The 56,761-nt window shown below is 44.3% G+C and carries 58 protein-coding genes, 2 pseudogenes and 1 riboswitch (2 of these 61 cut by a window edge); of the genes and pseudogenes, 44 read left to right on the top strand and 16 right to left on the bottom strand.

The window, feature by feature from the left end; genetic code table 11:
- The 10 genes from ACWQAU_RS08225 to ACWQAU_RS08270 form a co-directional block, all read left to right on the top strand.
- Nucleotides 1-846, top strand: the 3' portion of a protein-coding gene (locus ACWQAU_RS08225; protein WP_228402981.1) for an MFS transporter. 84 nt of this gene lie to the left of the window's left edge; 846 of the gene's 930 nt are visible here — the last part of the coding sequence; its start codon lies off the left edge, out of view; the stop codon is at nucleotides 844-846.
- On the top strand, nucleotides 833-1,096 hold the full coding sequence (locus ACWQAU_RS08230) for an MFS transporter (protein ID WP_220639275.1): 264 nt from the start codon (nucleotides 833-835) through the stop codon (nucleotides 1,094-1,096). The genes ACWQAU_RS08225 and ACWQAU_RS08230 overlap by 14 nt, the downstream gene beginning before the upstream one ends.
- A gap of 586 nt (nucleotides 1,097-1,682) precedes the next feature.
- Complete coding sequence (locus ACWQAU_RS08235; protein WP_003642164.1) at nucleotides 1,683-2,321, top strand: NAD(P)H-binding protein; 639 nt, start codon at nucleotides 1,683-1,685, stop codon at nucleotides 2,319-2,321.
- Nucleotides 2,322-2,401: 80 nt separating this feature from the next.
- Nucleotides 2,402-3,736, top strand: coding sequence for an MFS transporter (locus ACWQAU_RS08240; protein ID WP_027821796.1), 1,335 nt, complete (start codon nucleotides 2,402-2,404; stop codon nucleotides 3,734-3,736).
- Between the two features lie 110 nt (nucleotides 3,737-3,846).
- Nucleotides 3,847-4,704: an aldo/keto reductase gene (locus ACWQAU_RS08245; RefSeq protein WP_079111837.1), complete on the top strand. Its 858-nt coding sequence runs from the start codon at nucleotides 3,847-3,849 to the stop codon at nucleotides 4,702-4,704.
- A 17-nt stretch (nucleotides 4,705-4,721) separates the two neighbouring features.
- The gene (locus tag ACWQAU_RS08250; protein WP_027821798.1) at nucleotides 4,722-5,573 is read left to right on the top strand and encodes an aldo/keto reductase; all 852 of its coding nucleotides are present in this window, start codon (nucleotides 4,722-4,724) and stop codon (nucleotides 5,571-5,573) included.
- Between the two features lie 18 nt (nucleotides 5,574-5,591).
- Complete coding sequence (locus ACWQAU_RS08255) at nucleotides 5,592-6,335, top strand: SDR family oxidoreductase (protein WP_027821799.1); 744 nt, start codon at nucleotides 5,592-5,594, stop codon at nucleotides 6,333-6,335.
- A gap of 403 nt (nucleotides 6,336-6,738) precedes the next feature.
- The gene (locus ACWQAU_RS08260) at nucleotides 6,739-7,083 is read left to right on the top strand and encodes a MerR family transcriptional regulator (protein ID WP_228402984.1); all 345 of its coding nucleotides are present in this window, start codon (nucleotides 6,739-6,741) and stop codon (nucleotides 7,081-7,083) included.
- Nucleotides 7,084-7,164: 81 nt separating this feature from the next.
- Nucleotides 7,165-7,635, top strand: a complete 471-nt coding sequence (locus ACWQAU_RS08265; protein WP_027821801.1) for a flavodoxin — start codon at nucleotides 7,165-7,167, stop codon at nucleotides 7,633-7,635.
- 35 nt (nucleotides 7,636-7,670) lie between these two features.
- Complete coding sequence (locus tag ACWQAU_RS08270; RefSeq protein ID WP_027821802.1) at nucleotides 7,671-7,862, top strand: hypothetical protein; 192 nt, start codon at nucleotides 7,671-7,673, stop codon at nucleotides 7,860-7,862.
- A 154-nt stretch (nucleotides 7,863-8,016) separates the two neighbouring features.
- Here ACWQAU_RS08270 and ACWQAU_RS08275 read toward each other — a convergent pair whose 3' ends face one another.
- The gene (locus tag ACWQAU_RS08275; protein ID WP_003642156.1) at nucleotides 8,017-8,907 is read right to left on the bottom strand and encodes a LysR family transcriptional regulator; all 891 of its coding nucleotides are present in this window, start codon (nucleotides 8,905-8,907) and stop codon (nucleotides 8,017-8,019) included.
- A gap of 114 nt (nucleotides 8,908-9,021) precedes the next feature.
- On the opposite strand from ACWQAU_RS08275, the gene ACWQAU_RS08280 reads away from it, so the two are divergent.
- The 17 genes from ACWQAU_RS08280 to ACWQAU_RS08360 all read left to right on the top strand — a co-directional run bounded on the left by ACWQAU_RS08280 (nucleotide 9,022) and on the right by ACWQAU_RS08360 (nucleotide 22,198).
- A complete protein-coding gene (locus ACWQAU_RS08280; protein ID WP_027821803.1) occupies nucleotides 9,022-9,906 on the top strand; it encodes an aldo/keto reductase in 885 nt (294 codons plus the stop codon).
- 72 nt (nucleotides 9,907-9,978) lie between these two features.
- Nucleotides 9,979-10,617, top strand: a complete 639-nt coding sequence (locus ACWQAU_RS08285) for an NAD(P)H-binding protein (RefSeq protein WP_027821804.1) — start codon at nucleotides 9,979-9,981, stop codon at nucleotides 10,615-10,617.
- Nucleotides 10,618-10,684: 67 nt separating this feature from the next.
- Nucleotides 10,685-11,539, top strand: coding sequence for a GRP family sugar transporter (locus ACWQAU_RS08290; protein ID WP_027821805.1), 855 nt, complete (start codon nucleotides 10,685-10,687; stop codon nucleotides 11,537-11,539).
- A 510-nt stretch (nucleotides 11,540-12,049) separates the two neighbouring features.
- On the top strand, nucleotides 12,050-12,835 hold the full coding sequence (locus tag ACWQAU_RS08295; RefSeq protein ID WP_027821806.1) for a glucose-1-dehydrogenase: 786 nt from the start codon (nucleotides 12,050-12,052) through the stop codon (nucleotides 12,833-12,835).
- Nucleotides 12,836-12,909: 74 nt separating this feature from the next.
- Nucleotides 12,910-13,599, top strand: a complete 690-nt coding sequence (locus ACWQAU_RS08300; RefSeq protein ID WP_027821807.1) for a flavodoxin — start codon at nucleotides 12,910-12,912, stop codon at nucleotides 13,597-13,599.
- Nucleotides 13,600-13,692: 93 nt separating this feature from the next.
- Nucleotides 13,693-14,271, top strand: a complete 579-nt coding sequence (locus tag ACWQAU_RS08305; RefSeq protein WP_027821808.1) for a TMEM175 family protein — start codon at nucleotides 13,693-13,695, stop codon at nucleotides 14,269-14,271.
- 13 nt (nucleotides 14,272-14,284) lie between these two features.
- Nucleotides 14,285-15,136 carry an aldo/keto reductase gene (locus ACWQAU_RS08310; RefSeq protein WP_013355876.1) on the top strand — a complete coding sequence of 284 codons (852 nt, stop codon included), beginning with the start codon at nucleotides 14,285-14,287 and terminating at the stop codon, nucleotides 15,134-15,136.
- 201 nt (nucleotides 15,137-15,337) lie between these two features.
- On the top strand, nucleotides 15,338-16,195 hold the full coding sequence (locus tag ACWQAU_RS08315; protein WP_013355875.1) for an SDR family oxidoreductase: 858 nt from the start codon (nucleotides 15,338-15,340) through the stop codon (nucleotides 16,193-16,195).
- A gap of 20 nt (nucleotides 16,196-16,215) precedes the next feature.
- Nucleotides 16,216-17,256 (top strand): zinc-dependent alcohol dehydrogenase family protein, encoded by a 1,041-nt coding sequence (locus ACWQAU_RS08320; protein WP_003644838.1) that lies wholly within the window; start codon nucleotides 16,216-16,218, stop codon nucleotides 17,254-17,256.
- Nucleotides 17,257-17,264: 8 nt separating this feature from the next.
- Nucleotides 17,265-17,861, top strand: coding sequence for an NAD(P)H-binding protein (locus tag ACWQAU_RS08325; protein ID WP_027821809.1), 597 nt, complete (start codon nucleotides 17,265-17,267; stop codon nucleotides 17,859-17,861).
- Between the two features lie 180 nt (nucleotides 17,862-18,041).
- Nucleotides 18,042-18,920, top strand: a complete 879-nt coding sequence (locus ACWQAU_RS08330) for a LysR family transcriptional regulator (RefSeq protein WP_027821810.1) — start codon at nucleotides 18,042-18,044, stop codon at nucleotides 18,918-18,920.
- A 59-nt stretch (nucleotides 18,921-18,979) separates the two neighbouring features.
- Nucleotides 18,980-19,384 (top strand): nuclear transport factor 2 family protein, encoded by a 405-nt coding sequence (locus tag ACWQAU_RS08335; RefSeq protein ID WP_079111836.1) that lies wholly within the window; start codon nucleotides 18,980-18,982, stop codon nucleotides 19,382-19,384.
- Between the two features lie 556 nt (nucleotides 19,385-19,940).
- The gene (locus ACWQAU_RS08340; protein WP_027821812.1) at nucleotides 19,941-20,579 is read left to right on the top strand and encodes a histidine phosphatase family protein; all 639 of its coding nucleotides are present in this window, start codon (nucleotides 19,941-19,943) and stop codon (nucleotides 20,577-20,579) included.
- Nucleotides 20,580-20,673: 94 nt separating this feature from the next.
- Nucleotides 20,674-20,979 carry a hypothetical protein gene (locus tag ACWQAU_RS08345; RefSeq protein WP_027821813.1) on the top strand — a complete coding sequence of 102 codons (306 nt, stop codon included), beginning with the start codon at nucleotides 20,674-20,676 and terminating at the stop codon, nucleotides 20,977-20,979.
- 34 nt (nucleotides 20,980-21,013) lie between these two features.
- On the top strand, nucleotides 21,014-21,265 hold the full coding sequence (locus tag ACWQAU_RS08350) for a hypothetical protein (RefSeq protein ID WP_003644834.1): 252 nt from the start codon (nucleotides 21,014-21,016) through the stop codon (nucleotides 21,263-21,265).
- A complete protein-coding gene (locus ACWQAU_RS08355; RefSeq protein WP_027821814.1) occupies nucleotides 21,262-21,759 on the top strand; it encodes a GNAT family N-acetyltransferase in 498 nt (165 codons plus the stop codon). The genes ACWQAU_RS08350 and ACWQAU_RS08355 overlap by 4 nt, the downstream gene beginning before the upstream one ends.
- Nucleotides 21,731-22,198: a hypothetical protein gene (locus ACWQAU_RS08360; protein ID WP_011101941.1), complete on the top strand. Its 468-nt coding sequence runs from the start codon at nucleotides 21,731-21,733 to the stop codon at nucleotides 22,196-22,198. The genes ACWQAU_RS08355 and ACWQAU_RS08360 overlap by 29 nt, the downstream gene beginning before the upstream one ends.
- 158 nt (nucleotides 22,199-22,356) lie before the next feature.
- On the opposite strand, the gene lepB (ACWQAU_RS08365) is transcribed toward ACWQAU_RS08360, so the two are convergent.
- Complete coding sequence (lepB, locus tag ACWQAU_RS08365; RefSeq protein WP_015825861.1) at nucleotides 22,357-22,980, bottom strand: signal peptidase I; 624 nt, start codon at nucleotides 22,978-22,980, stop codon at nucleotides 22,357-22,359.
- 89 nt (nucleotides 22,981-23,069) lie between these two features.
- Nucleotides 23,070-23,687 carry a signal peptidase I gene (gene lepB, locus ACWQAU_RS08370; protein ID WP_003642138.1) on the bottom strand — a complete coding sequence of 206 codons (618 nt, stop codon included), beginning with the start codon at nucleotides 23,685-23,687 and terminating at the stop codon, nucleotides 23,070-23,072.
- 192 nt (nucleotides 23,688-23,879) lie between these two features.
- Here lepB (ACWQAU_RS08370) and ACWQAU_RS08375 point away from each other — a divergent pair, with 192 nt between their 5' ends.
- From ACWQAU_RS08375 to ACWQAU_RS08395, 5 genes are all read left to right on the top strand, one after another.
- Nucleotides 23,880-24,500 carry a sugar O-acetyltransferase gene (locus ACWQAU_RS08375; RefSeq protein WP_003644763.1) on the top strand — a complete coding sequence of 207 codons (621 nt, stop codon included), beginning with the start codon at nucleotides 23,880-23,882 and terminating at the stop codon, nucleotides 24,498-24,500.
- Nucleotides 24,501-24,638: 138 nt separating this feature from the next.
- Nucleotides 24,639-25,289, top strand: coding sequence for an endonuclease III domain-containing protein (locus ACWQAU_RS08380; protein WP_003642136.1), 651 nt, complete (start codon nucleotides 24,639-24,641; stop codon nucleotides 25,287-25,289).
- A 502-nt stretch (nucleotides 25,290-25,791) separates the two neighbouring features.
- Nucleotides 25,792-26,493 carry an ABC transporter ATP-binding protein gene (locus ACWQAU_RS08385; RefSeq protein ID WP_027821815.1) on the top strand — a complete coding sequence of 234 codons (702 nt, stop codon included), beginning with the start codon at nucleotides 25,792-25,794 and terminating at the stop codon, nucleotides 26,491-26,493.
- Complete coding sequence (locus ACWQAU_RS08390) at nucleotides 26,487-29,078, top strand: ABC transporter permease (protein ID WP_033608046.1); 2,592 nt, start codon at nucleotides 26,487-26,489, stop codon at nucleotides 29,076-29,078. The genes ACWQAU_RS08385 and ACWQAU_RS08390 overlap by 7 nt, the downstream gene beginning before the upstream one ends.
- Nucleotides 29,079-29,158: 80 nt before the next feature.
- The gene (locus tag ACWQAU_RS08395) at nucleotides 29,159-30,421 is read left to right on the top strand and encodes an ArgE/DapE family deacylase (protein WP_027821817.1); all 1,263 of its coding nucleotides are present in this window, start codon (nucleotides 29,159-29,161) and stop codon (nucleotides 30,419-30,421) included.
- 171 nt (nucleotides 30,422-30,592) lie between these two features.
- Here the strand turns inward: ACWQAU_RS08395 and ACWQAU_RS08400 are convergent, their stop codons facing one another.
- Complete coding sequence (locus ACWQAU_RS08400; protein WP_003644761.1) at nucleotides 30,593-31,027, bottom strand: MerR family transcriptional regulator; 435 nt, start codon at nucleotides 31,025-31,027, stop codon at nucleotides 30,593-30,595.
- Nucleotides 31,028-31,199: 172 nt separating this feature from the next.
- Here ACWQAU_RS08400 and ACWQAU_RS08405 point away from each other — a divergent pair, with 172 nt between their 5' ends.
- From ACWQAU_RS08405 to ACWQAU_RS08415, 3 genes are read left to right on the top strand one after another with little or no spacing between them, the layout of a single operon-like run.
- A complete protein-coding gene (locus tag ACWQAU_RS08405; protein ID WP_003644760.1) occupies nucleotides 31,200-31,598 on the top strand; it encodes a cupin domain-containing protein in 399 nt (132 codons plus the stop codon).
- Between the two features lie 33 nt (nucleotides 31,599-31,631).
- Nucleotides 31,632-31,952 (top strand): carboxymuconolactone decarboxylase family protein, encoded by a 321-nt coding sequence (locus ACWQAU_RS08410; RefSeq protein WP_003642129.1) that lies wholly within the window; start codon nucleotides 31,632-31,634, stop codon nucleotides 31,950-31,952.
- Between the two features lie 13 nt (nucleotides 31,953-31,965).
- On the top strand, nucleotides 31,966-32,709 hold the full coding sequence (locus ACWQAU_RS08415; protein WP_003644758.1) for an SDR family oxidoreductase: 744 nt from the start codon (nucleotides 31,966-31,968) through the stop codon (nucleotides 32,707-32,709).
- 147 nt (nucleotides 32,710-32,856) lie between these two features.
- Here ACWQAU_RS08415 and ACWQAU_RS08420 read toward each other — a convergent pair whose 3' ends face one another.
- The 6 genes from ACWQAU_RS08420 to apf (ACWQAU_RS08445) form a co-directional block, all read right to left on the bottom strand.
- Complete coding sequence (locus ACWQAU_RS08420) at nucleotides 32,857-34,074, bottom strand: ABC transporter permease (protein WP_003642127.1); 1,218 nt, start codon at nucleotides 34,072-34,074, stop codon at nucleotides 32,857-32,859.
- Complete coding sequence (locus ACWQAU_RS08425) at nucleotides 34,067-34,966, bottom strand: ABC transporter ATP-binding protein (protein WP_003642126.1); 900 nt, start codon at nucleotides 34,964-34,966, stop codon at nucleotides 34,067-34,069. Before ACWQAU_RS08425 ends, ACWQAU_RS08420 begins: the two co-directional genes overlap by 8 nt.
- A 405-nt stretch (nucleotides 34,967-35,371) precedes the next feature.
- On the bottom strand, nucleotides 35,372-35,545 hold the full coding sequence (locus tag ACWQAU_RS08430) for a hypothetical protein (protein ID WP_021355952.1): 174 nt from the start codon (nucleotides 35,543-35,545) through the stop codon (nucleotides 35,372-35,374).
- A gap of 462 nt (nucleotides 35,546-36,007) precedes the next feature.
- Nucleotides 36,008-36,508, bottom strand: coding sequence for a methylated-DNA--[protein]-cysteine S-methyltransferase (locus tag ACWQAU_RS08435; protein WP_003644756.1), 501 nt, complete (start codon nucleotides 36,506-36,508; stop codon nucleotides 36,008-36,010).
- 181 nt (nucleotides 36,509-36,689) lie between these two features.
- Nucleotides 36,690-37,733, bottom strand: coding sequence for an aggregation-promoting factor (gene apf / locus ACWQAU_RS08440; protein ID WP_027821818.1), 1,044 nt, complete (start codon nucleotides 37,731-37,733; stop codon nucleotides 36,690-36,692).
- A 466-nt stretch (nucleotides 37,734-38,199) separates the two neighbouring features.
- Nucleotides 38,200-39,183 carry an aggregation-promoting factor gene (apf, locus tag ACWQAU_RS08445; protein ID WP_027821819.1) on the bottom strand — a complete coding sequence of 328 codons (984 nt, stop codon included), beginning with the start codon at nucleotides 39,181-39,183 and terminating at the stop codon, nucleotides 38,200-38,202.
- A gap of 308 nt (nucleotides 39,184-39,491) precedes the next feature.
- Here apf (ACWQAU_RS08445) and ACWQAU_RS08450 point away from each other — a divergent pair, with 308 nt between their 5' ends.
- Together ACWQAU_RS08450 and asp1 are read left to right on the top strand one after the other, a co-directional pair.
- Entirely contained in the window at nucleotides 39,492-41,036 is a 1,545-nt protein-coding gene (locus ACWQAU_RS08450; RefSeq protein WP_003644818.1) for a glycosyltransferase, read from the top strand.
- Nucleotides 41,033-42,541: an accessory Sec system glycosyltransferase Asp1 gene (asp1, locus tag ACWQAU_RS08455; protein ID WP_027821820.1), complete on the top strand. Its 1,509-nt coding sequence runs from the start codon at nucleotides 41,033-41,035 to the stop codon at nucleotides 42,539-42,541. The genes ACWQAU_RS08450 and asp1 overlap by 4 nt, the downstream gene beginning before the upstream one ends.
- An 84-nt stretch (nucleotides 42,542-42,625) precedes the next feature.
- Here the strand turns inward: asp1 and ACWQAU_RS08460 are convergent, their stop codons facing one another.
- Nucleotides 42,626-43,453, bottom strand: a complete 828-nt coding sequence (locus ACWQAU_RS08460; protein WP_027821821.1) for a LysR family transcriptional regulator — start codon at nucleotides 43,451-43,453, stop codon at nucleotides 42,626-42,628.
- A 116-nt stretch (nucleotides 43,454-43,569) separates the two neighbouring features.
- Here ACWQAU_RS08460 and ACWQAU_RS08465 point away from each other — a divergent pair, with 116 nt between their 5' ends.
- Together ACWQAU_RS08465 and ACWQAU_RS08470 are read left to right on the top strand one after the other, a co-directional pair.
- Nucleotides 43,570-44,580, top strand: coding sequence for a YeiH family protein (locus tag ACWQAU_RS08465; RefSeq protein WP_003642118.1), 1,011 nt, complete (start codon nucleotides 43,570-43,572; stop codon nucleotides 44,578-44,580).
- 83 nt (nucleotides 44,581-44,663) lie between these two features.
- Nucleotides 44,664-45,227, top strand: coding sequence for a GNAT family N-acetyltransferase (locus ACWQAU_RS08470; RefSeq protein ID WP_033608047.1), 564 nt, complete (start codon nucleotides 44,664-44,666; stop codon nucleotides 45,225-45,227).
- 58 nt (nucleotides 45,228-45,285) lie between these two features.
- On the opposite strand, the gene ACWQAU_RS08475 is transcribed toward ACWQAU_RS08470, so the two are convergent.
- Both ACWQAU_RS08475 and ACWQAU_RS08480 read right to left on the bottom strand, forming a co-directional pair.
- Nucleotides 45,286-45,786: a DUF4811 domain-containing protein gene (locus ACWQAU_RS08475; protein WP_003644815.1), complete on the bottom strand. Its 501-nt coding sequence runs from the start codon at nucleotides 45,784-45,786 to the stop codon at nucleotides 45,286-45,288.
- Nucleotides 45,783-47,267, bottom strand: coding sequence for an MDR family MFS transporter (locus ACWQAU_RS08480; RefSeq protein WP_027821823.1), 1,485 nt, complete (start codon nucleotides 47,265-47,267; stop codon nucleotides 45,783-45,785). Before ACWQAU_RS08480 ends, ACWQAU_RS08475 begins: the two co-directional genes overlap by 4 nt.
- A gap of 213 nt (nucleotides 47,268-47,480) precedes the next feature.
- Here ACWQAU_RS08480 and ACWQAU_RS08485 point away from each other — a divergent pair, with 213 nt between their 5' ends.
- The 3 genes and pseudogenes from ACWQAU_RS08485 to ACWQAU_RS08495 all read left to right on the top strand — a co-directional run bounded on the left by ACWQAU_RS08485 (nucleotide 47,481) and on the right by ACWQAU_RS08495 (nucleotide 51,906).
- Nucleotides 47,481-48,143: an HAD family hydrolase gene (locus ACWQAU_RS08485; protein WP_027821824.1), complete on the top strand. Its 663-nt coding sequence runs from the start codon at nucleotides 47,481-47,483 to the stop codon at nucleotides 48,141-48,143.
- Nucleotides 48,144-48,261: 118 nt separating this feature from the next.
- Nucleotides 48,262-49,448: pseudogene (locus tag ACWQAU_RS08490) on the top strand (MFS transporter).
- A gap of 1,057 nt (nucleotides 49,449-50,505) precedes the next feature.
- Complete coding sequence (locus ACWQAU_RS08495; RefSeq protein ID WP_003642112.1) at nucleotides 50,506-51,906, top strand: aspartate ammonia-lyase; 1,401 nt, start codon at nucleotides 50,506-50,508, stop codon at nucleotides 51,904-51,906.
- A 262-nt stretch (nucleotides 51,907-52,168) separates the two neighbouring features.
- On the opposite strand, the gene ACWQAU_RS08500 is transcribed toward ACWQAU_RS08495, so the two are convergent.
- Both ACWQAU_RS08500 and ACWQAU_RS08505 read right to left on the bottom strand, forming a co-directional pair.
- A complete protein-coding gene (locus ACWQAU_RS08500; RefSeq protein WP_003644751.1) occupies nucleotides 52,169-53,095 on the bottom strand; it encodes an AEC family transporter in 927 nt (308 codons plus the stop codon).
- Nucleotides 53,096-53,163: 68 nt separating this feature from the next.
- Nucleotides 53,164-53,841: pseudogene (locus tag ACWQAU_RS08505) on the bottom strand (YczE/YyaS/YitT family protein).
- 195 nt (nucleotides 53,842-54,036) lie between these two features.
- Between ACWQAU_RS08505 and ACWQAU_RS08510 the strand changes: the two are divergent.
- Nucleotides 54,037-55,203, top strand: a complete 1,167-nt coding sequence (locus tag ACWQAU_RS08510; RefSeq protein ID WP_022638700.1) for a cation:proton antiporter — start codon at nucleotides 54,037-54,039, stop codon at nucleotides 55,201-55,203.
- A gap of 63 nt (nucleotides 55,204-55,266) precedes the next feature.
- Here ACWQAU_RS08510 and ACWQAU_RS08515 read toward each other — a convergent pair whose 3' ends face one another.
- Nucleotides 55,267-55,806 carry a dihydrofolate reductase family protein gene (locus ACWQAU_RS08515; RefSeq protein WP_027821826.1) on the bottom strand — a complete coding sequence of 180 codons (540 nt, stop codon included), beginning with the start codon at nucleotides 55,804-55,806 and terminating at the stop codon, nucleotides 55,267-55,269.
- Between the two features lie 355 nt (nucleotides 55,807-56,161).
- Nucleotides 56,162-56,206, top strand: a riboswitch (PreQ1 riboswitch).
- Between the two features lie 20 nt (nucleotides 56,207-56,226).
- On the opposite strand from ACWQAU_RS08515, the gene ACWQAU_RS08520 reads away from it, so the two are divergent.
- Nucleotides 56,227-56,761 carry the 5' portion of a nucleoside hydrolase gene (locus tag ACWQAU_RS08520; protein WP_013355865.1) on the top strand. The gene runs 446 nt beyond the window's last position, so 535 of the gene's 981 nt are visible here — the first part of the coding sequence; its start codon is at nucleotides 56,227-56,229; the stop codon falls past the right edge of the window.

Consider the following 56,761-nt stretch of genomic DNA (forward strand, 5'->3'; position numbering starts at 1 on the left):
GTTGTGATTTTGCAAAAGACGGGTTCAGCCTATCATGCCGCAACGGCTTTTGGTGTTTCGTTTGTTCCTTGGATTGTGTTCTCTTTGCTGGGTGGTGTGATTGCTGACGATTATGTAAAAAAATATGTGCTCATTGTAGGTCATTTTTTAGCTAGTGGATTGGCCTTGCTTCTGTTAGGCGTTTTGTGGCAGCGACAGTTAAGTTATCCATTATTGTATGGCGCAATTTTTTTATTATCTTCAGTTGATCCATTAACGCATCCTAGTTTTCAGAGTGTTATTCCTGAATTAGTGACTGCTAACCAACTGGTTGCGGCCAATGCGACGATTCAAACGATTGAAAATTGTATTTCGGTTGTCGGCCCCTTATTGGGAGGTGCTATTATTACTTTAATTGGTGGCTATACTGGCTTAATGGTCGATGTTGGTTCTTTCCTAATTGCTGCTATATTACTATGTTGGTTGCCGAATGAACATCATACAAATCCAAAACCTGCCGGCGTTTTTGCCGAATTACGAGTTGGGTTTACTTATACACTTAAAAAACAAGTTATCTTAAGTGGTTCACTAATGTTCTTTTTTACTAACTTTGCTTTAAATATGTTCGAAGCCAATTACATGTATTATATGATCAAACAGTTGGGGTATTCACTATTCAAAACATCCATTGCAATGACAATAGCTGGCATTGGCGCGTTACTTGGTGGTCTGTTTGCAACAAAATGGCTCGCAAATCGCAAAGCCGGTGTTGTTTTGACGAACAGTACCATGTGGGCTGGTGGGTTGACCTTTCTATTATTGCTTGTGCATCAATATATATATTGGTTTAGTCTTGGCTGGAATTAATGTTTTTGGAACGTTAAATGTTGTTACCTATTTTTCATTACGACAACGAACAGTACCTGAACAACTTTTAGGGCGGGTAGTTGCAGTAACTAGAATGGTTTCATACGCGGCTATTCCATTAGGATCATGGGTTGGTGGGCTTATTTTGGGTCAGGGGTATCAAATGGCAGTCGTGATAATGGCCGCGGGTGCTATTCGATTTTTGGCTGGCTTCTTTGCACGTTACACTGAGATGGGACGTGAGGCGTAGTGGATGTTGAGTAATTAATCGTTCACGGATAATGGTAATTTTGTCTAGGGCTGTTAGTTTTGTTTGTAAGTCATTTGAGTAAGTAGAGACTAGCTGTTCTCATATAGTTGTTTCAATTTTGGAACAAGATAATATAAATGTATATGAAACTATGAGCGAGGTCTTTGTTCATAGCTAACGCAAGGATCTGGTAACACGCACATCGGTTTCAGTACTGGTGATTCGGTAGTGATAAGATGAATTTTGATTGATCAGGCCTTCCGGTTATGGAGGGCTTTTTTTTGCGTCTTGAGGAATACCAAATACCAGTGGTAGGGGCTTTATAGTTAGACAAATATATTTAAGTTATGGCTGAAAGTTGCCTTTTTATTCAGCTTTAAGAGGTGTTGCAGTGTGACGGTCTAAGTATGCTATAGGTAATTGAGTGAAATACTATACGAAAAACGTATGGTAGCATGTTTATTCGGTATTTTTCAGTGAATAAGAATCGGTTTATGATAGTGTCATTCAATCAGTTGGACAAGTAGGTTACATAAGCTCATTAGACTGATTAGAGAAATATTTAATAATCACGGAGGATTTATTTATGAAAGTCTTGATTTTAGGCGCAGCAGGTCAAATTGGTCAAATGGTAACTGGTGATTTGTTGGCACAAACAGATGACAACTTAGTGCTATTCGGTCATAACGTCTCACAACGGTTGGCGGAACTTGATTCAGCACGAGTGACGTTTGTTGATGGTGATTTTTTGGAATTTGACAAGGTACGACAAGCTGCCGAAGGTGTTGATGCGGTATATTTAAGTTTTGTTGCTAAGCCAGCTATTATTACGGGAGTCATTGACGCATTAGATAAGGCCGGGGTAAAGCGGTTTATCGTAGCTAATGTTCCTGATTTGTATCAAGAAGTTAGTGGGCCATTCCAAACATGGTATCGGCAAAATACTGGGCTGACATGGCAAACTGATCTCAAAAAGTCGGCCGACTTAGTGGAAAATAGTGATTTGGATTACGTTATTTTACGTATTACTTGGCTGTACAACCAAGTAAATAATACTAAGATTCATGTTTCCGAGAAAGGTGAACCTTTAACGGAAGCCCAAGTCACACGTCAAGCGGTCGCTCAATTTGTTGTTGATCTTTTGACCGGCAAAGCTGATTATCATCAAGCCAACTTAGGATTGGGTGAACCTGATACTCAATTCACTAAGCCGAGCTTTATGTAAGAGACAAACCTGTGAATGCTCAGAAAGCATTTGCAGGTTTGTCTTTTACCAAATTAGTACTTTAAAGTTAGGAGTTTGTAATGAGTAAGAGCAAAGAAAAATTTGGCATTGTATTGCCAATTATTTTATTAAGTTATTTCATGATTTTATTAGATAATTCCATTATCTTTACTAGTACGGTAAAGATTGCGCAAGAGCTACATTTAAATTCTCAGACGTTAGCGTGGGTAAGCAGTGCTTATACGTTAACATTTGGCGGCTTTCAGTTATTTGGTGGCCGTATCGGTGATGTTTTTGGTCGTAAGCGAGTGTTCTTGATTGGTTTGGTTTTATTCTCATTTGGTTCATTAATGGTGGGGCTATCGACCAACGCCGCCATGATTATCTCAATGAGGGCATTTCAAGGCATTGGCTCAGCCATTTTAGCACCAACTACTTTGGCATTGCTATTGGATAGCTATCAAGGAACAATGCGCACGCGAGCAATTGCCGCATATGGTGCGACCGCTGGCTTAGGTGCTAGTTTTGGTTTAGTGTTGGGCGGCATTATCACCAGTGTGTTCTCATGGAGATACGGCTTCTTTTTGAATGTGCCGGTGGGGCTTCTGATGTTTATCTTAACAATATTCTTTGTACATGACAGTAAGACTGAAGGTTCACGACATCTAGACTTTGTTGGAACTTTGTTATCAGTTATCGGTTTATCCGCTTTGGTATACAGCATTGATGGTACCACTCATCAAATTTTGGCCTTGATAGTTGCGATTATTGCTTTGATCTTGTTTGTTTATGCTGAGAAGCTCATTAAGAATCCAATCATGCCATTGAAATTGTTCGCGGATAGAGAACGTAGTAGTGCTTACATTGCACGTTTCTTCTTCATTGGTGCTGCATTTGCCTACTTTTTTGTGACACCACAAGCGTTGCAACGAGTGTATGGTTTTACACCATTGATGGCTGGACTAGCCTTTTTACCAGCGACATTACCACAATTTTTCAGTGCGACTCAGGTTTCTAGGATTTCAATGAAGATTGGTAATGATCGGTTAATTCTGGTTTCCATCATATTAGGATTTATTGGTGTCCTGCTTTCAGCCGTGTTGGGCCTTAGTCATGGTTACTGGTTAGCAGTTGGTATTCCGATGATTTTCTTTGGTGTTGGACAAGGGCTTGGATTAAGTCCGCTGACCATCGCTGGGGTTGCCAATACGGATGCCGATATTGCGGGCGCCGCTTCAGGTGTCGTCAATACGGTTCATCAATTTGGACAATCGGTTGGGATGTCAGTTGTTGTCGCCATGACAAGTGGCTTCAATAATGCAGCGACAAGTTATCATTATCAATTGTTGATTATTGCCGTGATTTTTATTTTGAGTTTCCTTGCATCACTTGGAATTCAGACGAAAAAGCACTAAAAAACACTACCATGCGTTTAGCGTATGCTTGCATGCTTAGATAGTAATTTTCAATGAGTTGAAGCGACCTTATAATGAATTCATAAATTAAATAAAGAGGAGATAGCATAATGAAAACAGTTAAATTAAATAATGGTATTGAAATGCCCCAATTAGGATTTGGTGTATTTCAAGTAACAGATCTAGAACAATGTGAACAAGCAGTCGTTGATGCGATCAATTCTGGCTACCGGTTGATTGACACTGCGGCGGCCTATCAAAACGAAGCAGCGGTAGGACGGGCTATTAAACGGAGCGGTGTTGATCGTAAGGACCTCTTCATCACTTCCAAACTTTGGGTTTCAGATGCTAATTATGAACGTGCTCAGAAGGGAATTGACCAATCGCTAAGTAATTTGGGCTTAGATTATTTGGTTTTGTACCTACTACACCAGCCATATGGAGATGTTGTAGGTGCTTGGCGCGCGTTGGAAGAGGCTTACAAAGCTGGTAAAATCCGTGCCATCGGAGTCTCTAACTTCTATGGTGACCAATTAAAAAACTTGGAATTATCAAATGAAGTCAAACCAGCAATCAATCAAATTGAAGTTAATCCATGGTACCAACAAAAATCGGAAGTTATTTTTGCACAAAGTGATGATATTCAAGTAGAGGCTTGGGCACCATTTGCTGAAGGTAAGCACCAAATCTTCACTAATAAGGTCATTGCTGAAATTGCTAACAAATATGGTAAGTCTAATGGTCAAGTGATTCTTAGATGGCTACTTCAACGAGGAATTGTTGTTATTCCTAAATCAGTGCATAAGAATCGAATGGCGGAAAATATTAATGTTTTTGATTTTGAGTTAACAAATGACGAAATGAATGCGCTGAATAACTTGGACAAAGGCGAAAGTCAGTTTTTTGATCATCGTGATCCAAGAGTTATTGAACAAATTTTCGGAGCAAGTTTGGCACAATTAAAATAATAAAGGGGTAGATAAATATGTCAGAAGCAACTTTTAAACTAAATAATGGTGTGAAGATTCCAGAAATGGGTATTGGTACTTTTCAAATGTCAGTTGATGATGCTGAGCAAGCTGTGGTTGACGCTTTGAAAGCTGGTTATCGCTTGGTAGACACTGCTAATGCCTACATGAACGAAACTGGTGTAGGGCGTGGTATTAAACGTTCCGGCGTTAGGCGTTCAGATGTATTCTTGAGTACGAAACTTTGGCCATCTGTCTATACAGACAATAATGCGGTTGATGATACGTTGCAACGCTTAGGAACAGATTATGTTGATTTAATGTTTTTACACCAACCGGCTGGTGATTTTCTTGCTGGTTATCGTCAACTAGAAAAAGCTTATAAGGACGGTAAGATCAAGGCAATTGGTATTTCGAATTTTCAAGGAGAAAAATTACAACAGTTATTGAATAATGTTGAAATTAAACCACATGTGATTCAAGCTGAAGCACATCCATACTTCACTGAAGATGAAGTTAGAACAATTTTGAAGCCCTTTGGCACAAGATTGATGGCTTGGTTTCCATTAGGGCACGGCGACAAGAGCCTGATTCAGGAACCGATTTTTGCTGAATTAGGTCGGAAGTATCACAAATCGAGTGCACAAGTTATTTTACGCTGGCACACGCAGATGGGATTTATTGTGATTCCTGGATCAACTAATCCGGATCATATTCGTGATAATCATGACATCTTTGACTTTACACTGACTGATGAAGAAATGGCTCAAATTGCTGCTGTAAAGAAGAATATTCGGTATTACACACCGTCAGCTGAAAATGAAGAAAAATATGCCACGATGGCGTTAGACTTTAGTACTGAAAAGTAGACTAGGAGTGTTTTATTAATGAGTGAATCGAAAGTAATCGTTATTACCGGTGCGTCAAGTGGTATTGGGGAAGCGACAGCTAAATTAGTGGCTAAAGATGGTGCAAAGGTTATCTTGGGAGCTCGGCGCGAGAATAAGTTAAAGAAAATTGCTGATGAGATTGAGAAGTTAGGTGGCAAAGCTGCTTATCAAGTAACCGATGTTACTGATGATAATCAGGTTGAAGCACTCGCTAAATTAGCGATAGATAAATTTGGTCGGATTGACGTTTGGCTGAATAATGCTGGTATTATGCCTCAATCGATCCTTTCTGAAAAGAAAATCAATGATTGGAACAATATGATTGATATCAATATCAAGGGAACGCTTTACGGTATTGGTGCAGCGATTCCGTATATGGATAAACAAAAGTCAGGACACATTATCAACGTTTCTTCTGTTGCTGGACACACTGCTCATTCAGGTAGTGCCGTCTATTCAGCAACCAAATATGCAGTCCGCGCTATCAGTGAATCGCTCCGTCAAGAAATGGTAGAAGCCAAGAATAACGTTCGGGTAACGGTTATCTCACCGGGTGCTATCAACACTGACTTGCTTTCTTCTGTAACTGATCCTGAGGTTAAAGCTGGTATGGAGAAGTTTTATGAATCGTTCGGTATTTCAGTTGATCGAGTAGCGTTAACAATTAAAGAGGCTATTGATATGCCCGCTGATGCTGCTTGGAATGAAGTTATTATTCGACCAACCAACCAAATGGGCTAGTCCAAAAAGACTGGAAAATTTGAGCGTACTGCTTAGGTAGCTAATTCCTAGTTACCTGGTTTGTTAAGTAGTAAATAGCCCCTGAACCAATCGATTTTGGACTGGTTTCAGGGGCTGTTTATATTGATTGTCGGATTTGTGACAACTTACTTTTCGGTTGCCAACTGTTATTTTGCTGCAAGAAAATAAAACTTTAGGCCACTTTAACATTTTGGGGGTCATTCGAACACGATCCAGATTGAGTGTGGCTATGTGGAAATCGCAGGTGGTGTTAAGTTGAAAATTTAAGAGTTAATCATTTGGCAGTTAGTTCAAATGAGACTTTTCTCTTGCCATAGATTTCACACCAGGGTTTAACATGATGTTTGTTAAGAACCAAGAAAGGTATGATTAAGTTGAAAAGATGGGGAATTGGTATTGTCGCCGCAATCGTGATTATTGTGAGCGTGATTTGAATTGGATCTACTATGTCCGGTCATTACGCCAGGCCGGAATGTCGATTGAATCATTGATTGAGTATATGAAACTACTTCATCAACTGGATACTTCACCAGAAGTACGACGTGACTTACTGATCGATCAACGTGATGAATTAGTGCAACAGTTGAGAGAGACACGACAAACAATTGCATATTTGTCCTATAAAATCGATCATTTCCAAGAACATATTTTAAGCAGTGAGGCAGCACAACTATTTCCACAACAAAGCAACAAAATTATTGATGATAGTCACAACGCTGAGGACTGATCTATTGCAGTACCATAATGATTTAAGATAATCCAATATATCCTGAATGGTAGGAGATTTTTGGATGAGAGGAGTGATTGAATGAAAAATTCAAGTAACGCATTAGTGTTGTATTTTTCACTCACGGATAATACTAAACGGGCTGCTAATACGGTTGCTGAGATAACGGGCGCTGATATTGAGATGCTTCGTTTAGAAGAACCTTATTCAGACGATTATACTGAAGCTGCTAAACGTGCGGAGCAGGAAAAAGACCAGCAAATAATACCAGAATTAAGACCACTTAACCATCAATTGAATGATTATGAGACGATTTATTTAGGCTTTCCGACTTGGTGGTATCAGCCACCAATGGTGATTCATACTTTTTTTGCTGAATATCAATTTTCTGGACAAACGATTGTACCGTTCACTACCAGTGCTAGTAGTTCAATTACGGCAAGTGCCAAAGTATTAGCTTCATTGACCGAGCGAAAAAACGTTGATTTAAAAGCAGGGTTTACTGCTAATCAAACTAACGTGATTAAACAGTATTTTAAAGACCTGTTATAAGTTGAGTATTAATGGATAAGCTTTGATTTAAGGGGATGATGAAAATAAAAAAGGTCGGGCTAGGATTAATTGGTATTGGTAGTTTGATGTTAATTGGCATCCGGTTAGTACTCAAAGCTGAGCCGAAGAACGGGGCATGGGCAAATCAACAAACTGTTGTCGCCGTTACTCATGACAACATTAGGGATAGTGGCAATAGTGTTGCTGAATGTGTAACTTCTAATTGATGTTTATGAGGTTAGTGTGTGTCGTAGCAAACATTAGTGGATTGCTAGGTTGCGTCGCTGGTATGACATGCGTATCAGTAGGATTGAATAATTAATTTACAGAAACCTAGCGTGATGGTTGAATGTTTACCATCACGCTAGGTTTCTGTAATAGTTACTTACTTTGTAGTGCCTTGGGCCACTGTTGTTGGATTTCGCTAAGCATGGGAGCTAGGTGTTTCTTTTGGGCAATCAAGTAGTTAGCATATACGACCATTTTGGCGCTGTCATCACTGATTGGAACAGTTACCCGGTCCTTATCGTTTTTTACCTGCTCATTAAAGAACGGGTCGCTTTGCGATAGGTTAGTCGTGAAGAATGGAAAACGTGAGTATTTAGTGATTTCAGCAAAAGCGTCACGGTCATCTTGATACATAAACTTCGCCTCTGGAATATTATCTTGGATAATGGCACTCCATGGGCCAATGGCACGCATCACAATGAAACTCATACCTTGCAGTTCCTCAAAGGTTACGGTTGGTTGATTGGCTAAGTAAGTAAATTGATCCAAGTTAACTTGTAGTCGTTCTTCACCAATGTATTGAGATTCAATCTCATCCGTAAAAATCTCCTGATCAGAAAAAATCACGGTGTATTGGTTATTATTGAGTGCGTCAGTAATTTGCTGATTGGAAATGGCATTAGTGTCAATTTGGATATGCCTGCTAAGCGTGGGCTGTAGCTCACCAAGGAGGATTAATGGACCTGGAACAGTCGCTGCAATCGCAGTTAAGTGTTGACCTTGATCATAGTTCTGCACCTTCGTAATCATGGCCGTGTTGAGCTTCAGTAGTTTTGTAGCTTCTTCAGCTGCAAGAACGCCTGTGGGGGTAAGCTGAATGTGATTGGCCTGGCGCTCAAATAACTGAACACCAAACTCGTCTTCCAATTTTTGCATACCACGAGTGACGGAAGGCTGAGTCACATTCAACTGTGTTGCGGTTTTTGTTAGTGTCCCAGTTTGCGCGAAGACGCTAAGTTCTTCTAATAAATAGCTTTCAATCATATAATTCACTCCTAAGCATACATTAAACGTATGGTAGCATGTTTATCTAGTAATTTTCAAACAATCCATCTCGCCTTATGATAGTGTCATTCAATCAGAAAGGTGTGAAACAAAATGGTCATGACGCAAACGGTCCGACTAAGTAGTGGTATTGAAATGCCGCAAGTTGGTTTCGGCGTTTTCCAAATTGTAGATGAACAACAATGTGAACGTGCGGTAACGCAGGCGTTACATGCGGGTTATCTTTCAATTGACACCGCGACGGCTTATCAGAATGAAGTTGCAGTCGGGCGTGCGATAAAAAATAGTGGGATTCGACGCGAATCACTCTTTGTTACTTCTAAACTGTGGGTGGCGGATGCGTCATACGAACGTGCTAAAGCAGGCATTCAGGCTTCGCTTCAGCGCTTGGGACTAGATTACTTGGACTTATATTTATTACACCAACCTTATGGTGACGTTGTGGGTGCTTGGCGAGCGTTGGAAGAAGCTAATCAAGCAGGATTAATTCGGGCTATCGGGGTATCGAACTTTTCTGCTGATCAACTTAAAAATCTGGAATTAACGACGACAATCAAACCGGTGGTCAACCAGATTGAAGTCAATCCATGGTATCAGCAACAAGAAGCCATTGATTTTGCACAGTCTGAAGGTATTCAAGTTGAAGCGTGGGCACCATTTGCGGAAGGTAAACAAGCGATTTTTGAAAATCCGGTATTAGTCGCTATTGGTCAACGATATGGCAAGACTGCTAGTCAGGTTATTTTACGTTGGTTATTACAACGTGATATTGTGGTAATTCCCAAGACGATTCATACGGAACGGATGGTTGCGAATCTAAATGTTTGTGATTTTGAACTTACTGACGAAGATATGCAACGCATTGCCCAACTTGATCAACATCGTAGTCAGTTCTTTGATCATCATGATCCGTTAACAATTGATCAGATTTTTGGCACCAGTATTCAGAAGAGTCGCATGCCATCAGGGCTTGATTAGTATCGTTTAGCAGGATAGTTGTTAAGAAACAAATTGATAAAGTTTATTTTGAATTGAACGGAGGAATTATTAATGAAAGTAATGATTTTAGGTGCAGCGGGTCAAATTGGTCAAATGGTCACACGGCAGCTGTTGGCGCAAACCGATGATCAGTTGGTATTGTATGGACATAATGTCTCACAACGATTGATAGTGTTTGATTCGACACGAGTGACATTTGTGGACGGTGATTTTCTTGAATTTGATAAGGTTCAAACCGTATTAAACGGAGTAGACGCGGTCTATCTGAGCTTTGTTGCTGGCCCGGATATTATTGCCGGCTTGATTAAGGCTTTGAATGCGACGGGGGTTAAACGACTCATTGTAGCCAGTATTCCAGATCTTTATCAAGAAGTCAGTGGCCCGTTTCAGCAATGGTATCGTGAACATACCGGTATCGTTTGGCAGTCAGACCGTAAACAGGCAGCTGATTTGATTGAAGCAAGTGACCTCGACTATGTGTTGTTACGGATTACGTGGCTGTATAACCAAACTGGTAATACGGCAGTTACGGTAACTAAGAAGGGTGAACCATTTACTTCGGCCCAAGTGACGCGGCAAGCTGTGGCACAATTTGTCGTTAATTTGCTGGCTGGTAAAGGTGACTATCATCGTGAAAGCCTAGGCTTAGGAGAACCGCAGACTGAATTTTCAAAACCAAATTTTTATTAATTAATTGGTGAACATTGCTTGCAATCAGTGCGCACCACAAAATTTTAAAGGAATGAAGGAAAGTATAATGAATATTATTTGGATGTTATTACCTGCGATTGCGTGGGGCGTGTTACCACTGATTGTGAGCCAATTAGGCGGGCGACCGATTAATCAGATTTTTGGTACGGCCGCTGGAACATTAATTGCTAGTTTAGTCGTTCAGCTAATCGTTCATCCAGCCATTAACGTGACCTCATTTATTATGGCCATGATTGCCGGTGCTTTTTGGATTGTTGGTCAGTTGGGACAATATACGGGTTACGCCAATGTGGGTGTTTCTAAGACGATGCCGATTTCAACTGGATTACAGTTAGTTGGGACATCGTTAGTTGGTGTTTTCTTATTTGGTGAATGGTCAACGAAAATTGCAAAGCTTGTGGGTGGCTTAGGGGTCTTGTTACTTGTGATTGGTGTCATCATGACTTCAATTCAAGATCACCAAGAAGTGACTGGCAGTAATCAGCGACGAACGATTGTGATGTTGATTGTGACGACCATTGGATTTATTGTCTTTAATGCGATTCCAAAAGCGTTATCTGCGTCTGGTATTGCGATCTTTTTACCAGAGTCAGTGGGAATGATGGTAGCCGTTATTGTTTATATGTTAATAAGTGGTCAAGGTCGAATTGTGGCAGAACGGGCTAGTTGGTTGAACATTATTGGTGGGTTAGTTTTTTCAGTAGCTTCGTTGACATACATTGTTTCAGTTAGCCAGAATGGGGTCAATACGGCCTTTGTGGTTTCGCAGTTATCCGTTGTGTTGTCAACATTAGGTGGCATGGTATTTTTACACGAGCGTAAATCCAAACGTGAATTAGTTTTAACATTGAGTGGTTTAGTCTTGATTGTGATTGGTGCAGTCGTCACTACTTTAATTTAAGCTGAAACGTCATATGACCAACTTGCGACGGAATAATTGAGCCTGTTTCTTTACAAAAGGCGAACTAATGAAAAATTAGCCATAAAGCGTGCGTTGCTAATGCAATCTTAGTCCCGTTAGTATTATGATGTCTGATCAGTAATCAGCGGTGTTTAAGAATACCTTTATTCTTAAGTACCGCTGATTTTGTTTAGTCGTACTAGTGGTATTGATTAACTTCAAGTCAGTATGTTGAATGAGCAAGTTATACTTTTAGAAATGATTGTGGAATTATACCTGTATTTAGAAGCGACTAATAACTAGTAATATATCACTGGTGTAACAATGTTGGCGTGTGTTGCTGACCGAGCTAAAGGGTCACACAATTATGCCATACGTTAAACGAATGCTAGCATGTTTATCAAGTAATTTTCAAAGTGTCTTTTTAGCATTAATATATAGACATTCAATCGGAGCGATAAGTAGCGGCGCTTCGTAAACAAATAGTTACTGTTAAGGAGTGAAGTAAAAATGTATGAAGATTTAAATGGTAAGGTAGCAGTCATTACAGGTGGTTCTAAAGGAATTGGTTCGGCAATCGCTAAAAGATTTGGCGAAGAAAAAATGAAAGTGGTCATTAATTATAATAGTGATCCCGCCGGTGCGCAAAAAGCAGCTGATACCGTAAAAGCAGCTGGCGGTGACGCTGTTATTGTCCAAGCTAATATTGCGAGCGAAGCAGGTGTGGATGCACTATTAGCTGCAGCCATTGACCATTTCGGTGACCTAGATGTTTGGGTTAACAATGCTGGTATGGAAATTAAGTCACCAACCCATGAAGTCTCATTGGATGATTGGAATAAGGTGACGGCTATTGATCAGACCGGTGTGTTCCTTGGTTCACGGACAGCCCTTGCGTACTTTAAAGCGCACCAAAAGCCAGGCAATATTATCAACATGTCATCCGTACACGAACGGATTCCTTGGCCAACTTTTGCGAGCTATGCAGCTGCTAAGGGGAGTGTCAAACTCTTTACTCAGACGATTGCTATGGAATATGCGCAGGACAATATTCGTGTGAATGCAATCGGCCCTGGTGCAATCAACACACCAATTAATGCTGAAAAGTTTGCCGATCAACAGCAGTATGACCAGACCGTTAACATGGTGCCAATGAACCGAATCGGGACGCCAGAAGAGGTTGCAGCCGGAGCTGCTTGGCTGGCTTCCAGCGAATCAAGTTATGTCACGGGAATTACCTTATTTATTGATGGTGGTATGACACTTTATCCTGCATTTAAGGATGGTCAAGGGTAAGCATCACTAGTGTATAAGTAGTAATGGTGACGTTACATTGGCAGTGTTTTGATTTAATTGGAGGTAAGGAGTTAATGGTGCTTAAAGAACGTATGGATGTTAAGTCAGCATCAGCAGTAATGAACAATCAAATCAGCGATCGGCCAGTAACGGCTTATCAGTTGGGGAAAACGGCTAGTATCTGGCGACATGGTGCGGGAACTAAATCTGATGGAATGGATACGAATGCTAGCAATCAGTCTACTAGACGATTAACAAAGCAGGCTCGAAGCATCATTATTTATTTTTCACGGTCCGGAAGCACTGAATTGCTTGCTAGCCAAATTGCTAAAGAGACTCAGGCCGATATTTTGGAGATTGTGGTTAAATCACCTTATAGCCGTAATTATCAACAAACGTTAGCGCGTGCTAATTCGGAGCGCGAAACTGCTAATTATCCGGAATTGAATATGCAGGTTCCTGATTTGAGCCAGTATCAAACTATTTATTTGGGTTATCCTATATGGGCGATGACTTTATCGCATCCGATGACTGCTTTTTTAATCCAGTATGGTAGTCTACTTCAGTATAAGCGGATTGCACCGTTTATGACAGAGGGTGGTTATGGTCAGGGCGATAGCGTGGAACGGCTCAAAGGCATGTTAAAAGTCGACGGTTCGAGTACTAACCAATATGAGACTGCTCTAGTCATTGACGGTAATAAAGTTGATCGTGAAGTTAAACAGATCAATCAATGGATACACCGTGTTACGCAACGTGACTGACAGTCATTGGCGTGACTTGGTAAGTCACTTTTAGTTAGCTTAATGTAATGCTGAATTATAATTAAGTTAATTAATAAATTGGAGGATCTTTTAATGAATAATGAACGACTGACCGCATTTGAAGATGCGATTCTAGCTATTATTATGACAATTTTGGTTCTTGACTTGAGTAAACCAAATCCCGTTAGTTGGGCTGGATTATGGGCGCTACATGCGAGCTTCTTCGCCTATGCGCTGTCGTTTTTCTGGATTGGATTAATGTGGATGTCACATCATAATAGTTGGCAAGCAGTTCGGACAATTAATATGACAACCGTGCTCTTAACGCTAGTGTTGCTGTTTTTCGCATCGCTATTTCCATACACAACGAGCCTGGTTGCGGACAGTTTTGATAATGCGACTGCCCAAGCACTTTATGGGATTATTATTATTGCGATTTCGTTATTGAACGTTGCTCTATCGCTGAATCTAGGCCGGCTCAATCCACGCGCCAAATTTGGGTTGTTGTATAAGACGCCAACGTGGGTCGTATTGCTCGATCTAGGAATTAAATTGATTGGGCTAATTTTAGCAATCACTATTTATCCACAGGCGATGATCTATTCCATTTTTATTGCGGGTTTGGTGCTGAGCATTAGTATGATGACTAATCGCCAAGTTAAATTAAACTAAGGGGACGTTATTAATGAAAACAATTAAGTTAAACAATGGTGTTGAAGTGCCGGTATTAGGGTTTGGGACATTCCAAATTACTGATCCTGAAGAAGCTGAAGATGCGGTGCGTGATGCGATTCAAGCCGGTTATCGGCATATTGATACGGCACAAAGTTATGAAAATGAAGGGGCCGTGGGTCGTGGTATTGCATCTTCGGGTGTTAATCGCAAAGAATTGTTTGTGACGACTAAGATTTGGGTTGAAAATACTAGTTATAAAGGTGTCATGAGCTCGTTTCAACGTTCACTCGATCGGTTAGGCTTAGAGTACGTGGATTTATTACTGTTGCATCAACCATACAACGATACTTTTGGGGCTTGGCGTGCATTGGAAGAATTACAAAAACAGGGTAAAGTTCGTGCAATCGGTATTTCTAACTTTAGTGTTGAACAGGCGGTGAACCTCGCTGAATTTAATGACGTTACACCACAAATTAATCAAATCGAAATCAATCCGTTCCAGCAACAAACGAATAATATTCAAGCTTTACGTGATGAAGGCATTTCCTTGGAAGCTTGGGCCCCATTCGCAGAAGGTAAGAATGATATTTTCAAAAATCCAGTATTAACTAAGATTGGGGATAAATATAGCAAATCCGTTGCACAAGTTATTCTACGCTGGCTGATTGAACAAGATATTGTTGTCTTAGCTAAGTCGGTTAAACCAGAACGGATGCGTCAAAATTTGGACGTCTTTGATTTTGAATTAACCGATGACGACAAAGCACAAATTGCGACTCTTAATGATGGCGAAAGCCAGTTCTTCTCACATGCTGATCCTAAAATGATCAAGTGGATGGCAGGTCGCCGTTTGGAAGTGTAATGATTAATACATTGACCGATAATTGACTGCAGTTTAGAAAACATTAAACCAAAACACCCGTCCCTTGTTTTTGAGTGACGGGTGTTTTCATTGATAAGTAAAACTTATCAATGTGAGCTGAATTTGAAATTGGTCTAAAAGACGTTTGCTTGTAAGATATGACTTGTAAGTTAAGGTGAATCAAAACAAGTAAAGAGGTCAATGAATATGAATAACGAAGTAATTGTGCTTTTCGGTGCCGGCTCAATTGGTGAAGCAATTGTTCGACGTGTTGCTGCCGGTAGAAATTTATTGTTGGCAGACTATAATGAAGCAAAATTAGTTGAAATGAAACAACACTTGACGGAAGCTGGATTTAACGTTAAGACCATCCAAGCGGATCTTTCATCACGGGAATCTATTAAGACAGTGGTTGCTAAGGCACAATCGCTTGGTAAGATTATGGGATTGGTCAACGCGGCTGGCGTTTCACCATCCCAAGCGAGCCCAGAACAAGTGCTCAAAGTGGACCTTTACGGGACTGCCGTTTTGTTAGAAGAATTTGGTCAAGTCATGGCTCCCGGTAGTGCGGGAATCGTCATTTCGTCGCAATCAGGACACCGATTACCCGCCTTATCACAAGCAGATAATCAAGCCTTGGCCATGACACCGACTGAAGAATTATTGGATTTACCAATTTTACAACCGGACGTGATCAAGGATTCATTGGCGGCTTATCAATATGCGAAACGAACCAATGTTTTACGGGTCGCTGCCGAATCGGTTAAGTGGCAAGCTCGCAGTGCACGGATCAACACGATCAGCCCCGGTATTATCATGACACCATTAGCCGTTGACGAATTGAACGGGCCGCGTGGTGCGGGTTACAAAAAGATGTTCGAGTCAATGGTTACGAAGCGTCCAGGAACACCCGATGAAATTGCCAATTTGGCGGAACTCTTAATGGATCGCCGTGGTGCCTTTATCACAGGGAGTGATTTCTTGGTTGATGGCGGAATTACCGCACAATATTGGTATGGTAATGTTTCAGAAGTTCGTAACAATGGCGTCCAGAAATAGAATTTTAAGGAGAGTTTATTATGAAAGCAGCAACTTTTATTGAACCAGGAAAAGTCGAAGTTAAAGAATACGACAAACCAACTATTCAAAAGCCAACCGATGCAATTATTCGGGTGCTCCGGGCCTGTGTATGTGGGTCGGATTTGTGGTGGTTCCGCGGGATTTCACAACGCCAAGCAGGTTCAACCGTTGGTCATGAAGCAATTGGAATTGTTGAATCTGTTGGTTCAGCCGTTAAAGATGTACAAGCAGGCGATTTCGTGATTGCACCGTTCACCCATGGTTGTGGGCACTGTGCCGCTTGTTTAGCCGGTTTTGATGGGGATTGCTTAAACCAAGAAGCCGGCGGTAACGGTGGCTATCAAGGTGAATACTTACGCTTTACCAATGCAAACTGGGCGTTAGTTAAGATTCCTGGACAACCTGAAGATTATTCTGACGATATGCTGAACAACTTTTTAGCCTTAGCTGACGTGATGGCAACGGGTTTCCACGCCGCAACTAGCGCAGAAGTCAAAAAAGATGATACCGTTGTTGTGATGGGTGATGGTGCCGTTGGTTTGAGCGGGGTGCTTTCCGCAAAATTGCTTGGCGCTAAGCGGATCATCGCAATGAGTCGCCATGAAGATCGGCAAAAGTTAGCAAAAGCATTTGGCGCCACGGACATTATCGCTGAACGTGGTGATGAAGCAGTTGCCAAAGTGATGGCTTTGACCGAAACTGGGGCTGACGCGGTACTTGAATGTGTAGGTACTGAACAATCCGTTGACACAGCAGTCAAAGTTGGCCGTCCTGGTGCGGTTGTTGGTCGCGTTGGGGTCCCACAAAAGGCTGAAATGAATACCAATAATCTTTTTTGGAAGAACATTGGCTTACGTGGTGGGATTGCTGCTGTAACGACGGATGACAAGCAAGTTTTGTTAGATGCTGTTTTGACGGGGAAAATTCAGCCCGGCCAAGTCTTTACGAAACGGTTTATGTTAGATGATATTCAAGCTGCGTACGAAGCAATGGACCAACGGACGGCGATTAAGTCATTGGTCATTGTCAGTGATAAATAGGAGGGAACATGAAGAAAGTTTTAATTATTGGTGCAACGGGGACTATTGGCGGTGCAGTTCGACAAACGCTTTTGAATGAAACCGATAATCAGTTAACGTTGTTTGCTAGAAATGCCAATCGATTAAAGACTAGTGAGCGTGAAAGTGTTATCGCTGGCGATGTTACTAAAGATAGTGACTTAGACAAGGCGATGGCAGGACAAGACGTTGTTTTTGTTGCCTTGAGTGGTTCTTTAGGTCGCTTTGCTAAAAAAATTGTTGCGGCAATGGACCGGAATAAGGTTTCACGATTGCTGTTTATTACTTCAATGGGTATTTATGATGAAATTCCCGCTTCGGTTGGTGCTAGTGGAAATTTAAGTAGTAATCCAATGCTACGCACTTATCGGGAAGCCGCCGATGTTATTGAAGCTTCTGATTTGAACTACACCCTGATTCGTCCGGGCTGGTTTACTGGTGGTCCTGTTGATTATGAAATCACGAAAAAAGGCGAACCATTTGGTGGGCATGATGTCTCAATCAATTCAATTGCGGATTTTGTCAAGAATGCGATTGTCGATAATGATTATTATGCACATGATAGCGTTGGACTAAATGCAAAATAATATTCAAAAGGTCATTAGCTAGATAGCTAGTGGCTTTTTTCGTTTATAAGCATGGCAGGGAATCGGTTCAGGTTCTGCTGCAAAACATTTCTCAAATTGTTGATTAAGGTTATACTAATTAAAATAATATGACAAATTTGAACATTCAAAGATAATCTTGTAAAGGTTGAGGTGCCGGTAATGTTTCAACAGATGCAGTATTTTATCGCAATCGTTAATAATCATAGTTTTACTCAAGCGGCCGTGGACTGCCACATTTCGCAGTCAGCGATTTCTCAGCGAATGAAGGAGTTGGAAAGTCAACTTGGTGTGAAGTTATTGAATCGGAAAGGACGCAGCTTTGAAGTTACTGAAGCGGGTCAGTACTTTTATAGTCATAGTCAGGATATTTTGGCGGATGTGGACCAGCTTATAAAGAAAACCATCAAAATTGAAAAGAATGATGAGGTCGAGTTGCGGGTTGGCTATTTAAGAAGTTTTGGGACTGCTGAGTTTTTACAAACTGTTTCGAAGTTTACTCAGGAGTTTCCTAAAGTGAAAATCAAAATTAGTAGTGGCACGCACGAAGAACTCTATGAATTATTACAGACAGGAAAAATTGATTTGAATTTTTCTGATCAACGGCGGGCCTTATCCAATGAATATCAAAATGAATTTTTGACTGCTAGTGAGTTTATGGTTGCCGTTAACAATTCGTTGCCAGTTGAGGCACAAAAAATCGACGTTGCTGACTTAGTGGATATTCCTTGTATTTTGATCATTGATGGTCATCAGCAAGTCTCAGAAGAGGAGTATTATCGCAATGTTTTAGGTGTCAAAAGTGAGTTTGTGATTGCTAAAAGCTATGACGAGGCACAAATGTTGATCGCGTCTAATCAGGGGTATTTGATCATCAATCAGCGGATGAGAACACAATTAGATAAAGATATTGTTAAAATGATTTCTTTGGTTAAAGGGGACCGAAAATTGATTCAGAACTATTACGCTTATTGGCAAGCTAATAATTCAGGTTATTATATCGAAACTTTTGCTGAATTATTGAAACAAACCTTTGCATAATTTTTACTTATGAATGACCCTTGATTTCTGAATGGTTTTGGCATAGGAAAGTTGGTATCATGCTTGATGTAAGTAAAGAAAGCGTGGTAAGAATGACGGATAAAGAAATAATTATTCAATTGTATCGTGATGAAAATATTGCTATAGTTCAGAAAAACCTCAGTCGGTTAAATGAAATTTTGGCACCAACTATGAAGTTAACCCACATGACGGGGTATGTGCAGTCTAAATTGGAGTGGATTGACCAAATTCAAAATGAAGAAATGCAATATTTTGCTTCAAAAGAAGATACCATCAAAGCTATTCAAATTGAAGGTAACCGGGCAAGTTTAATTGGTCAGAACCAAGTTCAGGCAAGAATTTGGGGTGGGGGTACGCATACTTGGCGGTTGCAGATGCAGATGTTTTATGCGAAGAAGAATGGTGATTGGGTCATTAGTGCGCAGAAAGCCAGTACCTACTAAAGCGACTAGTGATTAGTGGTCAGTAAAACGGTCGCATTAGGAAAATAGTATTTGTTGGCTTGGCTAGACTGTCAACTAAAGGCAACACGCCTGTGCTTTGCGACAATTCCTGAATAGAATATATTAAGCGAACCATAATACCTTTAATTTCTGATGACTGTGGCATATAACAATTATGGCGATTAAGAACAATGTTCGATATTATACATCTAACGCTACTGATGAAGAGAAATACACAATGATGGTGTTAAGCTTACCATCAAAGGACGTGTGGTGACTTGATGAGTATTCGGCATGGCGATTTTTCGCTAATTCTCGGTTAGCCAAAATGAACGAGCTGTTGCCGCACAATAATTAAAGTCGGGGTAAGGATGCACATCTGATTCTTATCCTGATTTTTTGTTTGCCAGCTGTATGTTTTAAAATGATAGTTGTTTCATTCTTGATGACAATTCTACTCAAATTCATATTAAACAAGTCCTAGAGTCCGTTTGTCCGGCCAAGTTTTTATGCTAAAATAGTTGAATAATCTAAAAAAACTAACGGAGAATTAACCATGAAATCAATCACCTTACACTTAGTCGTTGCTGGAGCAACGTACTTTAATCAACTTGACCGGTTCCAGGGTTGGAGCGGCACGCCGTTGACGGCGACTGGCGAACAGGCGACGGCCAAGGTTGCGCAACAGTTGGCGTCGACAACGTTCGATACCGCCTTCGCTAGTGATACGAGTCGGGCGATTCAGACTGCGCGCATTATCTTAGACTCACGAGCACAACCCGTTAAGTTGCGAACGGTAGTCGCGTTACGTGCGCCATTCTATGGCGGCTTTGAAGGCACTGAACGCGCGGCGGTTTGGTCAGGATTTGCGACTAAGCTAGGCTATCAGAGTGTGGCCGCTTTTGCCGCAGATCAGACCCCCAGTGAGCTACAGACATTGTTGCACGATCACGATGCGGATGGATTGGCGGAAAGTGGGCAGGAGTTCTGGGATCGCTATCAAAAGGGGTTACAACAGGTTATGGCGGCAACGCCTGATCATGGTCAGGTCTTGTTGATTGTGGACGGCGCAACGTTGCGAATGATGCATTACGTCGCAACTGGTCGTGCGGCAACGAGACAAGAATTGGCACCAAGTGTGGTGACAACGATGGTTTACACTGGGGATAAGTTGACTGTACCGGTCATGGAATAATTTATCCACTGTGGACAACTAGTGGCTTGTGGTTTATACAAAAGTGCGCTACTGTGAAAATTGAGTTTAAAAATTTTAACGAGGAGCTTTTAAAATGCAAGTTAATGTTATTACGAGTACGGTGGCCGGCCAAGAGACGGTCGCAACTGCGGATGTGCAAGCTTTCATGGCCGCCATGGAAAAACAATTTGGCGCAGATTTCAACTTCACGTTAGATACAGATTATGGTCAGAGTTTGACGGACCATAGCGCGGACGTTTATCTAGTTTATTTTGGCTCCCAAGCGAACTTATCCCCAGAACAACGGTCCCAAATGATCATCTTCTATTCCGATGAAGATGTGGCTAACTTAACAATCGGACGTTTTGTGGATATGCTACAACAGTTAAACAAGCAGTAGGCACTGCGTTAATCACAAGTTAGGAAGTGGCACTATGCAATTACTAATTTTAGGTGTTATTGCAATTGTTATCTTTATCTTAGAAGAGTACCTGTTTACGGCCAGTCGCTACTTTTGGGTCGGCGGTATTGTTCCGGTTTTATGGACGGTTTTTTTGGCGTACCTTGTCGTGGTCAATGCCATGAACTTAACGGTGCGCGAGTATGCTTTAGCAATTATTGCGGTCATCATTCCTTATGTTTGTTGGGGTAATGGCTATCAGCGGCATCAAAGGCGGCAGTCATGAAAATCCAACCCCTAGCGGCAGCTCAAATTCCACGGGATTTACTGTTATTAGCCGATCCATCTTGGGCACAGGTCACAGCGTACTTATCGACAGGCCAATGTTATGGTTATCAACAAGATGGACAAGTGGTGGGTGTTGTCGTGTTGACAACGCTCAAAACAGGGGTGTGGGAAGTTAAAAATATTGCGGTGGCGCCCGCCTATCAACATCGCGGCATTGCTAAGGCCCTACTAGCAACGGCGATTGCAGTCTGCCAAGCAGCGCCAACCTGTGATGAACTGCAAATTGGCACTGGTAATTCATCGTTGCGGCAACTAGCGATTTATCAACACGCTGGTTTTGAGATGATTGCGGTGTGGGTCAACTTTTTTGTGGATAACTATCCAGACCCAATCTATGAAGCTGGCTTGCAGTGTAAAAGTATGGTGCGATTGAGTATGTCAACAACCGGGGAGGTGGCACAACGTGTGGAAAACGAGTCATTTACTAATTAGTTGGTTTTACGGTGCAATCGCCGTCTTCATTATCATGTTTTTTACGGCCCGTCAGGAAGTCAATCGGATCGTGTTAGAATTTAATCCGTTCGTCATTTACAGTATTATTTGTGCGCTCGTGCTGTTTCCAATTGTGAAGTATCGTTGGCCGCGGGTGTTTCAAGTCTGGCGTAAACAACCCAAGGAAACACCGTCAACGCGACCAGACGATGAGCAAATCATTCAGGACTCTGGCCGACCATGGTCAGTAGCAGCCAAGCGGACAAAGCCCAAACCTGTTCCAACCGCATTAACGCCGCAAGTCGAGGCTAAGAGTGACTTCATGGATGGCTTTATCAACTTCTTTAAGAATATTTTGATGGCAGTGATTTTGGTTCCTTTAAGCCCAATTATTTGTGGGTATTTTGGGGTCCAGGATTGGCGTCAGCGCCAAAAATAGTCGGAGCTGATAATCTGTTCAGAAAGCTGGTCAAATCAATTGAAGACTTATGCAGATACTGTGGATAACGGCATTAAGTTATTAACTGTGGATAAAAGTCTGGTTAACAAATAAACGAATTAACAAGTTGTTCATAACTTTGTTGATTCGTTTATTTGTTAGTTTTGAAAATGATTGATGTATTGTTGCCGGTTCTGCCACGGCCAAGCCTTAACAACGCCAATGACTTTGTTTTGGGGGACAAATCCCCAATTACGGCTATCATTAGAGACGCTCCGGTGATCACCAAGGACAAAGTAACTGCCTTTAGGGACCCGGTTGTTGGTAACGGTGACCTGCCAAGCTGGCTGATTATGGCTTAAACTGGTTAATGTCCAGCCGGTAAATTGGCTGTGGGCGTTGGCCATATAAGACCCAGTTGTGAGTTGATAATGATTAGGCTGATAAGTTTGCTTGACTAGCTTATTGTTGACGTATAGTTTACCAGCATGTGTATAACGGACCTTGTCGCCACCAACTGCTACGACTCGCTTGACGTAAACGGCGTTGTGGTCAGCTTGGGCGGCATCGACGCCGTATGCGTAGAAGACGATGACACTACCACGTTTAATGGTACTAGTTTTGACGGCGACCACGTGTTGATTGTTTTGCAAGTTTGGTTGCATGGAATCACCATCCACTTTTACTACTGTGAACCAGAATTGGCGAATCAAAAGTGCGATGATCAGACCAATTATGATGGGGAGTAGCCAACTAAGGACAACTTTTACTTTGGCGGTCATTGATTAAGCTCCTTATTATTTAAATAATATTTTCAGTATAACAAAAAAGCAAGTCACAGTTAACGACTTGCTGATAAGGTGTTCAAATCTTAAGGTTGGTAGTTATTAATATATTGTTTGCGGTTCTGCCATGGCCATGCTTTGACGACCCCAATCATCTTGCTCTTAGGAACGAGCCCCCAGTAACGGCCATCGTTAGAGACGCTCCGGTGATCACCAAGGACAAAGTAGTAACCCTTCGGCACCGTATTGTTGGTCACGGACTTGGCCCAGCCTTGATCATGGCTCAAACTATTGAGTGTCCAACCAGTGAACTTACTGTGACTATTAGCCATGAAGGACCCAGTCGTCTGTTGATACTTATTTTTGAGATAAGTTTGCTTGACTAATTTGTTGTTCACGTAAAGTTTACCGGAACTTGTGTAGCGGACCGTATCCCCAGGCATCCCAATGACCCGCTTAACATAAACGGCGTTTTTGTCGGTCTGGTTCGGATCGAGTCCGTAGGCGTTGAAGACGACGACGGAACCTGCTTTGATTTTGCTAGTCTTAAAAGCTACGACGCGTTCGTTATTTTGTAAATTCGGTTGCATCGAAGTCCCATCGACTTTGACCATAGTAAACCAGAACTGACGAATCAGTAGGGCGATGATCAAGCCAATCGCAATCGGAACCACCCAGCTCATAATGCTTTTAAATGTTTTCAATGGTTAAAACTCCCTTAATTGTGTGTATACCTCTCATTATAAACGATAATGATTTTTTCGCAGTATAAAAAAGCTTAAAAGTTCAACGATACTCAAAATGGGGGCGGTTGCTTTCGAGAATGCGTGTTCATGGTGATAATTGCGTGCTATGCTGGTGAAAGTGAAATGCGATTGATGGGAGGAACTGGGAGTATGAAAACACAGAAAGAACGAATGCTGGCGGGTGAGTTGTACGTTGCTGATGATCCAGAATTAGGACGTGAAAATCATCGTGCCAAACGGTTAGTACGGGAATTTAATCAAACAACCGAAGCCCAACCAGAAGAACGGCAACGATTGTTAACGGCAATGTTCAACAAAATTGGTGACGGGGGCTATATCGAACCGCCATTTCATACCGACTATGGAAGCAACACGACAATTGGTAAGCACTTTTATGCCAATTACGATGCGATTTTTATTGATGTGGGTCGGATTACGATTGGGGACAACGTCTTTATGGGGCCGCGGGTCGGCTTATATACGGCGGGTCACCCCATTGACGCCGCCATTCGTGCTGAACAACTCGAATATGGTTGGCCAATTACGATTGGACACGATGTTTGGTTTGGGGGCAACGTGGTCGTTAATCCGGGTGTCACGATTGGGAGTAACGTCGTGATTGGGTCTGGTTCCGTGGTTACTCATGATATCCCGGATAACGTGGTTGCGGTCGGCAATCCTTGCCATGTCTTACGAGAAATCACCACCGCCGACCATGAATATTGGGCTCGGCAACGGGCCGCCTATTTTGCTGATCGTGATGATGATTGATAGAAATTAATGGTACTGTGTTCATGTCATTAGAGTTTGGATTAGAAATAAGGCCGCGATATTTTTAATAATAGACATTACACCCCCTCAGCCTTAAAATTAACTTAGAAACAGGATAAGAAAGAGGCGGTAAGCGCAATGCTAAAAGATGATCAGATCGTGTGGGCAATTCACCAAATGGAAGCAGACATCGGACCAGTGGGACCTTCCCTGGACTCGCGGACGCCGTTTCAGTATTTGATTTCAGTAATTCTGAGCGCTCAGGCGACCGACGTCTCGGTTAACAAGGTGACGCCGGTGCTGTTTGAGAAGTATCCAGAACCAAAGGACTTGATGGCTGCCGATGTTGCGGATGTGGAAGCAATTATCAAGAGCGTCGGATTATTTCATAATAAGGCCCGCAACATCATTAAAACGGCGCGCATTGTCCATGAAGAATTAGCCGATGTCGTGCCTACCGATCGTAAAGGCATCATGGCGTTACCAGGTGCGGGCCGCAAAACTGCCAACGTGGTATTGAGTGACGTTTTTGAACAACCGACGTTTGCTGTCGATACACACGTCTCGGCAATCTCGAAACGCTTGCACTTTGTCGCTCAGACCGCGACGCCGTTACAAGTTGAACAAAAAATCGTGAGTGTGTTGGCACCGGCAGAATTACATCAAGCCCATCACACGATGATTGAATATGGGCGGAAGTATTCGATGAAGTTGACGCCAGACAAAGAAGTTTGTCAATTGATCATTGACTGTGACAAGTTGAATGAGGAAAATGAAGCGTTGATCTAGTAGCGTGGGGCGACAGCGAGCATATTTTAGCCATTGGTAGAACTGCCTGTAAGTCTTGCTAGACGTGTAATCAAAGCCAGGTTACGCTAAACAACCTCTTTTCCGACAGGCCGAAGTTGGCTGCCCTTGATCTTAACTGGCAGTCCTATTTTTAACATAATACGTACTGACGCGAGCATTAAGACGAGTGGTGGTCTTGATGTTCGCGTTTTTTAGTTTGTTCACGGTCGTGTTTTTCGATGCGTCTGAAAAATAGGCTATTCAGAAAGTAAGTAAAACCGAACATAAAAACAATTAGCATTAAAACAGTCGCAATGGCTTGGGCAATCATAGTTGGACCTCCTCGGATAACGGGTGATAACACTGGAATTATCAGTGTCAGTGACTGTTGTCATTGTACGGGCAATGCGAGGCAAAATGCAAGCGGTGGCTTAAATGCTAACCGTGAATCTTGAAAATACGGTATGATAATAGTAACCGATTACATATAGGAGGCTAAATTATGGCATACATCGAAGTGCAGCAGGCAACGCGCCAGTTTAAAAATGGTGAGCAGGTCACCGTTGCTAATCGGGATATTTCATTTGAAGTTGACCAGGGAGCGGTCGTTGTGATTTTAGGCCCGAGTGGTGCGGGAAAGTCCACGTTACTCAATATTTTAGGTGGCATGGACAGTCCTACGAGCGGCCGTGTACTGGTGGATGGTGTGGACATTGCGCAATTCAACTCACGGCAATTAACGACCTATCGCCGGCAAGCGGTCGGGTTCGTTTTTCAATTCTACAACCTGGTTCCGAACTTGACGGCGCGTGAAAACGTCGAGTTGGCGTCGCAAATTACCAAGGACGCACGCGACGTTGATGAGACGTTGGCCTTGGTAGGACTGACGCACCGGTCAGATAACTTTCCAGCCCAGTTGTCCGGTGGTGAACAACAGCGGGTCGCAATTGCGCGTGCAGTTGCGAAGAATCCCAAATTATTACTCTGTGATGAACCCACTGGCGCGCTCGACTATCAGACGGGGAAGCAAGTCTTACAGGTGATTCAAGATGCAGCTAAGCAGACGCAGACAACGGTCATCATTGTGACGCATAATAGTGCGATTGCGCAGCTGGGTGACCAAGTCATTCGTATCAATGATGCTCAAGTGCAGTCGGTTGAGCATAATGCTCATCCAACGCCTTTGGCTGAGATTGAATGGTAGGTGCAGCGATGACAGCAGCTTATTTTAAAACAATTATGCGTGAGATTTGGTCGTCGAAAGCCCGTTTTGCTTCAATATTACTGATCATTTTCTTAGGGGTTGCTTTTTATACGGGAATTCGGGCGACTGGTCCGGATATGTCACAGGCAGCTAATGATTATTATGCGAAGCAAAAGCTGGCGACCAATAGTGTCCAGTCGACAATGGGGCTGACTAAGGCCGATACACGAGTACTGAATCAACACCGCTCACAGCTCACTTACCAAGCGACACGCTACGCTGATGTTAATCAGTTGAACAATAGTCAAGTCGTGCGGGTGATGGTGTTACCGACAACCCAACGACTGAATCGGTTACGGATCGTTAAGGGACGATTACCGCGGCATGCCAATGAGATCGTGTTAGACGCGCAAGCACAGCGATTGCAGCCGAAGCTAAAAGTCGGTTCAACGTATCGAATTAGCAGTACGGCTAAGCGCAATGCACAGTTCACGCGGCGAACATTCAAGGTCGTGGGGTTTGTCAATTCACCAACGTATGTTGAAAATACGAATCGTGGCGTCACCAACGTTGGTAAAGGGACTTTGGACTACTTGGTCTATGTCCGTCCGCAGGTGATTAAGTCCAGTGTGATAACGCGCATTGACGTGCAATTCAAAAATTTGCGGGGCGTCACCCCCTACACGGCGAAGTATCGGCGCTTGAATCGCGAGAACACCGCGCAACTCAAACGCTGGTTAAAACCACAAGCGCGTAAGCGGCAGCAGGCATTACAAGCCCAGGCCCAGGCTAAGCTGAAACCATTGCAACAGGCGACCCAGCAACTTGCTAGTCAAGTACCAGCGGGAACGGCACAACTAGTCAAGTTACAAAGCCAATTAAAACGCGCGCAGGCCCAGGTCGCGGCCATCACAATGCCGACTTATTTGTACACTGACCGTACGGATAATCCGGGTTACACAGAATATCACGAAAATACGCAACGAGTCGTGGCACTGTCGACTGTCTTTCCGCTGTTCTTTATTGCGATTGCCGCGTTAATTTGTCTAACGACGATGACGCGGATGGTTGAAGAATTGCGGCTACAGATGGGGACGTTAAAGGCCCTCGGGTATACGAATACCGCGGTCGGTAGCGAGTTTATGATTTATGGTGGTTTAGCCGCGCTGATTGGGACCGCGCTAGGTGTCCTGTTCGGCGTCAATTTTTTCCCGCGGTTTATCGCGCAGGCCTATGGTAGTATGTATAATTTGCCCGCAATCAACGTTCAATACATTTGGATGGACATTGGTATCGCCTTAGCCATTGCGTTGTTGTGCACGTTGGGGACGGCACTGGTCGTGCTCCGCGTGGATTTAAACAGTTTACCCGCGCAACTCTTACAGCCACGAGCACCTAAGGCCGGTAAGACTTTGCTATTAGAACGCTGGCAATGGCTATGGCATCGGCTGAGTTTTAATCATAAAATCACACTTCGTAATCTATTTCGGTATAAGCAACGGTTGCTGATGACCGTGCTCGGTATTGCGGGCTGCATGGCAATGATGATTACGGGGTTTGGCTTAAAGGATTCCATTGGTGATATTAGCGTCAAGCAATTTAACGAATTGTGGCACTACGATGCAGTGGTGACGCGTAGTGGGAACGAAACGGACCAACAACGGCAAGCACTTAGTCGTGGTCAACTTTACCAGGCTAGTTTGAAATTACAGGCCAAGCAGGTGACGGTCAAACAGTCCGGGGTAGCAGAACAGACGGCTACGCTCGGTATCCCGGCACCCCACCAATCGCTAAGCAAGTTCGTGGTATTACGGCACCGACAAAGTCATCAGGCCATTCATATCGGTAATCGTGGTGCGGTCATCGATGAAAAATTAGCTAAGTTATATGGCGTTCAGGCGGGCGATGATTTAACGATCAAGTTGGCCGGGCAAACCACCAGGCGAATTCACATCAGTGCGGTGGCTGAAAATTACGTCAATCACTTTATCTATATGAGTCCGACTTATTATCGACGTGTCTTCAAGCAGGCACCAGTATATAACACGAACTATGTCCGGTTTAAGCAGGCAACGAAAAAGCAAGAAAATGCTTATGCGGACCGGCTATTGAAACAGGCGGGGGTTCAGAACGTGACACTGATGAGTACAGAGAAAGCCACTAATTTTAAAATGCTGGATAGCATGAACTTAGTCGTATTGATCTTTGTCATCTCGGCGGGGGCACTAGCGCTAGTAGTGCTCTATAACTTAACGAATATTAATGTTTCTGAACGGATCCGGGAATTGTCGACAATCAAAGTGTTGGGCTTTTACGATGGTGAAGTGACGATGTATATTTTCCGTGAAAATCTGATATTGACGGTTTTAGGCATTATTGCCGGTTGTTTCTTGGGCAACTGGTTGCACGCATATATCTTGCAAACGGCTGAAACGAACGCGTTAATGTTTTCACCAACGATTCATCCGTTGAGTTACGTTTACGCGGCATTATTGACCCTGGCCTTTAGTTTATTAGTCATGGGAATGATGCATCGTAAGTTAAAGCGAGTCAATATGCTGGATGCACTGAAATCTGTCGATTAAACGTGTCTGACAACGGCCAACGGTAGCCGAAGTGGTATAATTAAATTGATTGGAACAGTTTAATTAAGGATGACTAGGGGATGAATGGCATGGCAGAAACGGCACAGTTAGAAGCTGCTGTACAGGCATTAAGCGATATTGTAAAAATGAATACGGTAAATAACCATGAGCAATTGGTGGCGGATTATTTGGTCACACTTTTAAAGCAACATGGTATTGAAGCACAATCAATCGAGTACGCTCCCGGGCGGGTGAACTTGGTGGCCGAAATTGGTGATGGTCACGGTCCAGTCATCGCGTTGGATGGTCATGAAGATACGGTGGCGTTGGGTGATGCAGATAAATGGCACACGGACCCGTTGGCAGCAACTATCAAAGATAATCGGTTGTATGGTCGCGGTGTGACGGACATGAAGGCTGGACTAATGGCTGAAGTCTTCGCGATGATTGCATTGCACGATCAGGACGCCCCACTCCATGGCACGGTGCGGTTACTCGCAACTGTGGGAGAAGAAGTCGACCATTTAGGCGCTGAACAATTGACGGAACTCGGTTACGCCGATGATATTCAAACGTTGATCTGTGCGGAACCAAGCGGTGCGGACAAGCAACTTTTACTGACCAAGTCGATTCAAGCCATGTTAGGTGTTGACGGCGATACGGCGCAACGGATGGCGGATGCTAATCCGACGACCGAACAACACTTCATCGAATTAGCGCATAAGGGTTCACTGACTTATACGATTAAAGCGCAAGGGGTGGCGGCCCACAGTTCGATGCCAGCGATTGGTCAAAACGCCATCGATATGTTGATGACTTACTATCAGAAACAAACTGCCTATTTTGACAGTTTCAAGACTATCGTTAATCCCGTATTGGGCCCAACCGTACCTGTCGTGACGTTAATTAGTGGTGGCGAACAGGTCAACACCGTCCCAGCCAGTGCCGAAATGTCAGTAAAAATTCGGACGATTCCAGAATTACGGAATGATCGCTTGATTAAGGATTTGGAAGCCATCGTTGCTGAATGCAATGCAGATGGTGCCAATCTAACGATGGACATCGCAAGTTCGTTCTACCCAGTGCATACGCCGGAAGATAGCCAGTTGGTCCAGTTGGCGAAGAAGGTTGGGGAACAAGTTTTACAGCAACGGCTCCCGTACTTTGGTGCTCCTGGTGGGACGGACGCATCGTCTTATATTGTAAAGAGTCCTGATATGCAAGTGATTGTCTTCGGACCCGGCAATATTACAGCGCACCAAGTTAATGAATATGTTGATTTGGATATGTATGGGCGCTTCATCGAGATTTATCAAAAAATGATTACGGAATTGCTGGCTTAACGGAAACGTCAATAAGTGTGAATTAAATTGTGCCGGAAAAGGTTTCAAAAAAGTAATAGTCGTTTCAAGAATTGATTCTTGAAATGACTATTACTTTTTTTGAGCAAGGCGACTGAACCTCGTTGTATCTAACTTAATAATGATTGTGGTGACGGTTGTGCGTTATTCAGGTTATTCGTGATGCCCAAACCGTTGCAAGTAACTCGAAAAATCTTCGTGATCCTGGGTAATACCAGCTTCCTTTTCTTCATACCAATTAATTTTGTCGTTGAGAATCTGTAGATGATGCTGAACTTCGTTGAACTGGACGAGAAAGTCTTCTTTAACGTGTTTGAGTAGTGCTAATCGCTGGGGAATCGTGTCGTCGCCGGCTGCGCGCCAGGTAACGTATTGTTGCAATTCGCTAATACTCATACCCGTTCCTTTAAGATGCAATAAGAATTTGACCCAGTTAATATCGGCAGTCTCATAATAGCGCCGGCCATTGTCTAAGCGATGTGGTTCAATCAAGCCCGCTTTTTCGTAGTAGCGTAGTGTGGGGGCGCTGAGACCAACGGCTTTAGCGAAGTCACCGATTGAATAACGTTCTGTAGTAGTCCTTACCAATTTTAAAATTCTCCTTATTCTAACTTTTATTTGAAGTAACTTTAGCAATAACAATACCACGAAATCCTATTTTAGCAAGTTCAAACTTTATTGTTGACTTAAAGTGCACTTTAAGTTGTAAGCTGTATTCATCAATCAGTTAGCAATCAAATAATTAAGGAGTGTTTTTAATATGACAACAACTAATAATAGCGGCCTATTTGGATTAGGTGTAAAGAATGAGGCCTACCAACAATACTTTATCGGTCAAAGTTACCTGAATGCCTTAGCCGGTGATGAGCAGGTCGACGTGAATGTTTCCAACGTGACGTTTGAACCTGGCTGTCGGAATAATTGGCATATCCATCATAACGGATACCAAATCTTATTGGTAACGAGTGGTGAAGGTTGGTATCAAGAGGCTGGTAAACCAGCCCAGTTATTGCATCCCGGCGACGTGGTCACAATTCATCCTGGTGTGAAGCATTGGCATGGTGCAACAAAGGATAGTTGGTTTGCCCACATCGCGATTACTAAGGGAACTAGCGAATGGCTCGAACCAGTTGATGATGAAGCCTACGCAAAATTATAAAAGTTAAAGTAGTTATCGAAGGAGGAAACTAATATGACAGTTAAACAAACCGCAGGACGCGACAACTTAGGCAAATTAGCACCACAGTTTGCCGCATTAAATGATGATGTGTTATTTGGTGAAGTCTGGGCACGCGAAAGCGCACTAAGTTTACATGATCGGAGCATGATTACCATTGCGTGCTTAATGACCAGTGGTGATTTTCCACAATTAAAGGCGCATTTTAAGATGGGCAAAGATCATGGTATCTCAAAGGATGAAGCCGTTGAAATCGTTACCCACTTGGCTTTCTATGCGGGATGGCCTAAGGCGTGGTCAGCAATGGCACTGATCAAAGAAGTTTACGGTGAGTAGGAGGAACAGTTAGATGACAGTTAAAAACAAAGTCGTTGTGATTACGGGGGCCTCGTCCGGAATTGGGGCGACGACCGCTAAGCAATTAGCCAGTAATGGTGCTAAAGTCGTATTGGGCGCACGGCGTGAAGAACGCCTGGCTGCTTTAGTTGATGAAATCAAGGCAGCTGGTGGACAAGCGGCCTATCAGGTGACGGATGTAACGAAGTCGGCCGATGTACAAGCACTGGTTAAGCTAGCGCAAACGCAATTCGGTGGGCTTGACGTGATTTTCAATAATGCTGGGATTATGCCGACATCGCCAATCAGTGCCTTGCACACGGATGAATGGGACCAGATGGTTGATATTAACATCAAAGGCGTCTTGAACGGGGTGGCAGCGGTTATGCCAATCTTTACCGCTCAAAAATCTGGTCAGATTATTACGACATCTTCAGTGGCTGGGATTAAGTCCTTTGCTGGCTCCGGCGTGTACGGTGCTACGAAGTTTGCGGTTCGTAATTTGATGGAAGTCATTCGGATGGAAAGTGCCCAAGAAGGTACCAATATTCGAACGGTCAGCTTATATCCAGCGGCCATCAATACGGAATTACTGCACACGATTACGGATAAGACGGCCAAACAGAATATGACTGATTTTTATCAACAAGTGGGAATCAGTCCAGCAGCCGTTGCGAACGTGGTCAACTTTGCCATTGACCAACCAGAAGATGTTAACGTTAACGAATTTACGATTTATCCGACGAAGCAGGCTTAACTTGATTTAGCTGTTGTTAACGGTTGTTTGAGCTAGTTGCCGATAAGTCGAAAATGTGAATTCAAAAAATACAAGCACCCGGTCTAGCGCATAATGGCGTTGCTAGACCGGGTGCTTGCTGTTGTTATAAATATTCAACTAGTGGGCCTACTTCAACCGTAAGCCGCGCTTTAAGTTGCCCCAGAAACCGAGTTCATCCGTTTGTAACATTAGCCCACCATAGATTCGGCCAATGTAGATCATACTTCCAATGATTGTTGCAATGAGAATCAGGAGTGACACGATTGCAGCGGGCATCGTTGCCATGCCGTTAATGAGGCGTAATGGCATGAAGTATGATGAGAAGAACGGAATATATGAGAAAATCTTAACGAAGAGATTGGTGGGTGTGTTCTGAAAGGCTAGGGCCATGAAAAACGCTAGCATACTCAGATAGATGACCGGTTGTGCTGCCTTGCTAGCATCCGCGACCCGGGTCACCAAAGCACCACAGAAGGCCGACGCTACGGTGTAGAGTAGTACGGCCAGTAATGCAAACAACAAGTTGATTGAGACCAAGTTGTGAATTACTTGATTGATCAGATCGGTATTCTGTTGCCAAAAATCAATTGTGAGTGAGCTACGTTTAACGAATTGCATGACGGCAAAGCCACCCACTAAGTAGACGAGCAGCTGAGTCACAATGACTAGTAAGACACCGTAAATTTTACCATTGAAGTATTTCCGCGGTGTCGTACTCGAGAAGATGACTTCCATAATCTTGGTGCCTTTGTCTGCGGCAATTTCTTGGGCTGTGATTGCTGAATAAGTGGTCAAAATCAAGTAGACAAAGAAGACGACAATATAGAAGGAGACCGTTTTAGCCGTTTTATCTGAAGCAGCGTGTTTCTGTAATTGTTCAGTAAATTTTGGCTGTACAGCCAACGCCTGGGTCTGCTTGGCACTTAGTTGTGCGCGCTGTACGTTACGTTGGCTTTGGGCAGTGGCTAAGAACTGCTGAATCTTAGCCTTGTCACCGCTGCTGACAGCATTAGGACCAGTGAACTGCGCTTGCAACTGTTGATTCTTGGTTGTTAAAACGAGGTAGCCGGCGATGTCATTGCGCTTTGTCGCCGCCTTAGCGCTGGCGAGTGTTTGGTATTTATTAGCGGTAGCCACATGACTCTGCTTAATGAAACTTGTGCGTAATTGTGGGCTAGTGCTAACGACCGCGATGTCATTCTTACTAGCGCTGGGTGCAGCAAAATAAGAAAAGGCGGCCACGAACCCGAAGAACAAGAAGGGCATAAAGACGAGTGACAAAAAGCTCCAGGACTTGATCTGCCGCAAGTAGGTTTCAAAAGTCACAATCCAAGTCTTATTCATGGTTAACACCTCCCGCTTCAGTTCGGAAAATCTCATCCAGCGTTGGTGGCTGCTGACTGAACTCTTCAATGTAATGACCAGCAGTGACTTGATCAAAAATCGCTGGGCCAACTGAAGCATCTGCAAGTTCGAGTCGGAATCGACGGGCACCTTGTTGAGTAACGGTGGTGACTCCTGGTAGATCGGCCAGTTGCGCTTGTGACCAGTCAGTCGTCAAGAAGAGACGGGTCCGGCCAAACTGGGCGCGAACATCTTCAACGGTACCCTTAAGGACTGCTTCACCATTACGTAGCATAACGAGTGAGTCACAGATCGCTTCGACATTACTCATATCATGACTGGAAAAAATAATCGCGGCGCCCCGTTGCTTAGCATCTAAAATAGCTTGCTTGAGTAGGTCGGCGTTGACCGGGTCCAAACCACTGAACGGTTCGTCTAAGATAATCAGTTTGGGATCATGAATTAAAGTACAAATCAGCTGGACCTTTTGTTGGTTCCCTTTAGATAACTTATCAATCTTATCGGTCGGCTGCCCCTTGACCGCAAAGCGCTTCATCCATGCGGCAATTTTGCCCTTGGTCACCCGTGCCGGCTGATTTTTCAAACGGGCCAAGTACACGATTTGTTGTGTGATGGTTAATTTGGACATTAGGCTACGTTCTTCGGGTAAATAGCCGATTTGATCGTAGTCATCAGCGGTCAACGGTTGCCCATTCCAAGTAATTTGACCGTCGAATGATAGAAAATTTAAGATGCTGTGAAACGTGGTTGATTTCCCCGCGCCATTTTGACCAATCAATCCCATGATTTCCCCGTCATGGACGTCAAATGACACGTCATTTAATGCTTGAACAGTCCCGAAACGCTTCTGAATATGTGCGATGGATAGCATTAGTTTGTCCCCCCCAATTCTTGAAATAAAGTCATTACGTGTTGTGCGAGCTAATTAGTCATGAAATAGGATTAAAACGTGCCAAGTTGTGTAAGTTCAAAAGCAGCCAGCTTAGGCCCGCTGGAAAAAGCTCGAGTTAGCGTAAAATTGCTTAGTTGGCGCGTCCTATGCCGACTTCCAGGCATTTCGGCCAATTGCTGGAACGCGGTGGACACAGATTTAAGCCGCAAACCACGTCTTAAATACTGGTCTTCCACTAACCAAGCCAAGGACGCTTGCTAAGTGGAACTTCACCGCTGAGCATTGGCCGAAATGCCTTCCAGTCGGGATAGTGTTCGAATGGCGGACATGTGCGGACCCAACTTTTGGTGAATTCGTCATTGTTTTTCATAAACAATAACTTTGTCAATCAACTGTCAGACTGAAAGTGATATTGAGATAGCTCACTAATCCTGAATTGGTGTAGTAAGATGTAATCTCTCGACAAAGTGCTAATGCACCTAACATTTTGTTTGAAGTTCCAGTATCAAAATAGCCAACGATAGATTGTGCTAAGTTCGGTGGTCGTTCATCAGCCATTCGAGCGGCTTCCCGAAACGTGTTCGGTGCCACTAAAGCCTGTGCTTGCTACGCCAATGGACTAATGCCAAAACCGCATTAATCCGTTGGCTAGGCAATGCTCGGCTTCAACTCGTGGCCCCGCACAGGCTTGAGACTGGAGGGGCTGGGTGACAATGCTCAGTAGCCAAATTATTCTTAGCTGGAAGTGGGTTGCTTCCGGCTTAGAATAAGACTCGTATTTGAGATGACGCGGGTTGGGCGTTAGCTCAAATCGACGTCGGCTGCGTTCCAGCAATTGGCACCCAGCCCCGGAGGTCGGCATAGGACGCACACCGGCTGACGAATAACAATCTAAACTTGGCACGTTTTAATCCTAATTAGGCCTAATAACTATTGGCACAATTAGCAATCATTGTTTGATTTTATGATGACATAGTTGATTCGGTGTGACAAGGGCGTGCGCTTGGTTCTAAGTGAAGCTTATTTGGGCAAGCGGGCGTTTTCAAGAGCTAATAGGGCGCGTTTCATTGGCAAACCACCACGATAGCCGCCAAGTTGACCGTCTTTGCGGCGGATACGATGGCAGGGGATCACAATAAGGAGTGGATTTTGACCAACGGCGCTGGCGACAGCTCGGACTGCGGTAGGGTGATTGATCATTGTGGCGAGTTGTGAATAAGTTGCAGTTTGACCGTATGGAATACGGGTTAAAGCTTGCCAAACTTGGTGTTGTAAAGGGGTGCCCGTCGTTTGGTCGAGGGGTATGTCAAAATGCTGGCGTTGACCAGTTAGGTAATCATGTAATTCTTGACAGGCCTGTTGATTAGCTTGTTGATCATAATGAATATTAGCGGATTTGAAGAAGGCTTGCCATTCGTCGCGTGGACCGTTGGCACGGCCGACAAAGGCTAAGCCGGTGGGCGTTGTGCCCAGCCAGTAAGTTTGCTGGTTAATGGTTGTTTGGGTCAATGTTAAGTGCATGTGTGAGCCCTCCGTCTCAATTAGGATAGCGTTAGTATAACAGAATTGGTGGTGTGACGACCTGATTAAATCAGAACATCACTGCTATATCTTAATGAAAAAAGCCAGTGCGAACGATGAGTCGTCCGCGCTGGCTTTGATGTCAATGATAAAGCTTGAATTTGATAATTGCAGATGCTGATTAGTACCAGCCGTTTGCTTGCCAGAACGCTTTAGCAGCAGTCCATGAGCCGTAACGGCCAGCGACGTATGCGTCGGCAGTCGCTTCTTGGTTGGCGGCAGAATAATCGCCATTTAAGAGGGATTGACCAAGTTGATATTTACCATAGTAAATACCGTTGGTTACGGTGTAGGAGCCACCAGATTCGCGAGCAGCAATCCAGGCCTTGGCAGCAGCCTCAGATGTACTAGTCGAGCTGGTTGTCGTGCTTGTTGTTGAACTGGCCGTGCTTGAGCTAGCTTGACTGGCAGTTGTGCTGCTAGTACTTGCACTACTAGTTGCGGCTGAACTAGCGGTGGTCGTCGTGCTTTGACTAGCCGCACTTTTTACTGAACTAGCACTGGCTTGACTAGTACTGCTTTGGCTAGCGGCCGACGTTGCACTCTGGCTCGTCGTACTAGTGACTGAACTAGCACTGGCTTGACTAGTACTGCTTTGGCTAGTGGCCGACGTTGCACTCTGGCTCGTCGTACTAGTGACTGAACTAGCACTAGCTTGACTAGTACTGCTTTGGCTAACGGCCGACGTCACGCTTTGGCTCGTTGCACTGGTAACTGAGCTGCCGCTGTTTTGACTCGTGCTGCTCTGGCTAACGGCTGATGTGCTGCTTTGACTGGCTGCACTGGTAACTGAGCTGGCACTGGCTTGACTCGCTGTGCTTTGACTAACCGTTGACGTGGCGGTAACGGTGCTAGTAGGACTTTGAACGGCGGCACTAGTTGTTGTAGTCGTCGTACTTGGCGTGGCTACTGAGGTGGTGGCCCGTGTCATTTTAACTGTCTGGTGTTTGTTAACTTGTAGTTTGTCCCCGACGTAGATTAAGTTGACGTTCTTCAAATGGTTCAACTTTTGAACGGCGGCAACGGTTGTTTTGTGAGTGTCTGCGATTTCACTGACAGTGTCACCAGCCTTGACCGTCACCGTATCGGCCTTAGCAGCAGTTGCACCAAGGGCAATGGCACCAGTTGTTGCTAATGAGGATAATAATAGGTGTTTAATTTTCATATAATTGATTCACTCCCAAACTAGATTAGACTTCCCTTAAAGTTTACCATCATGTAAGCGGTTCGTTAAGCGCAATTTGCTTACTGACGGACTTTTTAGAAAATAAAACATGCCCGATTAAGACATAGTGTAACAGATTAACGCTTACATTACCGCTAATTTGCAATGCAATCTTAGTGACGAGTGTGTTAATGTAGTGACCTGCGTAACGTGATTACGTTGACGGTGGGGGGCATGGTAGAATTGGACTTTTGAAAAGCCCTCCCAAATTGACTGCGGCTTGCACGTGTTCGACTTTACCAGCAGACCATTTGCATAGTGGTTGATGAAGGACTGCAATAAGGGCCGATCATGGGGGGATTGCCAGTTTGCAGTCAGGCAAGTCCGATGCACCTATATGGCAACAGAAAAACGCGGCCCCATATAGGACCGCGCTGATTGTATGTTCAGTTGTGCATGAATGTGTTTAGTAATAACCGTTGGCTTCCCAGAAGGCCTTGGCCGCTACCCATGAACCGTAGCGTGAAGCCACGTATTGGTCAGCGACGGTTTCCTGATTAGAAGCTGAGTAGTCACCGTTTAGAAGTGACTTGCTGAGTTGATACTTACCATAATAGTTCCCGTTAGATGCGGTATAGGAGCCACCGGATTCCTTGTTGGCAATCCAGGCTTTTGCGGCAGCTTCAGCACTACTTGATGTGCTAGTTGTTGATGAACTGCTGCTAGTGCTCGTTGTGGTGCTGCTTGAAGTGGTAGCACTACTGCTGGCTGCCGTACTTGTGCTGGCGGCACTGGAAGCAGTGATGTTGCTCAACTTCGTCATAGATGCGGAAGTGGCGGTTGAACTTGACGCCGTGCTAGCTTGGCTCGTTGCAGAACTTGAAGTGGCACTGCTAGTTGACGAACTGGCGGCACTGCTTGAAGCAGCACTGCTGGTTGATGAACTGGTGGCACTGCTTGAGGCCGCGCTGGCGGTTGACGTGCTGGTCACGCTACTTGAAGCAGCACTTGTGCTTGATGAGCTGGCAGCACTACTTGAGGCGACACTTGTCGTTGACGAACTGGTAGCCGTGCTAGCTGCTGACGTACTTGTACTGCTGCTAACGGATGCGCTGCTGGCACTTTGGGTGCTAGTACTGTTGGCCGTTGAACTGGCAGTACTGGTCGAACTAGCCGTACTTGAAGCAGCACTAGTTGGTACTTGGGCAGTAACCGTGGTTGCGTGGTGTTTGCCGTTGACTTCCAGTTTGTCACCGATATAGATCAAGTTAACGTTCTTTAAATGGTTGGCTTTTTGAATCGCTTTGATGGTCGTCTTATGCGTTAAAGCAATTTCACTGACAGTATCGCCAGCTTTAACGACAACGGTATCGGCATTAGCAACGGTAGTACCTAAAGCTAACAGACCGGTAGCTGCCAATGAAGTTAATAGGGCATTTTTAATTTTCATAAGTTAATCAGTCACTCCTATAAAAGTTGTGTTGTTATTTCGATTGAATGGTGATTAGTATACCGACCGCAGATTGCAAAGCAATAAATAACAGATTACGGTTTGAGCCAATTTTGTAATAAAGTAACATGGTGTAACAAGTTAACACTTTCATCATGTTTTCGCCACATTATCATCACACTCGCGGTAAAATTCAGAAGGTAACTTAAAAAATGGCTTAAAGCTGTGAGCGATATTCTTATTAATTCAGTAAAATTTGTTATAATCGAGACCGTTAAGCAGAACGTCGTGTAAGGGAGCGAGTAATAATGTATTATTTTGTGAATACCAGCATTAACCCGAAAAAATCGGGAATTGAACATGCTGAGATGAAACGGCTGGCACTTTTTAACCAGCATCACGTTCCTGCTAAGATGGTCACGCGATTTTTTTCATTATCGTTACACCAGACACTGACAGCAGCGGGGATTGCGGCTGAAAATCAAATTAATCTGTTTGATTTCATTCAGCATTCCAGTGAACGGCCAACGACTAAGATGACGATTGAAGATCTGCATCTAGCACCGGACTTGCGTGTGCAACCCGTTGGGCGTCATTATGAAGTTTATCAAAATGACCAATTATTAATGAAGGTCAATACATTTCTGAACACTCAAAAACAACTGAACAATGTCCAATATTATGATCAAAATGGTAAGTTAGTGAAGACCGATTGGTACGATACCCGGGGATTTAAAGGGCTTGAACAGTTCTATGCCGCTGATGGACAAGTAGCAAGTGAACAAGTCTTTAATCCGGACGGGGAGGTCGTCTATCAGACATTTCATATGGCAGATCGACAAAATCAGGTCCAAAATTCACTTTATCGATTCATTAATTATGAGGGGCAAGACTGGTCATTTGCTGGTGAAACGGCAATGACAACCTTTTTCCTCGATGAACTTAATCGGAGGACGCCGCATGCGGTCTTTGTCATTGATCGGACGTATGAGTTGGCTTACGCCGCACTTCACATGCGAACTAAAGCGTTTAAAGTCATGCACTTACACAGTAATCACGTTAATGATCCAGCACATCCGAAGACGGCTAGTCTCAACTTTAATTATGCTTACGCGCTCAATAACCTAGACCAATGGAATGGCGTTATTGCGTCGACTAAGCAACAAACTGCTGACTTTCAAGCCCGCTTTGGCAATCAACCCGCCGTTTATACGATTCCAGTTGGGATTGTCGATGACGCGACTTTGAATGCGCCCAAGCCATCTTTTGATCAGCGCACCGCAGGCAAGATTATTTTTGTGGCGCGTTTAGCCGAAGAAAAGCAACAAGATCAGGTGATCCGGGCATTCAAAAAGGTATTGGCCCAAGTGCCGAATGCGACCCTTGATTTCTGGGGCTATGCAAATGGAGATACCGGCAAACAACTGCATCAACTTGTGGAACAGCTGGGACTGAAAGCGGCAGTTACGTTTAATGATTATACGACCGATTTAACAGCTGTCTATAATGATGCGCAGTTGGCGATGTTAACGTCGCGGGCAGAAGGTTTTGCACTTGCCTTGCTTGAAGGTCAGGCCCACGGGGTGCCCCAGATTGCCTATGATGTCAAATATGGGCCACGTGATATTATTCGGGACGGTCACGATGGTCAATTGGTGCCGGTCAATGATGAAAATGCGTTGGCTACGGCGATGATCGACTTGTTAACGCAGCCGAAAAAGTTAGCCATGTATAGTCAACAGGCTTATCAAGATGCCCAACGCTTTAGCACAACGGCTGTTTGGCAACAGTGGCAACCACTCATGAAAGCCGCAGCCGATTTTTATCAAGTTGAGGGGGCAACACAGCGATGAATTTTTTTGTGAACCAATATTTAATGGCGTTAAATTCTGGTGTGGAACATGCCGAATTTAAACGGCTCCAGTTGTTTAAAGATCATCAGGCACCGGCTAAACTAGTAACGCGTCAATTCGATGGTTTGTTACATCAGAATATGCGGCGCTTCAATATTGCCGATGATCAGATGGCCAACTTGTTTGACTTTTTTCGTGAAACGACCAGCTTTTCCAGTCGGGTCATCAAGATGGCTGATTTGAACTGGCCAACTGCCTATGACATTAAGCCGGACCCCAATGTCAGTGAGGTACGAGCTGGTGATCGGCTGGTTGCTAAGGTCCACTTTGTTCCCAGCACGGTGGGGCACGTGTACTTCATTGAAATTTTTGATCACTTCAATAATCTTGTTCAGCGTACTGATTATGATGAACGGGGCTTTAAGGCCCGTGATGAATTCTTCTCGTCAGCCGGGGAACCAATCACGGATATTTTCTATCGACCAGATGGTAGTCGGATGGCCGAACAGTATTATGCGCATGATAATAATGGGACTAATTATGTTTCGTTGTGCCATCTTATCAATTATCATGGCCGTGACTACTACTTTAATGGTGAACAAGAATGGTACCGGTTCTTCTTAGATGAACTGAACAAGCAATATGATGAAAACAACGTCTTTATTGCGGATCGGCCGTTAGCTGCTCAGTGGCCGGTGGTGAACATGCAGACGGCGGCTGAAAAATATTTGTGGTTACCCACGCCACATGCAGTCGATCCGCGTGATCAAGTCTATTCTAATTTGAATAACGCGTATGTTTATGGCCTGCACGAGTTTCTGAGTGCTTGGGACGGTGTGATTACGAGTACCGAACAACAGAAGCAAGATTTGACGCAGTGGCTCGGTGGTCAACCGAGTGTCCCAATCCTGACGATTTCAGCGGCCGTTGTTTCCAAACAGCAAGCTCAGCACGCACCAATTGCGATCAGTGAACGTCATGCGCATGAAATTATTTATACCGGCCGTTTGGATGCGGAACGGCGCGTCGATCAGCTGGTGACAGCTTTTGACCAAGTGCACCATAAGATTACGGATGCGACCTTAGTGATTTACGGGTATGGTGGTGAACTTGACCGTCTAAAACAGCAAGTGTCCCAGTTGCACCTAGAGACTGCCGTGACTTTTGCTGGGTATCAACCGAACTTGACAATGGCTTATGATCAGGCTGGTGCTTACGTTTATACTGGTGAAAGTGATGCGCAGCCATTATCGTTAATTGAAGCCCTTAGTCATGGTGTGCCAGCAATTGCTTATGATATTAACTATGGCCCTAAGGATGTTTTGAAGGATGGCAAGAATGGTTATCTGGTCACGGATGGTGCCGTCAACCAACTAGTCAGAGCGCTGACCCGAACACTTGAAAGTCCGCAACGTCAGCAACGACTTAGCAAGGGTGCCTATCGGAGTAGTGAACAATATAGTGATGAACAAGTTTGGCAACAGTGGCAGCCGGTTGTTCAGTGAATATCAAAAATGGTCTGACTTTAGTGGTCAGACCATTTTTTAAACGCTAATGTCAAAAAGACCTAATAACAACGACGGGGATCGCTAATCTGACCACGTTGTTAGGTACTGGGTAATTGCAGTCTGTACGGGGCGCAGTGCCGCTGCCGGTTGCGTGTTAGTCAGTAAAAAGAATTGGCGTTGGTAATGAGCACTTAGCTGTTCGATGGGAATCTCGTTGCTTAAAACGTGACGTGAAATAATTGTTTGGCCGATACCATGAGCGAGGAGGTCCGCGATGATTTGGTTACTGTGGATGACCATGACTTGTGCTGGCTGAATGTTGCGGGCTTTTAAAAAGGCGTTGGTATAATGACGCACACCGGAATTAGGTTCACGTAGCAGCCAGAGGGGACTGGCAAAGTCGCCCGCATGGACGAGCTCATCGTGACCAAATGGCAAGCGATTGAGCTGGTCAGTAACGAGTGGCTTTTCAACTAAACCAAAGTCCAGTTTGTGTTGGGACATAGCGGTCAAAATTTCGGCCGAATTGGCAAGCGTCACTTGAAAGTCAAAGCGATCACTGACGGCACTCAAATTGGCTAATAAGGTGGGTAGAATCAGACGCCCGGTTGTGTGTGAGGCACCAATCCGGCAAGGAACTTTCACTAAGTGGCGTGGTGATTGCACCGCTGTTTTGGTAGCGGCCCAAGTTGTTAACAGCTTTTGAGCCTGTTGATAGAGGAGCTGACCACTGGCAGTAGGAATGATTTCTTGGCGCCCGTTACGTGTTAAGAGCGTGGTTTGTAAATCGGCTTCAAGTTGTTTGATTTGTGTCGAGACGGTCGGCTGGGAAATAAAAAGTTGCTCGGCGGCATGGGAGAAGTTGCGAGTTTCGTATACCGCACAGAACGTTTCCAATTGTTTAAACATTGTGTTCACCCCTAACTATTATGTTTATTAATAGTAACTATCATAATAATTTATTTCTCAAATGTAAATAACTTTCGTATACTTAAAAGCATCGAGATAGAGATGGGAGAAAGCGAATGAAGGTCAAAGGGATTTTACCGGGGTTAGTGACCAGTCTGGTCATTGCAATTATTAGTCAAGGATTGGCGCAATTTGTGCCAGCGTTAGGTGCGGCTACTATCGCGATTCTATTAGGAATCATTGGTGGCAATACGTTTCTGAAACAACCGCAACTTGGTCGGGGGACTAAGTTCGCAGAAAGTAAGCTGTTGGAATATTCCGTGATGTTGCTCGGTGCGACGATGACGGTACAGACAATCGGCAAAATTGGTGGGTTCGGTGTGCTCTTTATTCTTTGCCAAATGACGATTACGATCGTTGGGGCTTTGTGGTTAGGGCGTAAGCTGGGTTTCAGCCAGTCGGTACGTATGCTGATGGCCGGCGGTAACGCCGTGTGTGGGTCGTCGGCGATTGCATCAATCGCCCCCGTTATTGACGCGGATGAAGATGATAAGGGGACTGTCATTACCTTAGTTAACTTGATGGGGACAGTGCTGATGTTAACGTTACCGGTCTTAGGAATGGCCGTGTTTGGTGGCAGTGTCATTCTTAAAGGGGCCTTGATTGGGGGAACTTTACAATCAGTTGGGCAGGTAGTGGCCGCAGCTAGTATGATTAATCAAACAACGGTTCAATTTGCAACGATTTTCAAAATTATGCGGATTATGATGCTAGTCGTCGTTGTTTTGATTTTTGGCCGGTTACACCAACGCACGATTGAAAATGAATTGGCTGAGGATGCTGTCGTCAGTGGTAATGGGAACGGTCATTGGTTACCATGGTACGTGGCCGGGTTCTTAATCTTATGTGCATTGAATAGCTTGATTTCGTTACCAGCAATTATTGGCGCAACGGCTCATACAATCAGTAGTTGGTTTGAAATCATTGCGTTAGCAGCTATCGGGTTACGTTTGAATCTTGTTAACTTTATGAAAGCTGGCAAGCGCTTAGCACTGTATGGCTTAGGCGTGGGGACGATTCAGGTCGTCAGCGCCTTGATTTTAATTACGTTATTACTGCAACATTAATTGGGTTTTGATACACTTAAATCGCAATCATGGTTAATCATTCAATTAATCATGATTGCGATTTTTCATCTAAGAGAGTAGGAATGTTCATGCTAACTTATCGAGTCACACCAGCGATTGAATTGCGAGAACCGCTACCCCAAAGCGATGCGCTGGCATTACTAGCATTATTAACCGCTAATCGTGCGCAGTATCAGTATTATTTGCCATGGGTGGCTAAAATTCAAACGGTGGCGGATGAACAACGCTTTTTAACTTTTGCACAAGCTCAGTTACAACAAGCGCAAGCGCTCAACCTAGTCATTGTCGTTGAACAACGGGTTGCGGGAATGGTTAGCTGTGACCACTTCGATGATAACGACCACAGTGCCAACATCGGCTATTGGTTGGGACGACCATTTCAGGGACGCGGCGTCATGACGGCAGCCGTCCGTGGCGTTTGTGACTTGGGTTTTAATCAGTATCATCGGCAATGTTTGCGGATTCGTGCGGCGGTGGACAATCAGGCAAGCAATGCGGTGGCGCAACGGACGGGCTTTGACTTTTTGATTCAGCATCCAGGTGGTCAGCACTTATTGGATGGCGATCATGATGAGAATGTGTATCAGGTTTCAGCGGTTGATTGGCTGGCGAAGCGCCACAAGTGATGACGATTAAACAAAATAAAACTGACTAGCCAAGATGGTTAGTCAGTTTTATTAACGTCTAATTTTTAACTGTCACCACTTGCCACGTCTTAGGAATTGTAAACAAATATTGGCGTTGAACAATTTTTGTCTTGGTATTTCCTAGGCTGAATAACACGTGTGTCAGGTGATTTTTGAACTGCCAAGTCGTGGTCTTTAGTTGAACCTGCGCGGGTGAACCGCTAGTCAGTTTAGTTGTTGTGGTGGTTGCGGTCACCGTGTGACTGACTTTAGTGGCGGCTGCAACCCGGTAACTGATGACGCGTTCAGACCCTGTTCCGAGTTGCTGGACCCGCAACGCTACTTGTTTGGATTTTAGCGGGGCTAAGTCTTGAATCTGCGTGCGGGTGACCTCGTGCATGCCCCAATGGTAATTGTCGTTTAGGACGAGGGCGATGAGGCTAGTGGCAATAATGAGGCCACTAATGATAATGGCAATGAGACGGTTACGGCCTGCCGGTGAAAAAATCATCGTGCCAGCAAAGACAAAGGTTGCCAGAATTAGTAAGACAATGATCATGCGGCATCATCCTCCTGACTAATGGTTTTTGAATGATTGGCTTTTAAGAAGAAGGTAATCCCAAAGCCAATCGCACAAAAAATGAGTGAGACAACGAACGCCATGTGATAACCAGTTAAGGTTGCGGTGATTCCGTCCTGACGGTATTTCAAAGGTGCCTGTGTCAGTAATTGATGTCCCGGCATTTGCCACTTAGCGACGCTGGAGTAGACACTGATTAAAACGGCCGTCCCCATTGAAGCTGCGACTTGACGTAGGGTGTTGTTGGCGGCGGTCCCATGGGAAATCAGCCGGAAAGGTAACGCATTGATCCCGGTCGTTGTGACGGGCATGGTAACCATGGTCAGGCCAAACATCCGAATGGCGTAAACAACGATGATCCATAAGATTGGGGTCGTGGCACTAATTGATAGGAAGAAAGCAGTTCCTAGCGTTAGGAGTAACATCCCCGTCATTGCTAGTCTGCGGGCACCGATATGGTCAAAGATGCGACCAGTAATGGGGCTCATAATCCCCATCATGATTGCGCCAGGTAATAAAATCAATCCAGAGTCCATTGCTGAACGACCGAGGACCGTTTGAATATACATTGGCAAAATCATTTCGACGCCCATCATAGCCATGTAAGCGAGGGCGGTCAGGATTGCGGATAGGGTGAAAGCCGGAATCTTAAAGACACGTAATTCCAATAATGGCTGATCCATGTGAAGTTGCCGCCAGACGAATAGACCAATGAAAATCAGACCAATGACTAAAGTTGTGAGAACGACTGGGTCGCCCCAACCAGCATTACCAACGGATGAAAAACCGTATAACATACTGCCAAAACCAATTGTTGAGATCAAGACTGACCACCAATCAATTGGTTGTTTGGAAGTTGGTAAGACTTTCCGCAAAGTGAAGAATGAAACGATGATGACTAGGATATTGATTGGCAGGATGAATAAGAAGAGTGCCCGCCAGGAATAGTTATCAATAATCCAGCCAGAGAGTGTCGGTCCGATGGCGGGTGCTAAGCCAATAACAATTCCGGCTGTCCCCATTGCGGAACCCCGTTTTTCGGGTGGATAAACTGAAGACATGATTGTTTGAAACACTGGGGCGGAAATTCCGACGCCCATTGCTTGAATCATTCGGGCAATCAGCAACATCTGAAAGTTGACGGCAAAGTACGCCAGCGTAGTTCCCAGACCAAAAATAAGCATGGCTGTTAAGTACAAATACTTGGAATTGATTCGGGTCAGCAACCAGGCACTGACGGGAATCATAATTCCCATGATTAACATGAAACCGGTGGTCAACCACTGAACGGCGGTTGCTGAAATATGAAAATCGGCCATTAACGTTGGAAAAGCTGTCGTTAATAGTGTTTGGGTAATGAAGGTGGTGAACGTCCCGACAAGTAAAGTCAATACAAACCAAGTCCGGTGATAGGGCTGGCCGTTGGCATCAAGCGGCAACGTTGAATTTTGAGTTGGCATAATACCGTCCTTTCTTTTATAAATTCTGTAATAATGCACAATCAATAAGTATATCACGATGCAATTCCTAGGCCTATTAATTGGTACTGGGGCGGTCTGCTGAGTGTTCGGTGTCGTGGTAAAATAAAATAGATAATATTAGTTAATTTGTGGTGAGTCGTGCTAATGATAGCCAGCACAATTCATCGACATTCAGTAAGGAAGCTAAAAAATATGACCAAAAAATATTTAACATTTGATTGTTACGGGACGTTAATTAATACTGAGCCGCTGTATCAATGGGTGGCTAATTTAGGATTGGCGGTTGGTTTAGACCCACTAACGGTTCGCAAAGCCTACGCGACTTATGAGGACGATCCTGCCAGTGTCAATCCTTATCTAGATTATTCAACATTAGTCCGGGCTGATCTTAAGCATTTAGATCGATTGTTTGAACAGAGACACTTCTTTGAAAGTCATTACGTTGAATGCTTGGAAGTGCAACGACACCTATTACCATACGCCGATGTTATACCGACCTTAATAGCCTGGCAGCAATTGGGCTATCAATTGATTATTATGTCGAATTCTTCCTGGGATATCATGCCGGCCAACATTGCTGCTTTAAAGGTGTCGTTCACAGCGGTTGTTACGGCTGAAGACATTCAAGCTTACAAACCAGCGTTAGCTTTCTTTGAAACGGTTCAAGAGCGTTTTAAGTTAACGGCAGATAATCATTGGCATATTGCACGTGGCTATGAATCCGATGTTGTTCCAGCCAGTGCTATGCAGTGGCCGATGATTTGGATTAATCGTGATCAGCGACAACCGACTAGTTCTGAACGGCCGACCCATATGGTTACTGATTTGGCCGCTGTTAAGCAGTGGGTTAACTAGGCGTGCGCGGTAGTGTCCCCGTTGATCAACAGTTAAAACACTGATTGATCATCAGGGTTGAACAAGCTTTCTAATTTTGACTAAGCTGTTAAATCTCAAAATTGGAAAGGAAATTAACGTGAATTCAAAATCTTTAAATAAAAGTACGGTCCTATTAATGGCGATCTCCGCGGCCATTGTAGTGGCTAATATTAATTATATTCAACCGATTGAGGCGGACATTGCGCAACAGTTTAATCTCCCAAACGCCGTTATTGGCGCGGTGGCAATGCTGACGCAGTTAGGCTATGCCTTTGGGTTGCTCTTAATTGTACCCATGGGTGATATCATGAATCGCCGAATGTTGATTATGCGCTTACTGGTACTCGCAATCATTTCAGCGTTACTAGCCTTCGTGGCTCCCAATATTTGGGTGTACGCCTTGGCAAGTTTACTGATTGGGATAACCTCTGTGGCACCACAAGTTATTATTCCGTACGCTGGCTTTCTCGCACCTCGTAATCAGCGTGGTCAAGTCTTGGCAACGTCCTGAGTGTCTTGCTCGTGGGGGTTCTCTTGTCACGAACTGTCAGTGGGGTACTTGCGAGCTATTTGCCTTGGCAGATGGTCTATCTGATTGCCGCTATCTTGATTGCAGGATTGTGGCTCGTCTTGTGGCGAAAATTACCGCATGATCCCGTGACGACACATACCACGAATTATAAAGCCATGATTCAGACAGTACCTCAGTTAGTAAAACGCTATCCGGTTTTGCGAGCGTCGGCTGTTAACGGATTTGTCTTGTTTGGTGTTTCTAATATTTTCTGGGCAACACTCGTCTTTTACTTGCAACATCAATACGGGTGGGGAAGTCGTGAAGCTGGTCTGCTTGCGTTGCTAGGTGTTACCGATGTGTTAGCAGCCCCTTTAATTGGCCGTTTAGCTGATCGTTTTCGGCCCCGAACGATTATCGGCTTGGGTCTAGTGTTATCAACATTAGCCTACGTAGTGTTTTGGCTGAGTGGTACGCATTTGGTGGGGTTAATTATTGGTATTGTCATTCTTGATTTAGGTACTCAATTCGGGCAGGTCGCGAATCAGACACGGATTCAAAGCATCGATGTCCATGCCAGTAGCCGTTTCAATTCGGTATTCATGTTTGGCTACTTCATGGGTGGCGCCCTAGGTTCATTTTGTGGCAACGTCTTATGGGATTTAGCTGGTTGGAACGGCGTCTGCGGGTTAGCGGTCGTCGTGTTAATGATTGGCTTTTATGCCCACTTTGTTCATTATCCACGGGTGGTGACACGACAAGTGCAACATTAGCAGTGTATTAGTTAATCGGTCATGAATCATGATTAAAACGTGTCAAGTTTAGATTGTTGTTCGTCAGCCGGTGTGCGTCCTATTCCGACCTCCGGGGCTGGGTGACAATTGCTGGAACGCAGCCGACGTCGATTTGAGCTAACGCATAACCCGCGTCATCTCAAATACGAGTCTTATTCTAAGCCGGAAGAAAATCACTTCCGACTAAGAATAATTTGGCTACTGAGCATTGTCACCCAGCCCCTACAGTCGGGAACCCGCTCGAATGGCTAATGAACGGCCACTTAACTTAGCACAATCTGTTGTTGGCTATTTTGATACGGGAACTTTAAACGAAACGTTAGGGTTGTATTAACCACTTTGTCGAGACGGCCAATTATTACGATGTTGATTGAGGAATAGTGAGACATCCTAATATCATTTTCACCCTGACAGTTGATTGATAAAATTATTGTTTATGAAAAACAATGACGAATTTACCAAAAGTTGGGTACGCACATGTCCGCCATTCGAACACTGTCCCGACTGGAAGGCGTTTCGGCCAATGCTCAGCGGTGAAATTCCACTTAGCAAGCGTCCTTGGCTTGGTTAGTGGAAGACCAGTATTTAAGACGTGGGCTTCGGCTTAAATCTGTGTCCACCGCGTTCCAGCAATTGGCAGAAATGCCTGGAAGTCGGCGTAGGACGAACTTGAAAAGCATGTTTACGCCCACTCGCACCTGTTTCCAGCGGTTTTTAGCTGGCCGTTTTTGAACTTAAAAAACGACACGTTTTAATCATGATTAATCCTAAAATGACTAGCACGATACCTGTTGTTAAGTAGGCTGTTGATGTTTGTGTAATAACTTAATGATTGGTATAGGCGCTGGCAGTAGGGGACAGTTAATTAATATGAAGTATGCTGATGATGAGCTTAATGAATATTAACCATAATTGGCGTTGAACTTAATATTAGTCGTAAATCAATTAAAAGGATTGTATTTCAGAGAAAATGGTCTAAACTCTAATTATTCATGTTAGAAGATGTAACATGAAATCTAAATAAGAGGGTTTTGCTATGCGAATTGAAGCTGATTGTATTGGTAAGTTAGCTGTTCCGGATGATGCTTTGTATGGAATTCATACGTTACGTGCCGTTCATAATTTTCCGATTACGACGGAATTGATGCATCCACTGATCATGCAAAGTCTTGTTCAAATCAAGAAAGCGGCGGCCAGTGTGAATGCGGCTGCCGGAACTTTGTCTAATGATAAGGCACACGCCATTATTGCGGCATGTAATCAGTTACTACTGGGGCGTTACGCGGATAACTTCATTGTGCCAGCGATTCAGGGGGGTGCTGGGACCTCGGCTAACATGAACGTCAATGAAGTGGTGGCTAATTTGGCTCACCGATTGATGCCGGCAGTTGCCGTTCATCCCAACGATGATGTTAATCAATCACAATCAACCAATGATACTTTTCCAACGGCCGGTAAAATGGCGCTTTGCATGCAACTCCCAGGACTATTAACGGCACTCAGCCGGTTGGTACAAACGTTACTGGTTAAATCGCAGCGTTATCAAGATGCCATCAAAGTTGGCCGAACTCAGCTTGAAGATGCGGTACCGACGACGTACGGGCGGACCTTTCATGCTTATTACCAATTATTCAAGCGTGATTTGACCCGTGTACGGCAGGCGGGCGAACATCTCCGAATCGTAAATTTGGGTGGGACTGCAATCGGTACCGGCATCAACGCGACTCACACGTATCAACAACAGATTTTAGTGAAATTAAATCAAAATACTGATTTAGATTTAGTAGCCGCACCAGACTTGATCGATGCAACGCAAAACTGCGATTTGTTCGTGGAATTCTCTGCGGCCATGAAGACGTTAGCCGTTGACCTTTCCAAGTTTAGCAATGACTTAAGATTGCTGGCGAGCGGCCCACAAGCTGGCTTTGGTGAATTGAATTTGCCCGCGCAGCAAGCAGGTTCTTCTATTATGCCAGGTAAAATCAATCCGGTTATTCCGGAGGTTGTTAACCAAGTTGCGTTTGAAGTGATTGGTCACGACACGACGGTAACAATGGCAGCGGAAGCAGGCCAATTGGAATTAAACGCTTTCGAGCCGATTATGTTACGGGCATTGCTAACCAGTGAGCAGCATTTACAGCAGGCCTTGACTACATTAGTCGATCACTGTGTGCGGCAATTGACGGTCAATCGCCAACGCTGTGCAGATCAAGTGGCACATTCGGCCATTACGGCAACTGTTTTGGCGCCATACCTTGGTTACGAGACGACTACCGCGCTGATTAAAGAAGCGCTCACCACTAACCAAGCAATTCCTGAATTATTACATCGACGTCGCTTGCTTAGCGATGCTTTGGTCGAGCAGCTGTTTTCGCCGGCCGGACTAACTCAGCCACGCCCAGAGGTTATTGAACAACTACGAGCGGTTGCAAAGTAGCCACTGTTTTGCAGTGCAATTTATGGCTGAGATAGGCTAGTGCTGAAGGTTGACACCAGCCAGTTTAAAGCCAATGGACGTCGCACGACTTAGCACAAACTAAAGTTAGCGCGCTTTCTGCCAATTACTAAAACGCAGTGGATCCAAGTTTAAGCCGTATCTCAAATGCTAGTCATTAAAAATGAGTCACCAGAATGAAAAATTCTGATGGCTCATTTTTAGTTGTCGTTTACTTAGTCTTAGCTAAAAGCAGTGAGACACATTAGTGTAAGTTGACCAAAGCAAAAACGATTGGAATGGTAACGACACTTAAAATCGTTGAGATGCTCATTAGGGCAACGGCTGGCCCGGGATCACCGTGGACTTTGAGCGAGAACAAGACGACGATTCCGGCGACTGGGCAAGCAGCCATTAACACTGTGGTGAATAATGGGATGCCAGTGATACCCATTAGCTGGAGGACAACAATCGCCAAGTATGGAAACAATAAATTGCGCAATAAGATGACTAACCAAAGACGTTTATCGAGTGTTGCACGGTTAAGTTTAACGTCTGCCAAACTATTCCCAATAACGATCATGGACAGGGGTGTGTTGACCGAACTGACATATTTAATAGCGCTATTGGCAATCGTTGGCAGTTGCAGCGAGGTTACGAAAATCAGTAGCCCAACAACAATGGCGATGATATTCGGATTAAAGACGATCTGTTTAAGATTATCCCGCCGATTGCCCTGTTGTCCGGTGAAGAGGGTGATACCGTGAGTCCAGCTAAAAATATTGAAGGCCGCTAACGAGGCAACAGCATAGAATACGCCAGTTGCACCGAATAGGGAGCTGGTTAATGGAATCCCCATAAAACCGGCATTAGAATATACGGCACCGTAACGCATAATGCGCCGCAAATTCTGGTCAGAGACGCGTTTGAATAGTAATTGTGTCACAATGATCATGAGCACATAAATGATCACAATTCCAGCAATGACCCGGGCTAACATTTGCAAGCGGTCGGCTGAAAATGTCTTTTCAAAGGCTTGAATAATCAAGCAAGGTGACACAATGTATAACAGGATATTGGTTAAATCAGTTGAAGTCTGGGCATGCATGAAGCCGAGCTTGTTAACGAGCAGGCCGACGAGCATGAGAATGAACATCAAAATGATTTGACTAGTTAGTTGCGTTAAATTCATTTACTTCAGTCCAATAAATTAGAATACTCTCATTATTGAGGCTTGGCCTGAACTTTGTCAAGATTCATTTAGGCCGGATGATGCGCCTGGACAATATCCACGTGATGTTTGAGATGGGGAAAAACATGATGATCAGACCACCCCATGATGGCACCTTGAGCAATTAAGGCAAAGACCGTCCCGAAGCCAATGGCGCGCAAATGACCTGTGGCGAAGAATGAAACGACGATAATCGTCAGAGGTGGCAAATAACTGGTCCACTGAGCAATAATAGCGGAGCCATGTAAAAACCGAAAGCGTAAGATATATGATAAATCATCGTTCGGATGCTGAATTAAATTACAACGCTGGTAAATCGAGACGGCGGCCGCAACGCCTAATAGCCCAAGCACGTTTAGAATTAAGCGTGGTAACAGGGACAGGGCGGGAATCTGTAGCCAATCCCAAAAGTAGCCGATAAATTGGACCAGGTAACTAAAGGGCACGATATAGAGCAAGTTGGAGATAAACCGCCGCCGATCAAAGTGACCTAACAGAAGTTGGTTGAGAATCGTGACAACCACACCGTACAGTAATAAGGTGGTTCCTAATGAAATATGGGTTCAGTCAGCTAGATTAACGCTGGAGCCAGTCCAGACGGCGCTACCTAGGCTGGTGGCGATGGTGAGCGCGTTGGCAGCAGAATTCAGAATAATGGAAAAGACTAAAAAACCAAAACGTTGACGAAAATCAGGAATGTTCAACACGACTAAGCGACCTTTCAGTTAACAGTATATGAGTTATTATAACCGCTTTCATAAGTAGATGTCACGGCTAGACTCATAAAAATATGCTATACTAATTGCACAATAGATTTTACGGTTGAAGGACACTTCAAGAATTCGGACTACTTTTGGGTTGGGTAGTCAGAGCTTGCAGTGCCCTTTTTTAGGAGGTTTTTAATGGATTACGTTGGTAGTTTAGCGTTGATTTTAATTGTTACGGCGGTTGCGGGTCACCTGAGTGTCCGAATGGGCCTACCCGCGGTGATTGGCCAATTGTTAAGTGGAATTATACTTGGTCCAGCCGTATTAGGTTGGGTCTCAGCAACAAGTTTTATCAAAGACTTCGCGGAGCTTGGCGTGATTATTTTAATGTTCATGGCCGGCTTAGAGAGCGATTTAAAATTGCTGAAGAAGTATTGGCGTCCTAGTTTGTTAGTTGCGGTCCTGGGGGTCATTCTACCCGTTGCGGTGATTGACTGGTGTAGCCAACTATTTCACCTTAACGCCACTGAAAGTTTGTTCTTGGGCGTAACCTTCGCGGCCACATCGGTTTCGATTTCAGTCGCGGTTCTCAAAGAGTTAGGCGCCCTCGATGGTAAAGAAGGGACGACGATTTTAGGTGCAGCGGTCGTTGATGACGTCCTGGCTGTTTTGATTCTGAGTTTGATGATCAGCTTATTTGGCAGTGAAGTCAGTGGTGGCGGTAGTCATGCCTCAACCAACTTGGGACTCTCGCTGGCGATTCAGTTGGCGTTCTTTGTGGCGCTGTACTTTGTGGTCAAGTGGGTGGTGCCACATTTAATGGCCGTGGGGAATGCCCTACTGGTTCCAACCTCCATCACGCTGATGTCACTAGTGATTTGTTTTGGACTCTCATACTTAGCGGACGCAATCGGTTTAAGTGCTGTGATTGGCGCGTTCTTTGCCGGTATCGCCGTTGGTCAGACGGACTATCATGAAGTTATCGATGAGCATATTCAACCCATTGGTAATGCTGTATTTATCCCAGTCTTTTTCGTTAGTATTGGGCTGAATATGTCATTCAATGGTTTCCTGAACGATTTTTGGTTCATCGCTGTGATTACCGTTGCGGCAATTGCCACTAAGATCATTGGTGCCGGGGTCGGCGCACGGTTGGCGGGTTTTAATTGGTTAAGCGGCTATGAGATTGGCGCCGGCATGGTGTCACGTGGGGAGATGGCCCTGATCATTGCACAGATTGGTTATCAAGGCAAATTACTATCAGCTGATCGTTATTCGGCAGTCATCACGGCAATCATTTTAACGACGCTGATTGCACCACTATTACTTCGTCAGGCGGTTAAACGCCAACGTGAAGCTTAAAGCAATTGAAAATCCCAACTTGTTTGCGTGTTGCAAACGGGCTGGGATTTTTTAATCACGACATTATTCAGTTGTTAAACGTTGATAGTGGACTTCGGCGAGCTGACCATATCGATTGGTGTCAACTAATTCAAAGCGCTGTTGCTGGTCAATTGCTTTAAATAAGGGAATACCATCACCCAAAATGACTGGTGCAATCTGGATGTAGAGCTCATCAACTAAATCCGCAGCTAACAGCGGCATTAAGACGCCAGCACCGCCAACAATCCAAATATTTTTGCCAGCGGTATGGCGCAAGTCTTCGACGATCTTCGTGACGGGGGTATTGGTGAACTGGGTGCGTTCATCGCCGGTGTGGGGGTGGGAAGTCATGACAATATTGTGGGTCGCCGGATTATATGGATTAATGAGTTGATCAGTGGTTTGTTCCATCGTGTATTCGTAAGTATGGCGGCCCATGATGGCGGTATCAACTTGCTGCATAAATGCTTCGGTGGGGGCATCGTTGGCACCAGCTGTTTTGAACAGCCAGTCCAGCCGATTATCCTTGGTGGCTAAACAACCGTCAATTGAAACGGCCCCATAAAACTGAACTTTACGCATGATTCGACACCTACTTTATCTTTAGTAGTCATATTGTACCATGTTTTCCGGTCATTCACTTGATGAACTCTGGTAAAAGTTCAGTAACATAATTAAATAATTGGTTCGAAATGGGAGGTGGGGAACTACTTAAGGTGTCGCTGGGAGCGTATGAATACTGCAAATAATGATGTTGTGGGGCTAATGGGGATGAGTATGCACAGTGGGTTAAGCAGGTCGTGGTGATTATTGTCAGAGAGGTAGCATCGGCCATCAAGATGTGAGTCGAAGTAACGATTGGTGGTTTTCAAGGGCCCCACCGTCCGCTATAATTGGATTAGCATTTCATCACATACAGTTTGACCTAATTAGGCGAGCTGGCCTGGTTCGTAAACTTCCCAGGATAAAAAACCAAGAACTTCAGTTATCGGAGGTAAGAGAATGAATGCGACGCGTAACGTTATTATTGACTGTGATCCCGGGATCGATGATAGTTTAGCACTATTATTGGCGCTTAAATCACCGGCACTTAATGTGATTGGGATTACAATTGTTTGTGGGAACGTGCCAACCCATATCGGTGCGGAAAATGCACTGAAAATTTTAGATTTGGCTGACCGATTGGATATTCCAGTCTATTTGGGCGCTAATCGCCCATTGGAAGTCGCCTACACGAGTGCGCAAGACACCCACGGCGATGATGGCTTAGGGAATAGTCAGATTCCAGCGGTAACGGCGGTACGACCGATTCAAGATGCCGCTGGTTTTATTGAAGAGACGCTGATTGAAGCACCTGATACTTCGATTTTAGCGTTGGGACCGTTGACGAACATTGCAACGGTACTGCAACGTGATCCACGCTTATTTGAACAAGTCGATCAATTTACACTGATGGGTGGAAGTTATCGGAGTCACGGTAATTGTTCGCCAGTGGCTGAATACAACTTCTGGTGTGACCCGGATGCGGCCAAGGTCG

This window comes from Lactiplantibacillus sp. 3062 (assembly GCF_055413545.1).

Coding starts and splice junctions, on each gene's coding strand:
- ACWQAU_RS08315 (WP_013355875.1), top strand. CDS start 15,338: ATGAATATGAATAACGAAGTAATTGTGCTTTTCGGTGCCGGCTCAATT.
- ACWQAU_RS08515 (WP_027821826.1), bottom strand. CDS start 55,806: ATGCGTAAAGTTCAGTTTTATGGGGCCGTTTCAATTGACGGTTGTTTA.
- ACWQAU_RS08265 (WP_027821801.1), top strand. CDS start 7,165: ATGAAAAATTCAAGTAACGCATTAGTGTTGTATTTTTCACTCACGGAT.
- ACWQAU_RS08250 (WP_027821798.1), top strand. CDS start 4,722: ATGTCAGAAGCAACTTTTAAACTAAATAATGGTGTGAAGATTCCAGAA.
- ACWQAU_RS08385 (WP_027821815.1), top strand. CDS start 25,792: ATGGCATACATCGAAGTGCAGCAGGCAACGCGCCAGTTTAAAAATGGT.
- ACWQAU_RS08420 (WP_003642127.1), bottom strand. CDS start 34,074: ATGAATAAGACTTGGATTGTGACTTTTGAAACCTACTTGCGGCAGATC.
- ACWQAU_RS08425 (WP_003642126.1), bottom strand. CDS start 34,966: ATGCTATCCATCGCACATATTCAGAAGCGTTTCGGGACTGTTCAAGCA.
- ACWQAU_RS08320 (WP_003644838.1), top strand. CDS start 16,216: ATGAAAGCAGCAACTTTTATTGAACCAGGAAAAGTCGAAGTTAAAGAA.
- ACWQAU_RS08295 (WP_027821806.1), top strand. CDS start 12,050: ATGTATGAAGATTTAAATGGTAAGGTAGCAGTCATTACAGGTGGTTCT.
- ACWQAU_RS08345 (WP_027821813.1), top strand. CDS start 20,674: ATGCAAGTTAATGTTATTACGAGTACGGTGGCCGGCCAAGAGACGGTC.
- ACWQAU_RS08495 (WP_003642112.1), top strand. CDS start 50,506: ATGCGAATTGAAGCTGATTGTATTGGTAAGTTAGCTGTTCCGGATGAT.
- ACWQAU_RS08270 (WP_027821802.1), top strand. CDS start 7,671: ATGATGAAAATAAAAAAGGTCGGGCTAGGATTAATTGGTATTGGTAGT.
- apf (WP_027821819.1), bottom strand. CDS start 39,183: ATGAAAATTAAAAATGCCCTATTAACTTCATTGGCAGCTACCGGTCTG.
- apf (WP_027821818.1), bottom strand. CDS start 37,733: ATGAAAATTAAACACCTATTATTATCCTCATTAGCAACAACTGGTGCC.
- asp1 (WP_027821820.1), top strand. CDS start 41,033: ATGAATTTTTTTGTGAACCAATATTTAATGGCGTTAAATTCTGGTGTG.
- ACWQAU_RS08480 (WP_027821823.1), bottom strand. CDS start 47,267: ATGCCAACTCAAAATTCAACGTTGCCGCTTGATGCCAACGGCCAGCCC.
- ACWQAU_RS08500 (WP_003644751.1), bottom strand. CDS start 53,095: ATGAATTTAACGCAACTAACTAGTCAAATCATTTTGATGTTCATTCTC.
- ACWQAU_RS08470 (WP_033608047.1), top strand. CDS start 44,664: ATGTTCATGCTAACTTATCGAGTCACACCAGCGATTGAATTGCGAGAA.
- ACWQAU_RS08325 (WP_027821809.1), top strand. CDS start 17,265: ATGAAGAAAGTTTTAATTATTGGTGCAACGGGGACTATTGGCGGTGCA.
- ACWQAU_RS08465 (WP_003642118.1), top strand. CDS start 43,570: ATGAAGGTCAAAGGGATTTTACCGGGGTTAGTGACCAGTCTGGTCATT.
- ACWQAU_RS08415 (WP_003644758.1), top strand. CDS start 31,966: ATGACAGTTAAAAACAAAGTCGTTGTGATTACGGGGGCCTCGTCCGGA.
- ACWQAU_RS08240 (WP_027821796.1), top strand. CDS start 2,402: ATGAGTAAGAGCAAAGAAAAATTTGGCATTGTATTGCCAATTATTTTA.
- ACWQAU_RS08255 (WP_027821799.1), top strand. CDS start 5,592: ATGAGTGAATCGAAAGTAATCGTTATTACCGGTGCGTCAAGTGGTATT.
- ACWQAU_RS08405 (WP_003644760.1), top strand. CDS start 31,200: ATGACAACAACTAATAATAGCGGCCTATTTGGATTAGGTGTAAAGAAT.
- ACWQAU_RS08275 (WP_003642156.1), bottom strand. CDS start 8,907: ATGATTGAAAGCTATTTATTAGAAGAACTTAGCGTCTTCGCGCAAACT.
- ACWQAU_RS08330 (WP_027821810.1), top strand. CDS start 18,042: ATGTTTCAACAGATGCAGTATTTTATCGCAATCGTTAATAATCATAGT.
- ACWQAU_RS08355 (WP_027821814.1), top strand. CDS start 21,262: ATGAAAATCCAACCCCTAGCGGCAGCTCAAATTCCACGGGATTTACTG.
- ACWQAU_RS08300 (WP_027821807.1), top strand. CDS start 12,910: ATGGTGCTTAAAGAACGTATGGATGTTAAGTCAGCATCAGCAGTAATG.
- ACWQAU_RS08380 (WP_003642136.1), top strand. CDS start 24,639: ATGCTAAAAGATGATCAGATCGTGTGGGCAATTCACCAAATGGAAGCA.
- ACWQAU_RS08450 (WP_003644818.1), top strand. CDS start 39,492: ATGTATTATTTTGTGAATACCAGCATTAACCCGAAAAAATCGGGAATT.
- ACWQAU_RS08395 (WP_027821817.1), top strand. CDS start 29,159: ATGAATGGCATGGCAGAAACGGCACAGTTAGAAGCTGCTGTACAGGCA.
- ACWQAU_RS08430 (WP_021355952.1), bottom strand. CDS start 35,545: ATGGCTGATGAACGACCACCGAACTTAGCACAATCTATCGTTGGCTAT.
- ACWQAU_RS08310 (WP_013355876.1), top strand. CDS start 14,285: ATGAAAACAATTAAGTTAAACAATGGTGTTGAAGTGCCGGTATTAGGG.
- ACWQAU_RS08485 (WP_027821824.1), top strand. CDS start 47,481: ATGACCAAAAAATATTTAACATTTGATTGTTACGGGACGTTAATTAAT.
- ACWQAU_RS08235 (WP_003642164.1), top strand. CDS start 1,683: ATGAAAGTCTTGATTTTAGGCGCAGCAGGTCAAATTGGTCAAATGGTA.
- ACWQAU_RS08280 (WP_027821803.1), top strand. CDS start 9,022: ATGGTCATGACGCAAACGGTCCGACTAAGTAGTGGTATTGAAATGCCG.
- lepB (WP_015825861.1), bottom strand. CDS start 22,980: ATGACCGCCAAAGTAAAAGTTGTCCTTAGTTGGCTACTCCCCATCATA.
- ACWQAU_RS08350 (WP_003644834.1), top strand. CDS start 21,014: ATGCAATTACTAATTTTAGGTGTTATTGCAATTGTTATCTTTATCTTA.
- ACWQAU_RS08340 (WP_027821812.1), top strand. CDS start 19,941: ATGAAATCAATCACCTTACACTTAGTCGTTGCTGGAGCAACGTACTTT.
- ACWQAU_RS08375 (WP_003644763.1), top strand. CDS start 23,880: ATGAAAACACAGAAAGAACGAATGCTGGCGGGTGAGTTGTACGTTGCT.
- ACWQAU_RS08245 (WP_079111837.1), top strand. CDS start 3,847: ATGAAAACAGTTAAATTAAATAATGGTATTGAAATGCCCCAATTAGGA.
- ACWQAU_RS08335 (WP_079111836.1), top strand. CDS start 18,980: ATGCTTGATGTAAGTAAAGAAAGCGTGGTAAGAATGACGGATAAAGAA.
- ACWQAU_RS08290 (WP_027821805.1), top strand. CDS start 10,685: ATGAATATTATTTGGATGTTATTACCTGCGATTGCGTGGGGCGTGTTA.
- ACWQAU_RS08305 (WP_027821808.1), top strand. CDS start 13,693: ATGAATAATGAACGACTGACCGCATTTGAAGATGCGATTCTAGCTATT.
- ACWQAU_RS08475 (WP_003644815.1), bottom strand. CDS start 45,786: ATGATCATTGTCTTACTAATTCTGGCAACCTTTGTCTTTGCTGGCACG.
- ACWQAU_RS08390 (WP_033608046.1), top strand. CDS start 26,487: ATGGTAGGTGCAGCGATGACAGCAGCTTATTTTAAAACAATTATGCGT.
- ACWQAU_RS08410 (WP_003642129.1), top strand. CDS start 31,632: ATGACAGTTAAACAAACCGCAGGACGCGACAACTTAGGCAAATTAGCA.
- ACWQAU_RS08510 (WP_022638700.1), top strand. CDS start 54,037: ATGGATTACGTTGGTAGTTTAGCGTTGATTTTAATTGTTACGGCGGTT.
- ACWQAU_RS08285 (WP_027821804.1), top strand. CDS start 9,979: ATGAAAGTAATGATTTTAGGTGCAGCGGGTCAAATTGGTCAAATGGTC.
- ACWQAU_RS08435 (WP_003644756.1), bottom strand. CDS start 36,508: ATGCACTTAACATTGACCCAAACAACCATTAACCAGCAAACTTACTGG.
- ACWQAU_RS08260 (WP_228402984.1), top strand. CDS start 6,739: ATGGGGAATTGGTATTGTCGCCGCAATCGTGATTATTGTGAGCGTGAT.
- ACWQAU_RS08460 (WP_027821821.1), bottom strand. CDS start 43,453: ATGTTTAAACAATTGGAAACGTTCTGTGCGGTATACGAAACTCGCAAC.